We start from the raw sequence: 56,919 nt of genomic DNA, 5'->3' as shown, positions 1-56,919 counted from the left end.
GGCGCTGTCCATGGACGAATTCCTGATCACCGTATTCGTCACCGGTAGCGATACCACCTTGCCCCTGATGATTCTTTCGATGATGCGCCGCGCCGTCAGCCCCACCATCAATGCCGCCTCGGTATTCATGCTGGTGGTGACCATCGCCATTATCGCCATTGCCGGCCTGGTCATGACCTTGCGCCGTCGTCGTCTCGAACTTGAACGTGCTGAAACCGTAGAGTAATCACCATGACCAATAGCATTGAACTGACCGGCATTTCCAAAAGCTACGGCAACCTGACCGCCCTGGGCAAAGTCGACCTGACGGTCAAGCGCAACGAGATCCTGACCCTGCTCGGCCCCAGCGGCTGCGGCAAGACCACCCTGATGCGCATCATCGCCGGCTTCGAGGAGCCCAGCACCGGCAAGGTGGTGATCGACGGCAAGGACTCCACGTCCCTGGCGCCCGAACACCGCCCGGTCAATATGGTGTTCCAGAAATACGCCCTGTTCCCTCACCTGGATGTGTTCGACAACGTGGCCTTCGGCCTGCGCCTGAAGAAGAAACCCAAGGATGAGATCAAGCGTGAAGTGAGCAAGGCGCTGGAGCTGGTGCAACTGGAAAGCTTCAAGAACCGCTGGATCTCCGAGCTCAGCGGCGGCCAGGCACAGCGTGTGGCCCTGGCCCGGGCGCTGGTGAACCGGCCCGCCGTGCTGCTGCTGGATGAACCGCTGGCGGCCCTGGACTTGAAGATTCGCCACCATATGCTCAACGAGATCAAACGCATCCACGAAGAGACCTCGACCACCTTCGTCTATGTCACCCACGACCAGGACGAAGCGATGATCCTCTCGGACCGCGTCGTGCTGCTGAACAAGGGCGGCATCGAGCAGATCGGCGGGCCACAGGAGATGTATTGGTCGCCCCGCACCTTGTTCGCCGCGAAATTCTTCGGCGACACCAATATCGTCAACGGCACCTACGGGCTGGGTGATACCCGTGACGGCTATGTGCAGCTGCCGTTCGGGCGCTACGCCCACAACGCCAAAGCCAGCCTGGGAGCCGGGCCGGTCAATGTGTCGATCCGCCCCGAGACCATCGGTCTTGAGCCGGTGCTCGGCACCACGCTGGCCGACGGCGCCTTTGTCGGGAAAGTCAAAGACACCTCATTCATCGGCAACCGGGTGATTTACCGAGTGGTGGTTGCCGGTGGCAGCCTCGACCTCAAATGCCAGCAACTGCCCACCCCCGGCAGTCACGCGCTGCCGCCAGGCACCGATGTGGCGCTTACCTGCAAACCCGAGAGTTTCGTGGTGCTGCCGGCCTGAATGACAAGGGTTTGAACCTGACCTGACACCCACCTCGACGCTGGATCATGACCTCTTTAATGAGGGAGTGATCCAGCGTTTTTTTGTCGGGCTACATTATTCCGCATGTTCCATGGGGCAAAAAAAAAGCTCCCCGGGTGGGGAGCCTGGAGTGGCTGGGCGATTGCCCTCAAGCGGGCTTCTTGTAGCGACGAATACGGATATCCGCCTGCTCCTTGTGCCCGGCGAAGCCTTCCATGCCGCACAAGCGCGAGCAGTATTCGCCCACCAGCACGGACGCTTCATCCGTCAGTACCCGCTGGTAGGTGCAGGTCTTGATGAACTTGCCGACCCACAGGCCGCCGGTGTAACGCGCGGTACCGGTGGTGGGCAAGGTGTGGTTGGTGCCGATGACCTTGTCGCCGTAGGAGACGTTGGTGCGCTCACCGAGGAACAGCGCGCCGTAGTTGGTCATGTGTTCGAGGAAATACAGCGGATCGCGGGTCATCACCTGCACGTGCTCGGAGGCAATGCGGTCGGCTTCCTGCACCAGCTCGTCGACGGTGTCGCACAAGATGATCTCGCCATAGTCACGCCAGGCGACTGAAGCCACAGGCGCGGTCGACAGGAGGGTCAACTGACGTTCTATTTCCGCCGGCAGGGTTTCAGCCAACACCGCGCTATTGGTCAGAAACACCGCGGGCGAGTTGATGCCATGCTCGGCCTGGCCAAGCAAATCGGCGGCGATGATTTCGACATCGCTGCTGTCATCGGCAATCACCAGGGTTTCGGTGGGGCCGGCGATCAGGTCGATACCGATCTTGCCGAACAATTGGCGCTTGGCTTCGGCGACATAGGCGTTGCCGGGGCCGACGATCATGTCCACCGCTTTGAAGGTGTCGGTGCCCAGGGCAAAGGCGGCAATCGCCTGCACCCCACCGACGCAATAGATTTCATCGGCACCGGCCAGGTACATGGCGGTCACGATGGCGGGATGGGGCTTGCCATCAAACGGCGGGGCCGCGGCGATCACACGTTTCACCCCCGCCACTTTGGCGGTCAGCACACTCATATGGGCCGAGGCCAGCAACGGGTATTTCCCCCCCGGGATATAACAAGCCACCGAGTTCACCGGGATATTGCGGTGCCCGAGGATCACCCCCGGCAGGGTTTCGACTTCGACATCGTGCATGGAAGCTTTTTGCACTTCGGCAAAACGGCGAACCTGGGCCTGGGCGAACCTTATATCGCCGATTTCCTGCTCCGAAAGACTCTCGACGCACGCGGCAATTTCCTCGTCGGTCAACCGGAAGGAGACCGGCGACCAGTGATCGAACTTCTTCGAGTATTCACGCACGGCGGCGTCGCCGTTGCTGGCGACGTCGGCAATGATTTGCTCAACAGTGGCGCGGACTTGGGCAGCAATCTCGGCTTGGGCTTCAACCGGTTTACTGGTTTTCAGATATCGAATCATCAATGGGCTCCAGGTGGTTCTTGAGTGCACGCAGCATGCACCCAGCATTGCCAACCATCTTTTCCCAGCCCCCTGCTCCGGGCAATTTCGCAGCCTCCTCATTGATGACGCAACCTGACGCAGCACAGACGCAATGTTGAAGCAGGCTAACGAGACAGTAATGTTATTCGTATAACCTTTCACTATTAAAACCCGATAACCCGTACTCCCTTCGAATGATTCATTCGCCCTCCGCCTGGCTCAAAGCGGCTTGAAACCGCCTATCCAAGGGGCAAAAAGCACTCATCGACGAAAAACACGACAGACCCATTGACTTAGGGATTCGGAGTGATAGTTTAAATAAGCGGTTATACGTATAACCTAATAATCACACCCAACCCAAAGAGGTGACCAACCGTGAGTCGAGTCTTGTATCTGTTCGGTGGCTGGCCCGGCCATTACCCCTACGAAATCGCGGCATGGGCGCGGACCGTTTTCCAGGAGCTGGACTTCGATGTCGAAGAGTCGACCGACATCTTCACACTGGACAGGGACTTGACCGGTTATGACCTGATCGTGATCGGCTGGAACAACGCCGTCACCACCGAGACCCTGACCGCTTCCCAGGAAAACCGCCTGCTCGAAGCGATCGAAAGCGGCACCGGCCTGGTGGGCTGGCACGGCGCTGGCGCGGCCTTTCGCGCCAGCCTCAAGTACCACTGGGTACTGGGCGGCTCCTTTCTTGAGCATCCGATGGGCGAAGGATTCCCCCACCCCTATCAGGTCAATGTGATCGATCACAGCCACGAGGTGACCCAGGGCGTCGAGGATTTCGAAGTCCGCTCCGAGCAGTACTACATGCAGGTCGACCCGAACATCCAGGTACTGGCCGAAACCACCTTCGACGGCAACCCGTTCCCCTGGCTCGAGGGCCATCGCAGCCCGGTGGCCTGGGTGCGCCAGTGGGGCCTGGGGCGGGTGTTCTATCACTCCATCGGGCACGACACCAGCAACCTGGCCGACCCGAATATCCGCCGCCTGACCAAACAGGGCCTGAACTGGGCGACCCGCGGGCGCGCGGCAAGCACCGAACACACCGACGCAACCACCCCCGCTTCATCCAACCAAGGAGTCCTGTCATGACTAAATTGACCGGCAGCCAGATCGTGGCGCAAACCCTGAAAAACTATGGCGTCGAGTACGTCGCCGGTATCCCTGGCCATGGCATATGGACGCTCACCGACGCCTTCCTCGAGGAAGACTCGAAACTCAAGTTCATCCAGGTCTTCCACGAGCAGAGCGCGGTGCACCTCGCCGATGGCTACTACCGGGTAAGCGGCAAGCCGATGGCGGCCGTCACGTCCATCGGTGCCGGCGCGGCCAATACCGTGATTGGCATGGCCACCGCCTTCACCGACTCCACCAGCCTGATGCTGATCACCGGCGGGCCACCCACCCACATGCGCGGCCACGGTTTGTTGCAGGAGCTGGAACGCTACACCGACAACGATTTCCCGAAAATCGCCGAAGCCGTCACCAAGCGCCATTGGGTCGCCACCCGCGTCGAAGAGCTGCCGTTCATGATGCACCGCGCCTGGAGTGCGATGGTCACCGGGCGGCCTGGTCCGGTGCACCTGGAAATCCCGATGGATGTACAGGCCGAAGCGGCTGAAGTGACCCTGCATGCCCTGGAAGAACGCACCCCTATCGGCAAAAGTTTCCCGGACCCTGCCGCCACGGCGCGGGCGGTGGAAGAACTGAAAGCCTCCAAACGCCCGGTGCTGGTCATCGGCGGCGGGGTGATTACCGGTGAGGCCAGCGCGGAAATATTTGCCCTCGCCGAAGCCTGGAAGATCCCGGTGGTGACCACCTGGAACGGCAAGAGCGGTTTCCCGGAGGATCACCCGTTGTTCGCCGGCAGCGTCGGCCAGACCGGCACCCTGTGCGGCAACAAGGTCGCCTCCACCGCCGATGTGATCATCGCCGTGGGTTGCCGCTTCACCGACTGGTCGTCGTCCAGCTATGCCAAGGGCGTGACCTTTGCCATTCCGCCTTCGAAGTTGATCCATATCGACATCGATCCCCACGAGATCGGCAAGAACTACCCGGTGACCGTGGGCATTTGTGCCGACGCGAAACACGCACTGGCGGCTATCGTCGAAAGCTTGAAAGGCCAGACGGTTGATCGCGAAGAGTACCTGAACGACCTGCGCGGCTATCAGGACGAATGGGAAACCAAGCTCGCGGGCCGTCGTGACTCCGACCGCTTCCCGTTTACCTCGCAACGCCCGCTGGGTGCACTGCGCAAGATCTTCCCGCGCGACACCATCGTGGTCGTCGGCTCCGGCAACACCCAGGGCGCGGTCAAGCAGACCTTCCCGGTGTATACCCCGCGCACGCACCTGACCTCCGGCGGTTTCTCGTCCATGGGCTGGGCCGTGCCCGCGGCGATCGGCGCCAAGCTGGCCGCGCCGAACCAACCGGTGGTATGCATCCTCGGGGATGGCGACTTCCTGATGACCTCCCAGGAAATTGCCATCTGCGTGACCAACAACATTCCCGTGGTGTTCCTGATCCAGAACAACGCCGGCTACATGTCGATTCGTGGCGGCCAGCGCAAACAGACCAGCCGCCATATCGGTACCGAGTTCAACCACCCGGACGGCACGCCCTACAGCCCGGACTTCAAGGCGGTCGGCGAAGCCTTCGGCCTGAAATCCTATCGCGTCGAGCGCCCGGAAGACCTGGAGCCGATCCTCCAGGAAGCCCTGGACCTGAACGTGCCGGTGCTGATTGAAGTACCCACCGACCGCGACGCCGCGGGCCCGTGGGTACCCGGCTGGTGGGACTTCCCGATTCCGGAATACATCACCGACGAACGCCAGGATGAATACTGGCAAATCCGTAACTCCGAACAACACCTGTAAGCGCTGGAGCAGCTCAATATGAGTGATGCATTGATTTCGCATCATGCAGAGCTGAAGCCACAACCGAGGGTGCCTCGCACCCTCGACGTGGTGACGCCCGATGCAGATGGCACTATCAACTGTGATGTGGTGATTATCGGCTCGGGCATGGGCGGTTCGACCTTCGCCCATGCCTTGCGCGATAGCGGGCTGGATATCGTGATCGTCGAACGCGGTGATTTCCTGCCCCGCGAGATCCAGAACTGGAGCGCCGAAGCGGTGTTCGGCCAAGGCCGTTACCGCAACGCCGAATCCTGGCTGGACCAGGCCAACCAGGCGTTTTCCCCCGGGGTGTTTTATTACGTCGGCGGCAACACCAAATTCTACGGCGCCATGCTCCCCCGGTTTCGCGAGGCGGACTTCGGCGAAATCCAGCATGCCGAAGGCCTGTCGCCGGCATGGCCCATCAGTTATGCCGAGTTCGAACCCTGGTACGCCGAAGCGGAGAAACTCTATCGGGTCCATGGCCAGGCCGGCATCGACCCCAGCGAACCCTGGCGCTCCGGTCCCTATCCGCAACCGGCCCTCGCCCATGACGCGGCCCTGGTTCCCCTGGCGCAACGTCTGCGGCTGTCCGGGCTCACCCCGTTCGTGATGCCGGCGGCGGTGGACTATGGCGACGGCGGTGACTGCGTGTTGTGTTCAACCTGCGACGGCTACCCCTGCCTGGTCGATGCCAAGGCCGACGCCGAAGTCTCGGCGTTGAGGCCGGCCATGCGCGCCGGCAACGTCCGGCTGTTGACCCGTACCACCATAAAACGCCTGAGTACCGCCGCCGATGGCCGCAGCGTCAGCGAGGCCCACGGCCAACTCGACGGGCGCGACGTGACGCTGCGCGCCAAACGCTTCGTACTGGCCTGCGGTGCGGTGAACAGTGCCGCGTTGCTGTTCAAGTCGGCCAACCCCCAGCACCCGGAAGGCCTGGGCAACAGCTCGGGGCAACTGGGCCGCAACTACATGGTGCACAACAGCACCTTCATGCTGGCCGTGGACCCTCGACGCAAGAACCAGGTCACCTTCCAGAAGACCCTGGCCGTCAACGACTGGTACAGCGCCGGCCCGCACAATGCGTTCCCCCTGGGTAACGTGCAGATGCTCGGTAAAATCCGCGAGCCGATGATCAGCGCCATGCGCCCCTGGTTGCCCAGGTTTGCCTCGCGCTACATCACCGACCACAGCGTCGACCTGTACCTGACCTCCGAGGACCTGCCGACCCAGGACAACCGCGTCACCTATGACAAGCAACGCGGCGCGATCAAGGTCCACTGGACGCCTAACAACCTCACGGCCCATGAAGGCCTGGTGAGCAAGACCAGCGATGTACTGCGCAAGGCCGGCTATCCGCTGATCCTGAAGGCGCGCATGGGCATCGCCACCAACTCCCACCAGTGTGGCACCGCCGTGATGGGCAAGGACCCGACTAGCAGCGTGCTGGACCTGAACTGCAAGCTGCATGACCTGGATAACGTCTGGGTGGTGGACAGCTCGTTCTTCCCGTCGTCGGCCGCGGTCAACCCGGCGCTGACCATCGCCGCCAATGCGCTGAGGGTCGCGGCGCACTTCAGGACTGCCCAATAAAAAAGGCGGCGGTGTGAGGTTCACACCGCCGCCTTTGAGGGGCTTACGCGTCGGAGGGCTGTACCTTGAGGGTCGAGGTACGCACCACCAGTTTGGTGGCGAAAATTTTCTGCTGGGGTTCCAGCGGAGTGTCGGCCGGCGCGTTCAGTTGCTCGGTCAACAGCCGCGCGGCGTAGACGCCCTTCTCCACCATGGGCTGGGCGATGGTGGTCAAGCCAAGCTGCACCGCTTCGGGAATGTCGTCGAAGCCGATCACCGAAAGCGTCTCCGGGACTTTGCGATTGAGCGCATGGGCGGTTTTCATGCAGGCGATCGCCATGACATCCGAACAGGCCACGACCGCTGTGACCTCATTGGACGTCAGCAGCGTGAACGCCGCCGTCTGCCCCGACGTCGAATCCAGCCCGCCGGCCTCAATGACACTCAGGTCCTCGAAGGCCAGGCCGGCCGCATTGGCGGCTTCCACATAACCGGTGAGACGCTCGCGAACAATGCGCTCACTGGCGCTTTTGAAGCGTTGCTGATCGATGGGGCCGCGATAACCGTCAGGGTTGAGGCGATCGATGATCACGCCGATCTTGCGATGGCCCAGGTCCAGCATGTGCTGCATCTGCGCGCGGGCCGCGGCGCGATCGTCGATCCCGACAAAAAACGAGTTCTCCACCAGCGGCGAGTCGATCACCACAAAGGGAATGTTCTGTTTCACCACGGCCAACACCGCCGGGTGATCATCGGGCAGGGTCGAAATAATCAAGCCGTCCACCAGCCCGCGCAAGGCCAGGCTGCCGTGGCTGGCGGCCTGGGCACGTCCGACCAGGCGGTTGTTATTGAGGGGGAACAACGTCAGCGCGACGTTTTCCAGCTCGCCCACTTCGCTGATGCCACGCAACAAGGCAATGGTGCAGGGGTCGGCAAAGGCCAGGGACAACTTGTCCATCATCATCAGCCCGATGGCCCCGATCTTGCCGGAGCGCAGGCTCCGTCCCAGGACGTTGGGGCCCGGATAGCCCAAGGCAGCGGCCACCTCAAGGATATGCTCGCGCTGGGCCGAAGACAGTTTGGAGGGGCGATTGTAGGCGTAAGACACCGCAGGCTGGGACACGCCCGCCGCCAGTGCTACGTCTTTCATTGAAACGGCTGCCATCGCTTGCTTCCCAATCTCTTTGAATACCTCGGACGAGGCCCGTGAAAAAACTGCACTCAGTGTAACCGCTGCGGGGAAACCTTCGGAACCAATCGCGTGGCGCTGCCCATGATCGCGAGCATCAGCGAGGCCACTGCCAGTAGCGCCCAGGACAAGCTGGTCGCTTGGGCAAACGGCCCGATAACGGCCGGCCCCATGAGGATACCGAGGTAGCCGAGGCTGGTGGCCGCGGCAATCGCCAACTCTCCCGGCATGCTCTTTTGCGTGCCCGCCAGTGACAGGTAGACCGGGGCAATGTTCGCCAGGCCGATGCCGATCACCGCAAATCCCACCAGGTTCACCAGCCAGTTCGGCGCCAGCACGACCACCAGAAACCCCAGGATCACAATCAGGCCGCCACCGATCAGTACCACCCGGGAGCCGAGCCTGAGCAGGATCCGGTCACCACTCAGGCGTCCCAACGCCATCATCACCGCGAAGGCCGCGTAGCCCAGGCCGCCGATGGAATGCTCGACGCCGCGTACCTGGGTCAGAAACACCGCGCTCCAGTCAAGAATGGCGCCTTCGGCCATAAAGGCGAACAGGCACAACACCCCCAGCACCAGGACTTTTCCCGTGGGCCTGACAAAGGCCGGACTGCCTTCGTCACCACTGCGCCCGAGCATTTGCCGCCCGTAGGTCAGGACAAAGGCCGCCAGTGCCGCCATTACCGCCGCGCTGGCCTGCAACGGCGTGGCGCCGAGCCAGAGCAACGCGGTGATCCCCGCCGCACTGACAATCGTGCCCAGGCTGAACAGGCCATGAAAGCCGGACATGAGCGAGCGTCCCGTAGCCCGCTCAACCATCACCCCCTGAACATTCATCGTCACGTCGACCGAGCCGCACCCGGCGCCGAACACGGTCAGGGCGAACATCAAGCCGGCGAAGGAATCGGTCGTGGCCAGGATCGGCAAGGTCAGTAGCACCAGGGCGATACCGACGTGCATGGTAAAGCGGCAACCTTTCCTCGCGTTCAGGATGCCGGCGAGCGGCATCATCACCAGCGAACCGAGGCCCAGGCAAAGCAGCAACAGGCCCAGCGCCCCGTCATCGATCCCTGCGCGACTTCGCGCATAGGGCACCAACGGGGCCCAGGTGCCCATGCACAGGCCCGACATCAGAAACGTCAACCGGTAGGCCGACATGTGCGGCGTGGAGCACGGCACAACCCATTCTTGAGACGACACGCAAACTCCTTTGCTCGGACGGAATGAGTTATACGTATAACTCAAAAATTCACATTAGGCCACTCACCCGGTGCGGCATTGGATAGTGGTTATCTAAAATCGTTGACACCTTCATCCTCAAGTTTTACTTTTCGCCAGTTATTCGTATAACCCAAGCGATGAATATCCAATTGCATAACCACCCGACAAAAATAAAAGGGACCATGCAGCGTGACGAAGACTCTTCAGAAAACACCGATCCCGCCGCGCATTCGCAAGGCGCGTATCGCGACCTTCCTCGGCTTCATGATGATCGGCGCGATGATGTACATCTGGTCCACCGGCGTGAGCGTCTTCAGGGCACAGCTGGGTTTCAGCGGTGAACCGGGCGATAGCGATTTCGGCCTGATCGCCCTGGGAGTCGGCGTCGGTTCCGCAGCCGGTGCACTGCTGGTGGGCCGCCTGCTGGATAGCTTTGGCGCGAAGCCGATCATTACCCTGGGCGCCCTGGCCTATCCGCTTTCAATCATTCCGTTGGGGTATGTCGGCGGCTTCTGGTTCGCGCTGTGTTTCGGCACGCTGCTCGGGCTGCTGCGAGGCGCCCTGGATACCGCCCTGAATGCCCATGGCGTGCAAGTCGAGCGGTTTTACCAACGCTCGATCATGTCCGGCTTCCACGCGTTCTATTCCCTTGGCGGTTTCCTGCTGGGCATGGTCTGCAGTTGGCTGACCGGCTTCTACACCGACAGCGTGCAAGTCCCCTACACGGTGCTGGGCATCGCCATGTTGGTACTGGGCTGTGTCTTCAGCCGCTGGCTGCTGGGCAAGGATGATGTGCCCGACCCACAGACCGGCGAATGGCACACGACTGGGGCCGCGGATGAACGCGGCAAAGGGCCCTCGACCAAAACCCTGCTGGTGATGATTGCCCTCGGCACCCTCCTGCTGGGCAGCATGATGGGCGAGAACGCCATTGCCGACTGGGGCCAGGAATACATTCGCCGCGAGTTCTCCACCAGCACCTCCACGGCGGGCATGGCGGTCTCGATCTTCGTCGGTGCGGCCTTTGTCGGGCGTCTGTTCGGTGACCGCCTGGCGGCCGCTTTTGGTAATTCACGAGTGGTGTTCGGATGCGGCGCATTGTGCGTCTTCGGCATGACCGTCACCCTGGTCGGCGGCACTGCGCTGACGGGCATCCTCGGCTTCGCGCTATTCGGCCTCGGCCTCTCCTGCATCGCCCCGCTGATGATTTCCGCCGCAGGGCGCCGGGATCCAGTGCATGCCGGGCGCAATATCGGCATCGTCAACTGCATCGGCTTTTCCGGCATGCTGGTGGGCCCCGCCGTGATCACCGTGATCGTCAGTCAGTTCAGCCTGAACAAACTGATGTTTCTCCCGCTGATCCTGCTCGGCCTGCTGGCAACGTTCGGCCCCCTGCTGATGCGCACACCCAAGGCCGTGACAAACCCGGGGCAACAAAGTGCCCAGCGTGATCCGGCGCCCTAGATCGATGCAGCCCGGGCATCATAAAGTCAGGCCGGTCAGTTGGGATTCACCGATGCGGATATTGCGGGACTCAGGGCCACCGACTCGCTCGAAAACACCTGCGCGTCGGTGAATTTTTCCACGTCGACGCGATGGGGGAAGATCTTCTTCTCGACGAACAGATCATCCACCTGCTGCAACGCCTGCAGATCCCGTGCCTCCACCGGCAACAAAGACTCATCGCCCCAACTGCGCAGCAACTGTGAAACCTCAAGAGGAATATCGTTGACCTTGGCAAACACTTGCGCGTAGGCCTCCGGGTTCTTCTGCGCCCATTCAAAGGCCTTGGCGAAACGCTGCAACACATCGCTCAACGCCTTGCGCTTGAGCGGGTCGCCAAGCACTTCATCGGACGCCGTGATAAAGGTCAGCCCGGTATTGATCCCCTCCCCGCTGATCAACACCCTGGCGCCCTTCTGCTCGGCAAATGCCTGATACACGCCGAAGGTGGCCCAGGCTTCGATCTTTCCGGCATTGAAGGCTGGCAGCGCATCGGTGGGCAGGACAAAACCGACCTTGACGTCTTTTTCATCCACCCCGGCATTGGCCAGGGCACGAATCAGCAGGTACTGGGAAATGCTGCCGCGGGCGGACGACACCACCACGTTATGGCCTTTCAGGTCCGCGACGCTGTGAATCGGCGAATCGGGCGGCACCAGGATCGCAATGCCCCGGGATTGGCTGCGGCGTACGGCGACGATACGCAATGGCGCGCCACCCGTGGCCGCGGCCAGTACCGGCGTATCACCGGCCGGGCCCAGGTCCACCGCGCCGGCGCGCAAGGCTTCGAACAGCGGCGCGGCGCCCTGGAAGTTGGCCCATTCAACCTTGTAGTGGATGCCTTCCAGGGCGTTGGCCGCTTCTACCACTGTGCGCAAACCCTTGGCCTGATCGCCCAGGATCAAGGTCACGCCGGATAAATCAGAATCGGTTTTCGGGGCCTCGGCAGCTTTATCACACCCTCCCAGCAACAACGCGGCCGCCAACCACATCAACACCCTCAACTCAACCATGGGCAAATCGCCGTACGCCGCTGGCAACCGCTGGCGCCACTGCCGCCGGGACGTCCACTTCAACCCCCAGCAGACTCAGCAAGCGTGCCCGGATCGCCTGGAAGCCGTCCTGGCCCGTGTCCCGCGCCCGAGGCAGATCGATGGTCAACTGCTCGGCGATCTTGCCATGGGCCAGGACGATCACGCGGTCGGCCAGCAGAATCGCTTCGTCAACGTCGTGGGTGACCAGCAGCACGGCCGGCGTATGCTTGCGCCACAGTTCGATAATCAACCGATGCATCTTGATCCGGGTCAAGGCGTCCAGCGCGGCGAAAGGTTCGTCCAGCAGCAACAGCTTGGGTTCGCGCACCAGACCACGGGCCAACGCCACGCGCTGGGCCTCCCCACCGGAGAGTGTCGCCGGGTAGGCATCCAGCCGATGGGCCAACCCCACCTCCGTCAACGCCTGCACCGCGCGCTCCTTGGCATCAGGAACACGCAGTCCGAGGATCACGTTTTTCCAGGCGCGCTTCCAGGGCATCAGCCGCGGCTCCTGAAACACCGCCGCCCGGGCCTTGGGCACGCGCAACTGGCCGCTGTCGATGCTGTCCAGCCCGGCCAGGCTGCGCAGCAAAGTGGTTTTGCCGGAACCGCTGGCGCCCAGCAGGGCGACAAACTCGCCGGGAGCAATGTCCAGGTCCAGGCCGTCGATGACCCGTTGCTGACCGAACTGGCGCACCACGTTACGCAACTGTACCGGCGGCGCTAAAGATTCGATATTCGACATGTCAGTTCCTCACGAAAGATGGGCGCCAGGCCAGGGCGAAACGTTCCAGGGTGCGGATCAGGCCGTCGATCAGCAGGCCGAGGACGCTGTAGATCAACAGGCAAATCACAATCACGTCGGTGCGCATGAAATCCCGCGCATCGCTGGCCAGGAAACCGATACCGGCGGTGGTGTTGATTTGCTCGACGAACACCAGGGCCAGCCAGGAAATCCCCAGGGAATAGCGCAGGCCGACAAAAAAAGAAGGCAACGAGCCCGGCAGGATCACATGCCAGATCAATTCGCGACGGTTGAGCCCCAGGGTGTTGGCGGCCTCGATCAATTTGGGGTCGATGTTGCGGATACCGGCGAACAGGTTGAGGTAGACCGGGAAGATGGTGCCGGTGACGATCAGCGCGATCTTGGTGAACTCGCCAATGCCGAACCAGAGAATGAACAACGGCACCAGGGCCAGGGAAGGAATGGTGCGCAGCATCTGCATCGGCGAATCGAGGATCACCTCGCCGCGCTTGGACAGGCCGGTGACCAGCGCCGCCACCACGCCAATGCTGACGCCAATGCTCAGCCCCAGCAGCGCCCGTTGCAGGGAGACCAACAGGTGCTTGCCCAATTCGCCGGAAACGATCATCGCCCACAAGGTACCGCCGATCTGCGACGGCGCGGCGATGACCCGTTGCGGGATCAGCCCCAGCTCGGAGGCCAGCTCCCACGCCAGCAGCAACACGATCGGGCTGACCAGGCGCAACAGCACTTCAGGGGTGCGCCAGTTGCGCAGCCAAACGGGAATCAGCCGTGAGACGCCTTCAGGCTCGCCCTGCAAGCGAGCCACCTTGTCGACGGAAAACGAGCTGGCATTCAGGGACTTTTCAGTCATCAGGCTTCCTTCCTCACAAAGAACACGGCCGGGAGCGCCGCTTCGGTTTCATGCTAGTCGCATAAAAAACCTCAGTGAAATTCTTTTTGGGAATAACCTAATATGATTAAAAATCAGACAGCAATTCCAGAAAATAAATTATTTGCATAATAAAGCTTCCAGGCCCCGGCCCTCGCCGCTCACGCTCTCCTTGCCGATATAAAATGCATATTACTGATAAATAGCATTAATCAAGATTCTACAAATTAATAATTAACTTAGAACAAAACGGCATTTTACAGCCCAGTCCCCGCCCCCTACTTTCGACCCCTACAGAGCGCCCACCCACATAAGGAACTGACCATGAGCATTGAATTTATCGGCTATATCGGCGGCCATCACGCGTCCGAGATCCATCCCCGCAGTGGTCCGACCCTGCAACCCGACTATGTGGAAACCGTCGCTCGCGCCCACGAGGCCGCCGGCTTCGACCGTGCCCTGGTCGCCTTCCACTCCAACAGTCCGGACAGCACGCTTATCGCCTCCCACGCCGCCAGCGTGACCAAAAAACTGCAGTTCCTGATTGCCCATCGGCCCGGTTTTGCCCAGCCGACCCTGGCCGCTCGACAGTTCGCCACCCTGGACGTGTTCAACGGCGGGCGCACCGCCGTGCATATCATCACCGGCGGCGACGATCGCGAGCTGCGGGCCGACGGCAGCCATATCGACAAGGACGAACGCTATACCCGCACGGATGAGTACCTGAGCGTGGTGCGCCAGGAATGGACCAGTGACAAGCCCTTTGCCCATGAAGGCACCTATTACCAGGTCGAGGGCGCGTATTCGACGGTGAAGTCGCCGCAACAGCCGCATATCCCGCTGTATTTTGGCGGATCTTCAGCGGCGGCGATCGCCGTGGCCGGCAAGCATGCGGACGTGTATGCGCTGTGGGGTGAAACCTACGAGCAAGTGCGGGAAGTGGTGACCCGGGTACGCGCTGAAGCCGCCAAACATGGGCGGACGATTCGCTTCAGCCTGTCGTTGCGACCGATCCTGGCCGAAACCGAGGAGCTGGCGTGGGAACGTGCGGAGCAAATCCTGCAACAGGCTACCGCCCTCGCCGAGCAGAACGGTTTTGTAAGGCGCGAACCACCGAACGAAGGGTCTCGTCGCCTGCTGGCGGCTGCGGCCCAGGGTTCGAGGTTGGATAAACGCTTGTGGACCGGGATCGCCGGGCTGCTGGGGGCGCAGGGCAATTCGACGTCACTGGTGGGCACGGCTGAACAAGTGGCGGAGGCCCTGCTCGACTATTACGACTTGGGCATTACCACCTTCCTGATTCGCGGTTTCGATCCCCTCAATGACGCCATCGACTATGGCAAGCGCCTGATCCCCCTGACCCGCCAGTTGGTGGCGGAACGCGAGCGGCAAGCAGCTGAAAAGGTCGCCTAGAGCGGCTTTTTGCAAGCGCTGGGTTCGGCCTTTTGTACTTGGGTCGAACTCCCGGCAAAAGCCACCTCTCCCTCTCGGGAGAGAGGTGGACTTCAACTCGGCCGTGACTTGTCAGGCCCGCCTTAATTCTTGTAGTCGGTATCGGTACGTTCCAACTGTCGAATCAACGCATTCCAATGCCGCGCCACTCCAGGTCCATCCCCACTCTTGAACACCTCGGCCTGCTTCTCAACCTTGGCCACCACCTCGGCCGGCGGAAAGATCAACTCGGCATTGCCCCCCGCCTGTGCCGCGATCTGGATATTGCACGCCCGCTCCAACCCCTGCAGTTGCTGGAATGCATGCTCGACGCTGATCCCGGCCGTCAACAAGCCATGGTTGCGCAGGATCATCACACTCTTGTCCCCCAGGTCAGCCACCAGCCGCTCGCGCTCATCCAGGTCCAGGGCCACGCCCTCATACCCGTGGTAAGCCACCCGCCCGGAAAAACCAATGGAGTGTTGGGAAATCGGCAACAACCCATCCTTCTGCGCCGACACCGCAATACCGTCCCGGGTATGGGTGTGCAGCACCGCTTGCAGGTCAGGACGGGCAGCATGGATGGCGCTGTGGATCACATAACCGGCGTAGTTGATGCCCAACCCGGTCGGGTCGTCGACGAGGGTGCCATCGATGTCCACCTTGACCAGGTTGGAGGCGCTGATTTCATCGAACAGCAAGCCGAAGGCATTGATCAGGAAATGTTCCTCGGGCCCCGGCACCCGGGCGGAGAAATGGGTGTAGATGTGATCGGTCCACTTGTACAAGGCCGCCAACCGATAGGCAGCGGCCAGCTTGACGCGGACCTCCCACTCTTCAGGAGTGACCCGCAGTCGGACATTGTTCGAAACGCTGGATAACGGACTGACGTTGCTCATGGCAAAACTTCCTGGATGGCCTTAAGGACTTCCAGGCAAGCCTATGGGATGGGAAAAAATAATAAAAAGCACATTTTAATCTAAGCTAATTATTATTTTTTTTCATATCACGCCGCAGAATCATGCGGCGTTTCTGACCTTGTGCAACGACGCCGCCACCAGCTTGCCAAAGGCATCCACCGGCCCTTGCAGGTTGCCGAGGAAGTGCGGGTAGATCAGCCACAGGTCCATCACCGGCTTGAAATCCTTGAGGGGCATGACCGCCAGTTGCTCGCGATGGACGCTGCGCTCCAGCAACGGCCGCGGCACCAGGCCCAGCCCCAGGCCGTCAGCCACCAGCCCCAACTGCAACTCGGTACCAAAGGTTTCCAGGTTGACCCGCAAGGCCAGGCCCTGATCCGACAGGGTGCGTTGCAGCCCGGCCCGGAAGCCGCAGCCATCGGGGTTGAGAATCCAGCCGCTCTGGTAGACATCCGCCAGCTTGCACGGGCGCTTGGGTAGCTGGGCCTTGGCGCACACCACCACCAGTTCCATCTTGCCGATGGATTCGCCGACGATATTGTCCGGGAAGATCTTGCCCGCCGGAAACAGCGCCGCCGCCGCGTCCAGCTCACCGCGCTCGATCTTGCCGACCAACTGGCTACCCCAGCCCGTGGCCACCTGGGCGCGCAGGTCGGGGTATTCGGTGCGCAGGTGCTTGAGAGCGTCGAGCAGCACCACATCGCCGATGGTTTGCGGCACGCCCAGGCGCAACAGCCCGGTGGGGGGTGCATCGGTGGCCACCAACTCGCGCAGCGCATCCATCTCCCGCAGGATCAGACGGCACTGTTCATAAACCCGGGTTCCGATCAAGGTAGGCTTGAGCGGCTTGGTGTTACGGTCGAACAACTCCACTCCCAGCGCCTGCTCGAAGTTCTGCACGCGGCGGGTGATCGCCGGCTGGGTCAGTTGCAACGACTCGGCGGCATGGCTGATGGACTGGCAACGAATCACTTCGACAAAGGCATCGATATCGTCAATTTTCATTTGGGCCGCACATAGAGAACAGTCATTAAGATGTGTGAAAAGCATAGTGAGATAAACGGCGCCTGGATAGCCCGCTCACCTATCGATAACGCCTAACGCTATTCAAACCGGTTCTAAATTACTTTCAGCTATAACCTAATCATTAAAAAATAGCATATTAAACATAAACATTATGCTTAGATAACCCCACTACAACGAATCACCCACGATGGAACTGCCATGACCCAGGCCCGACACCCGGAGAGACTCAGAGCATTCATAGGCGCCCTGGCGGAATTGATCGACGGCAACCCTCGCGAAGGCGATCTGCTGCACCGCGGCGGCAAGCTGTTGGCGCAACTGGTCAGCCATGATGACTGGCTGCCGGACGAGTTTGCCCAGCCCGACCCCGAGCGCTATCAGCAATTTCTGCTGCATGCCGATTCGCGCCAGCGTTTCAGCATCGTCAGCTTCGTGTGGGGGCCGGGGCAAAGCACGCCGATTCATGATCATCGGGTGTGGGGGCTGATCGGCATGCTGCGCGGTTCCGAGTATTCCCAAGGGTTCGAGCGCGGCACCGACGGCGCCTTGATCGCCGCGGGCAAGCGGATCCAGCTGGAGCCGGGCCAGGTCGAGGCGGTCTCGCCGAAGATCGGTGACATCCACCAAGTCAGCAATGCCTTTGCTGACCGGGTGTCCATCAGCATTCATGTCTACGGCGCCAATATCGGTGCCGTGCGCCGCGCGGTGTATCAGCCCGACGGCAGCGAGAAACTGTTTATCTCCGGTTATTCCAACGCCTTTCTCCCGAACATCTGGGATTTGTCCAAAGAGAGCCCTGCCCAATGAGTACTGTATCGAACCGCACCTTCGCCCAGATTCGCCAGGCACTCTTGGACCATGAAGAAGTCGCCCTCGTCGATGTGCGCGAAGAAGCGCCTTTCGCCGAATCCCACCCGCTGTTCGCCGCCAATATCCCGCTGTCCAAACTGGAGCTGGAGGTTTACTCGCGCATCCCCCGCCGTGATACCGAGGTGACGGTCTACGACAACGGCGAAGGCCTGGCGAACATCGCCGCCGAGCGTTTGCAGGCGCTCGGCTATACCCGGGTCAGCCTGTTGGCGGGCGGTCTTGACGGTTGGCGCCGCGCCGGTGGCGAGCTGTTTATCGACGTCAACGTGCCGAGCAAGGCCTTCGGCGAGCTGGTGGAAAGTCGGCGCCACACCCCGTCCCTGGCGGCGGAAGAGGTCCAGGCGCTGCTCGACAGCGAGGCCGATGTGGTGGTGCTCGACGCCCGGCGCTTCGATGAGTACCAGACCATGAGTATTCCCACCGGCATCAGCGTCCCCGGCGCCGAACTGGTGCTACGCGCCCGCGAGCTGGCGCCAGATCCGTCCACCCATATAATCGTCAACTGCGCCGGGCGCACCCGCAGCATCATCGGCACCCAGTCGCTGATCAATGCCGGTGTTGCCAATCGGGTATTCGCCCTGCGCAACGGCACCATCGGCTGGACCCTGGCCGGCCAGACGCTGCAACACGGTCAGTCGCGACGCTTCGCCTCCACTTCGGAAGAACATCGCCAGATCGCCGCCCAGAAGGCTCGCAGTGTTGCCGACAAAGCCCGCGTGGGCCGCGCCACCCTGGCCGACCTGCAAGGCTGGCAGCAGCAAGCGGCGCGCACCACCTACCTGTTCGACGTACGCACCCCGGAAGAATACGAAGCAGGTCACCTGCCGGGCGCCCGCTCGACACCGGGCGGCCAGCTGGTGCAGGAAACCGATCATGTCGCCAGCGTACGCGGCGCGCGCCTGGTGCTGGCCGATGACGACGGTGTACGGGCCAATATGTCCGCTTCCTGGCTTGCCCAGCTAGGTTGGGAAGTGCATGTGCTGGACGACCTGCAACCGGCGCATTTCAGCGAGCACGGCCCGTGGCAGGCACCGGTCCCGGCGCCTCGGCAGGCCGAAGTCATCAGCCCGCAGACCCTGGCCGAATGGCTGACCCACGGCGACACCGCCGTACTGGACTTCACCAGCAGCGCCAACTACGTCAAACGCCATATTCCCGGTGCCTGGTGGGCGCTGCGCGGGCAATTGCCGCAAGCCCTGGCCAAGGTGCCGGCGACGCAACGCTATGTGCTGACCTGCGGCAGCAGCCAGCTGGCGCGCCTGGCGGTGGCCGAAGTCGAAGCACTGACCGGCAAGCAGGTGTTCCTGCTACAGGACGGCACCGCCAGTTGGATTGCCGCACAACTGCCCTTGGAGGAAGGCGAGAGCCACCTCGCCTCACCGCGCATCGACCGCTATCGCCGCCCCTACGAAGGCACCGACAACCCACGGGAAGCCATGCAGGCCTACCTGGACTGGGAATTCGGCCTGGTGGAACAACTGGCCCGCGACGGCACCCATGGCTTTTTCGTGATCTGAGCCCTCCAGGCTTCTGCACCGCATGCCGGGCAGCGCCGTTTGATCTGCCACACATTGAATTCAGCCCGACCCCTTTCTCCAGGCGGAGGTGACACGAAACATCAAGCTTCGCCTGGAGCACGCTGTCATGCGCTTTACCCAACCGTTCAAACACCTGCTGCTCGCCAGCGCCCTCACGTTCGGCGCGGCCAGCCACGCCGCCGACCTGCAACCGCTGTTGGTGGCCAATCAAAAGTCGACGATCAAAGTGCTGCTGGAGGTCTCCGGCGAACTTGCCGACGTGCCCTACGAGATCCAGTTTTCCGAGTTCCCCGCCGCAGCCCCACTGGGTGAAGCGCTGAATGCCGGGGCCGTGGATATCGGCGCCTTGGGGGATGCGCCCTATGTCTTCGCCCTCGGTGCCGGCGCGCCGCTGAAGGTGGTGAGCATCATCCACGCCGAGGGGCGCTACACCACGGCCATACTCGCGCCGAAGGATTCGCCGCTGACCACTGCCGCCGACCTCAAGGGCAAGCGCATCGTCACCACCCGCGGCTCCATCGGCCACTTCCTGGCGATCAAGGCGCTGCGCAGCGTCGGCCTGACCACCCAGGACGTGCAATTCATTTACCTGCTGCCCAGCGAGTCGCGCCTGCTGCTGGACAACGGCAGCGCCGACGCCTGGGCGACCTGGGATCCCTACACCACCATCGCCACCACCCAAAGCCAGGCCAAGGTCCTGGTCAGTGGTGACAGCCTGCTGACCAACCACTTGTACCTCGCGGCCACCAGCCAGGCCATCGCCGGCAAGCGCCAGCAACTGGACGACTTCGTCGCCCGGGTCGACCGGGCCTATCGCTGGAGCAATGCCCATCCCGACGCGTATGCCGCCGCCCTGGCCAAGGTCACCGGCCTGCCCCTGGCCGTGCATATCGCCGTGGCCAAGGCCACCCATATGCAACCGGTGGCGATCGATGACGCAGTGATCAGCGGCCTGCAAACCACCGCCGACATCTACCAGGAAGAGGGACTGCTCACCCGACATATCGACGTATCCCAAGGCTTCGACAAGAGCTTCAACGCCAAGCGTGCCCCACTGACCCAGGCTTCCCGATAGACAGCCGTCCCGATAAAAGGAGTGAGAACATGAGCAAACGCCAACTGAAACTCGGTGCGATGGTCCATGGCGTCGGCCATGGCTGGGGCGAATGGCGCCATCCACAGGCCCAACCCAACGCCAGCGTCAACTTCGGTTTCTACAAACAGCAGACACAACTCGCGGAAGGCGCGAAGTTCGATTTCGTGTTCATCGCCGACAGCCTGCATATCCATGAGAAATCCAGCCCCCATTACCTCAACCGCTTCGAACCGCTGACCATCCTTTCCGCCCTGGCGGCGCTGACGTCGCACATCGGCCTGGTGGCGACCGTGACCGTCAGCTACACCGAACCCTTCCAGGTGGCGCGCCAGTTTGCCTCCCTGGACCATATCAGTGGCGGCCGCGCGGGCTGGAACGTAGTGACCTCCTGGCTCAGCGGCACCGCCGACAACTTCGGCAAGGCCGAGCACCCGCCCCATGCCGTGCGCTATCGCATCGCCAAGGAGCACGTGGAAGTGGTCAAGGGCCTGTGGGACTCCTGGGAGGACGACGCCTTCGCCTATAACAAGCAGAGCGGCGAATTCTTCACCCCGGGCAAGCTGCATGCCCTGGAACACAAGGGTGAGTTTTTCTCGGTCAAGGGCCCGCTGAACATCGCCCGTTCCCGCCAGGGCCAACCGGTGATTTTCCAGGCCGGCACCTCCGAGGCCGGACGTAACTTTGCCGCCGAGAATGCCGATGCTATTTTTGTCCACGCCGAGAGCCTCGACGAAGCCCGTGTCTATGCCCAGGACCTGAAAAAGCGCGCCCGTGGTTTTGGCCGCGATGCCGATCAGCTGTCGATCCTGCCGGGCATCCGGCCGATTGTCGGGCGCGATGAAGCCGAAGTGGAAAGCCGCTATCGACAAGCCGTGGAACTGGTGACCGTCGAGGACGCCATCGTCGCCCTGGGCCGCCCCTTCAACGACCATGATTTCAGCCAATATCCGCTGGACGCGCCGTTCCCCGAATTGGGCGACCTGGGCTCCAACAGCCAGAAAGGCGGCTCTGACCGCATCAAACAGCTGGCCCGGAACGAAGGCCTGACCTTGCGGGAAGTGGCGCTGCGCTTTTCGCGCCCCAAACGTGATTTCGTCGGCACCCCGGAGCAGGTCGCCGACGCGATCCAGACCTGGTTCGAAGCGGGCGCGGCCGACGGTTTCATTATCAACTCGCTACTGCCGGATGGCTTGCAGTCCTTCACCGAACAGGTCGTGCCCGTGTTGCAGCAACGTGGTCTGTTTCGCAGCGAATACAGCGGCGTCACCCTGCGCGACAACCTCGGCCTGGATGTTCCGGCCAATCGCCATAGCCTCGCCCTTGAATCCGAAGCGCAACAGGAGGCACTGGCCTGACCATGATGAACACGATCATCCAGGGACAGCTCAATCGTCGCGGTTTCCTGACCGCCAGCTCCGTAGCCTTGGCCGCACTGGGGTTGTCGACCCTGGTGCCACGGGCGCTGGGGGCCACGGCAAAACTCTCGGAGCTGACCCTCGCCGTCGCCACCTACCGTGGCCAGGACTCCTACTTCACCGACGATGCCGGCACCGCCAATACCCCCTACAAAGTCGACTATTCCGAATTTGCCGGCGGCAACCTGATCGTCGAGGCCTTGGCCTCGGGCAGCCTGGACATTGGTGGCATGAGTGAAATCCCGCCGATTTTCTCGATCCAGAGCCATCGCGAACCCAAGCTGATCGCCGTCCTTCAAGGTGATGTGAACAACCAGGTGATCCTGATCCCCAAGGATTCGAAGCTGGAATCCGTCGAGCAACTGAAGGGCAAGCGGGTCGGCTATGTGCGCTCCACCACGTCCCACTACTTTTTGATCAAGGCCCTGAAGGAACAAGGGCTGACCTTGAACGACATCACCGCCGTGGCGCTCACCCCGCAAGATGGTTTCAGCGCGTTCCAGAGTGGCCAGCTGGATGCCTGGGTGATCTACGGCGTGTTTATCCAATTGGCGAAATTTCGCAGTGGCGCCCGGGTGCTGAAAACCGCCCTGGGCTACCTCTCGGGCAACTACTTGATCGCTGCCCGCCCCGCCGCCCTGGAAGACCCGCTGCGCAAACAGGCGATCCAGGATTACCTGCAGCGCGAGGCGCGCACCCTGGAGTGGATGAACAACAACCCCGAGCCCTGGGCCGCAAAATCGGCGCAGTTGCTGGGGGTGGATAAAGCGGTGTTCCTCGACATGTACAACAGCCGCAGCCAGCCCTACAAGCTGATCGAAGTGAATGAACCCGCCATCGCTTCGCAACAGGAAGTGGCTGATCTGTTTTTCAACGCCGGGGTCTTGAGTGAGCGGTTGGACGTCAGCCCGCTGTGGGATCGGCAGTTCAAGTTGCTGCCGATATAAACACTATTTTGATCGAGTGCACCGACCATGAGTCTTTCTTCTCAACAACCGGCGCTGTTGCGCTCGGTGGCAACGGCCAATTTCGAAGCGCTGCTGGAACGCATCAGCAGCCAGCTGGCCGCCACCGCGCATCTTTACGACGAAAGCGGCGCCTTCCCCCACGACAATTTCAAACTGCTGCACGAGCACGGCCTGGTGGCCCTGACCGTGCCCAAGGCCCTGGGCGGTGGCGGCGCCAACCTGGCCCAGGCGCGCAAAGCCATCAGCGCCATCGCCAAGGGCGAACCTTCCACCGCCCTGATCCTGGTGATGCAGTACCTGCAACACACCCGTTTGCAGGACAGCAAAACCTGGCCCCCGGCCTTGCGTGTGCAAGTGGCCGAGGACGCGGTGAACCACGGAGCCCTGATCAACGCCTTGCGTGTCGAACCCGACCTCGGCACACCGGCCCGCGGCGGCCTGCCGGCGACCATCGCGCGCCGCACTTCCACCGGCTGGCGGATCAGCGGGCGCAAGATCTACTCCACCGGCAGTCATGGCCTGACCTGGTTCAGCGTCTGGGCCCGCAGCACCGATGAAGACCCGCTGGTCGGTGCCTGGCTGGTGCACAAGGACACGCCCGGCATCAGCATCATCGAGGATTGGGACCATCTGGGCATGCGCGCCACCTGCAGCCACGAGGTGGTCTTTGACAATGTCCTGGTGCCGCTGGATCACGCCGTCAGCGTCAGCCCGTGGAGCGCACCGCAAGTCGAGCTGGATGGCGACGGCTTCCTGTGGATGTCGGTTTTGCTTTCGTCGGTCTACGATGCCGTTGCCCAAGCGGCTCGGGACTGGCTGGTGGACTGGCTGGAACAACGCAAGCCCGCCAACCTTGGCGCGGCACTTTCAACCCTGCCGCGCTTCCAGGAAACCGTCGGGCATATCGACACCTTGCTGTTCGCCAACCGCAGCCTGCTCGATGCCGCGGCGGAGGGACACACGCCCGTGAGTAACGCCGCGCAACTGAAATTCCTGGTCACCGGCAATGCCATCCGCGCCGTCGAACTGGCCATCGAGGCCTCCGGCAATCCCGGCCTGTCACGCCACAACCCCTTGCAACGGCATTACCGCGATGTGCTGTGCAGTCGCGTTCACACACCGCAGAACGACGCCGTGTTGCAAGGCGTCGGCAAAGCGGTCTTCGCCCAGCGCCAGCAAAAGGAGCGCCCATGAGCCAGCTTGTGATTGCCAGCCAACTGGATGAAGACTTCAACGAGGTGATCCGCCAGCGCCTTGCGCAAACGCACCCCGGGGCCCGCGTCATCGGCGTCCCCACCGGAGTGCCCAGCGACCTGGCGCCTGAGGTCAGTATCCTGCTGGCGCGGCCGATCAATGTGCGCGGCTACCTGGCGCCGGACATCCCGCCGCCGGGCTGGCCCTATGGCTTGAAATGGATTCAGGTGGTGTCTTCCGGTATCGACTTCTACCCCCAGTGGTTGTTCAACGGTCCGCCGGTGAGCACTTCGCGGGGCAGTGCCGCCGAGAATATCGCCGAGTTCGCCCTGGCCGCGATCTTCGCCGCCGCCAAGCGTTTGCCGGACATCTGGGTGCATGACTCACAATGGAATTTCAGGGCCCTGACACCGCTCAAAGGGACCACCCTGGGAATCCTCGGCTTTGGTGCCATCGGCCGCAGCCTGGCGGCCAAGGCCCACGCCCTGGGCATCAATGTGCTGGCGTTGCGTCAGAGCCAGACGCCGTTCGAGGTTGCAGGCGTCGAGGCCGCACGGGATATCCATGACCTGTTTGCCCGCACCGATCACCTGGTGCTGGCGGCCCCGTTGACCAGCGCAACCCGGCATATCGTCAATAGTGCCGTGCTCGCCGGCGCCAAGCCCGGCCTGCATCTGATCAACATCGCCCGCGGTGGCCTGCTCGACCATGGGGCGTTGCTTGAAGCCCTGGAGAGCGGAACGATCGGCCTCGCCTCGCTGGACGTCACCGAGCCCGAACCGCTGCCGGACGGGCACCCGCTTTATTCCCATCCACGGGTTCGTTTGTCACCCCATACCTCGGCGATTTCCAGCAACAGTCGCCATGAAATTGCCGACAGCTTCCTGGCCAATCTCGAACGTTTCCTCAACGGTTTGGCTCCGGAGAATCTGGCGAACGTACAACGCGGGTATTAGGGACTACCGATCGATTGCCATCGCGGGCAAGCCACCCTCCCACAGGCCAAGGAGCACTTGTGGGAGCGCGGCTTGCCCGCGATTACGTTTTTCTCCCCTCAAAACAACATCAAAATTACGCATCAAAAATTAATATTTAATGTTTATTTTTTATAATTAACTTATAGCTAATCGGACTTTTACAGCCACGACTTATACAAATATTGTTACAACCATCACCGACCCCGACCAGGTGGAGGCCCACGGAACTGCACGTTTTTCCGGCCGACACCACTCCACGGTCAACTGCCACAGCCAAACCTGAAACCGACTCGAACCACCGCCGCCATGGCTTTCGGAGCATGGCCCCGGCAACGCTTTGCCCAAAAAAACATAACGACACCGACACTGTTTTCTACATACCTGGGGTTCACCATGCACAACACCTTCAATTCAAACCGTCTGGCGCTGGCCGTATCCTTGGCCCTGTTCGGATTGTCGGCCCATGCCGACGAAGACACCAAGGAGGGTGCCCTCCCCGTTGTCACGGTCACGGCCGAACACCACGCCGAGGACTTGCAAAAGACCCCGCTGGCGATCTCCGCGTTCGACGAAAAGGCCCTTGAAGACAAGCAGATCAAAAGTGTCCGCGACCTTTCCGGGCAAGTGCCGAACCTGAGCCTGAGCCGCCAGTCGATCTCCTACAGTGCGCAGACCTACGGCATTCGCGGCATCGGCGAGACCGACCCGATCCAGGAGTCCGCCGTCGCGGTCTACGCCGATGACCTGTATATCCCGCGGGCGATTTCCTCGATGCTCGACTTCAACGACGTCGAGCGCGTCGAAGTGCTGCGCGGCCCCCAGGGCACGCTCTATGGCCGTAACAGCAGCGCGGGGGCGATCCGCGTGATCACCCGCGATCCGACCCAGGAAACCCGGGGATTCTTCGAGCTCGGCGCCGGCAACTACGACGCGCAGAACGCACGCCTGCTGATCAGCGGCCCGCTGGTGGACAACGCCTTGTTCGGGAGTTTTTCGGCGATTCGCCTGACCCGGGACGGCACCGTCTCCGACCCGACCCGCGGCAAGGACGTGAACGACATCGATATCCAGTCCTACCGCGGCAAGCTGCGCTTCAATCCCATCGATTCGCCGTGGGATGTGCAACTGACCCTGGCCGGTACCTTCGACCGTGGCGACACCACCAGCTACACCCCCTTTGATGCCAACGGCCACTTCGACAAATTCACCAGCTACAGCAGCCTCGACCCGAAGAACCGTCTCGATCAGGGCAGTTCGGTACTGCGCGCCATCTATACGATCGACGACCACTTGAACTTCAAATCGGTGACCGCCTATTCCGCGTTCAACCAGCCCGTGGACTATGACAACTCGGGACAGGCCGCGCTGATTCAGGAAAACCTGATCACCTACAATCAGAACTATGGCACCCAGGAATTCCAGCTCAACGGCGACTACGACGATTTCAGCTTCAGCACCGGTCTGTACCTGTACCGTGAAAAGTTCGAAGCCGACCGCGACAGCCTGACCTACTCGATTGCGCGCAACCAGGTGATCGGCCAGGGCCAATACAGCACAACCGACACCGAAAGCTACGCCTTGTATGGCCAGGGCAGCTACAAGATCACGCCCCGACTGTCGTTGATCGCCGGGCTGCGATCTACCCATGAGCACAAGAACTTCGACTACACCAACTACGCCATCAATACCAACCGGCAGATCACCGGCACCAACTTCACCGCCAATGTGAGCCAGTCCTGGCAATCCACCAGCCCGAAACTCGGCTTCGAATACGCCTGGACAGCGCATCTGAATCAGTACGCCTACGTCGCCAAAGGCTTCAAGGCCGGCGGCTACGACAACCGCGCACCAACCCTGGCCGCCGCCGAACAGGCCTTCTCACCGGAGGACGTCACCACCTGGGAAACCGGCTTCAAAGGCGACTTCTTCGACCAACGCCTGCGGGCCAACGTCGCCCTGTTCTACAACGACTACAAGGACCTGCAGACCAACGCCTACGACCCGGCGCTGGGCGTGAGCCTGCGGACCAACGTCGGTCGGGCCCACACCTACGGCGTCGAGCTGGAAACCCTGACCGCGCTGAGCAGCGACCTGCAACTGACCGCCAACCTCGGCTACCTGCAAAGCAAGTACGACGACTTCGAAAATGCCGGCGGCGCCGGCGTCGATGCCAACGGCAAGCAACTGGTGTATTCGCCACGCTGGAACGCCAGCGTCGGTCTCAACTACACCATCCCGATCGGCCTGCCCGGCACCTTGCAGGCCGGCACCGACGCGCAGTTCCAGACCAAGTCCTACGCCAACGCGCTGAACGACGACATCCAGGAAATCCCGACCCAAACCTTCTGGAACGCCCACACCAGCTACGTCACCGGCGACGGTCACTGGACCACCACGCTGTCGGTGAAGAACCTGCTGGACCGGGCCTATCCGCAATCGGTCGGGTATGTGCCGTCCAGTGGCGCCCGCTACTACTCGATCAACGATCCGCGAACCGTGTTGCTGTCGGTGCGCTACGATCTCTGACCGCTGATCACGCTCCAGTGATCAGCGCTTTCAACCGGATGACAGGACGAGCGATCAGGCCGTCCTGGCTGCTATCGCCTCGACTTCCACCAGGGCGCCGGGCAATGGCAGGGCCACCACTTGCAAGGCCGTACGCGCCGGCTTGTTGGGCTGCTCGGCCGTACCGAAAAACTGCGTATACCCGGCCTGCAGCCCGGTAAAGTCGAGCTTGCCGCCCGTCTCCTCGGCGCCTACCAGGAACACCCGCAACTGCACGATATCCCCCAGGTCCAGATCTTGTTGCTGGAGGATCCTGCGCAGCTTGTTGAACACGGAAACGGTCTGCACTTCGGTATTGCCATAGGCCGCCGGAGTACCCGCCGGGGCTTGCGGGTCAGCGAGATCCGGCAAGGTGCCACTGACGAACACCAGGCTGGCGGAGGCCGGCACGGTCACGGTTTGCGAGATGGGGAAATCGCCGACGCTGGTACGTTGAATGTTGTTGCTCATCTTGTTGCTCCTTCGATGAATGCTTATGACGCGGCCAGGGCCGCTGTCTGTCGCTGCTGGATAATTCGCTCGGCCAACTGCCCGACCACATGGCGCGCCGAATTGGCGGCCGACTCCTGCCAGATGCCGACACCGCTTTGCACCAGACCGTCGCCGGCGAAATACACCCGGCCATGGGGTTCTTCCAGCAGGGCGCTGGCCTCGGCGGGAAAGTGTTCGCGTTGCAGCCAAGGACCTTCGCTGTAGGGGATCTGCTCCCAGGACACCGCCAGCGGGTGACGCAGTTGCCGGGAGTACCCCGGATGCAGCAGCTCAACCGCCTCCCTGGAGGTCGCGTACTGCACATCGAAGGGTTGCTTGCCGAAGGCATCGGCACCAGGACCAGTGACATAGCCGGCCACCAACAGTCCCTCGCGGGTGTTCAGGTCGTTGCTGGGGTACCACAGCACGCGCGCCGGGTGTTCGATCCAGGACAATCCGCCGTAGGTGCGGTAATCGGTTTCCCAGAAGCGCGGGGATTGCCAGGCCACCTTGGTCGCCTGGTCGCTGCGGGTGCTGAGCAGCGCAGCCTTCACCGGATCGCTGAAGTCGGTGTCCAGCCTGGCCAGCAGCGGCAGCGGCAAGGTCGAGACCAGATAGTCGGCACGCACCACCTGTTCGCGGCCACTGTGCTGATCGTGATAGGTCACCGCCACACCGTCCGCAAGCTGACGAATACGGCGCACCCGGGCACCCAGTTGCACCTGTTCGCTCAGGCGCTGGTAGAAGGCATCGGTAATGCGATCCATCCCGCCCACCGGCTGGAACATGGTGGCCGAGAACTCGGGAAACTCGGTGTGCAGCAACGCCCCCCAGAGTTCCGGATGCAGCAGCCGCTCCAGGGCCACCGGGGTCGGGCGAGCGGGCAATGCCCCGGGATGCCGGGGCGATTCGAGGTGACCGGAGCGAATGCTGCCTTCGAAAGCCAGCTCCTGTGACAAATCGCCATAGACCTGCAGGAACGCCAGCAAGCGGCTACGCTCCTCGGCGCTCAACACATCGTCCAGGGCATCGCGGCGCACCGCCGTGGCCAACAACCCCGACAGATGCCCACGGGCATCGTTGACCGCCTGGCCGACGCTGAACGCCGGCTGTTGCAGGTCCGGGCGCACCTGAGCACCATGGCTGCTGTTGACCAATACCTCCAGTGGTACGCCCAGTTCACTGCAGTAATCGAGCAAGGTCCGATGTTGACTGGGGATTCGCGCGGGACCTGCGTTGAAATACAGGCCCGGGTCAAAGGCCACGGTCTGCGTGCGTCCATCCTTGTAGTCGACCCGATCACCGTTGCGCAGGGTCCAGGTACGGCCACCCACACGGTCACGGGCTTCCAGCACTTGCACCTTGAACCCGGCCCGGGTCAGCTCCAGGGCGGTCACCAGCCCGGCAATCCCGGCGCCGAGCACCAGTACACGGGCGCCCTGCCCCAGATCCTTTTGCAGTTTCAAGGGTTGCGGCTGCCGGTGCGAAGACGGCCCCAACCCCAATACGGCGAGCGCATCCCTGACCGCTTTCTCGCCCCCCACGGCAGCGATGCTGGAAAGCGCTTCACGTCGAGTCAGTCCCATGTTCGTTACTCCCTTGAAGACTTCAATCCGGCAAACCGGGTGGGTTGATCAGTGATTTGTCGATGCGCTCCACATCCAGGCCCCAACGCTGGAGCACCTGTTCGTATTGGCCCCCGGCAATCGCCCCTTCAAGGGCGGTATGGATCGGTTGGACCAGCCCGTTGTCCTTGCGGGTGGTCACGGCGATATCGGCCCGCAGTGGCCAGCCACCGTTGACGATGCCCACCAACTTGATGCCGCCGGTGATTGCAGCCGAATAGGCAAACACTGAATTGGGGCCAAACAGGGCGTCGCTGCGTCCCGACTGCACCGCCAGTTGCGCCGCGGCCTGATCATCGAAGTACTGCAACAGCGCCGGTGCAATACCGGCTTTTTCGTTGGCCTCGTTCCAGGCCAGCAGGACTTTTTCCTGATTGGTGCCGGAGCCGACGATGATCTTCAGCCCGGCGATGTCCCGGGCTTCCTTGAGGGAGGTGATCTTGCTGGTGGTCTTGACGTAGAAGCCCAGGACATCCTGGCGATAGGTCGCGAAGTCGAAGCGCTTCTTACGGGCCTCGGTCACGGTCACGTTGCTGATCACCGCGTCGTATTTGCCCGAACTGACGCCCAGGGGCCAATCCTCCCAACTGGTCTGCACCACGTTCAATTGCAGGCCCAGGCTGTCGGCCACCAACTGCGCGGTATCGGCTTCGCTGCCGATGGTGGTTTTATCGTCATTGGCCAGCAGCGCCAGGGGCGGCCCGGCCACCCCCGACACGGCCACGGTGAACTTGCCGGGCTGGGCGAACTTGAAGCCCGGGGGGATTTGCGCGATGGCCGCCTCGTTACGCGGGGCGCGGATGCGCTGGCGGTCGGGGCTCAGATCAACCTTTTGCACGGCCGCTACACCGCTGCTTTCAGCAGCCAGTACCGGCAGGCCGAGGCTGACGGCAAGCGCCAGCAAGGTCACACGGGCAGTCTTTATCAACATGGGCAGTGACTCCTTTAACAAGGGAAAATTCACAGCACCTTGCCGAGGAAGGCGACGGTGCGTGGATGACGGGGCTGGCGAAAAATCTGTTCTGGAGGTCCTTGTTCGATCAATTGGCCATCGCAGAGAAACACCACGTGATCCGCCACTTCCCGGGCAAATCCAATCTCGTGGGTGACGATGACCAGGGTGACGCCCAGTCGGGTCAGCCCCTTGATCACGTCCAGCACCTCACCCACCAGTTCCGGGTCGAGGGCTGAGGTCGGTTCATCGAACAGCAGGACCTTGGGATCCAGGGCCAGGGCCCGGGCGATGGCGACCCGCTGTTGCTGGCCGCCGGAAAGCTGGCGCGGATAGGCATCGGCTTTATCCGCCAGGCCAACCCTGGCCAGCAGTTCCCCGGCCTTGGCCCGGGCCTGGGCCTTGCTCCAGCGTTTGTGGGCCAGCGGTGCTTCGGCGATGTTTTCCCAGGCCGTGAGATGCGGGAACAGGTTGAAGTTCTGGAACACGAAGCCAACCTCGACCCGACGCTTGAGAACCTCCCGCTCCTTGAGTTCGTAGAGCAGGTCGCCCTTGCGCCGATAGCCGACGTACTCACCGTCGATGGTGATGTGGCCGCTGTCGATTTTCTCCAGGTGGTTGATGGTCCGCAGCAGCGTTGATTTGCCGGAGCCGGAAGGCCCCAGGATCACCGTGACCTGGCCCGGCTCGATGCTCAGGTCAATGTCCTTGAGCACCTGCTGATTACCGAAGCGCTTGCCTACGCCCTGGATCTGGATGCGCCCGGCGGGCGCCTGGATGGCGGCCTCAGCCATGGGATTTCTCCTTGAGCCAGTGGCGCACCCGCTGCAACGGCGTCGGTGGCAAGACCCGCGCCGTGCCACGGGCAAAGTGCCGCTCGACGTAGTACTGGGCACTGGTGAGTACGGTGGTGATGATCAGGTACCAGACCGTGGCGACGATCAACAACGGGATCACCGCCTGGGTGCGGTTGTAGATCACCTGCACGGTGTAGAACAGCTCCGGCAGGGCCAGCACGTAAACGATGGAGGTGCCCTTGACCAGGCCGATGATTTCGTTGAAACCCGAAGGCAGGATCGAACGCAGCGCCTGGGGCAGGATGATCCGGAAGATCCGTCGTGACGCCGGCAATCCCAACGCCGCGGCGGCTTCATGCTGGCCGGCGTCCACACCGATCAGGCCGCCGCGGATGATCTCCGCCGCATAGGCGCCCTGCATCAGGCTCAAGCCCAGTACCGCCACGGTGAATTGGCTGAGCACATCGACCGTCGACCACTGGGCAAACACCAGATCGGTGAAAGGCACACCCAGCACGATGTGGTCGTACAGATAGGCGAAGTTGTACAGGATGATCAGCACCAGCAACGCCGGCATCGAGCGGAAAAACCAGATATACCCCCAGGCCAGCGCCGCCAGCAGCGGCGAACCGGACAACCGTGCCAACGCCAGCGCGGTGCCGAGGAGGATGCTGAACACAGTGCTCAACAGGGTCAGCAACAACGTCTGCGCCAGGCCACGCAGCACCGATGCCGAGAAGAACCACTGGCCAAACACCCCCCACTCCCAGCGTGGATTGGTGGCCAGGGAGTGCCCGATGGCAAACAGCACCAGCACGGCGAACACCGATCCGGCCCAGCGCCAGGGATGACGGGACGGCACCACCCGCAAGGCCTTGATCGCAGTCGGTGCGCGGCTCCTGCGAACCGGGTAGGCATTCACCTCATCGATGAGGTCAAAGGGTTTGGCAACAATGGGCATGATCTATTCCTCGCACGCAATAACACATCAGGGTGTTTTTCCAGGGGGACCGAACAGAGTCGGCGGCGGCCGCCTTAAAAGGCGTAGGTCAGGCGGGTGTAGTAGTAGCCGCCGGTAAAACCGAAGGGTGAGTAAGTGCCATAGCTGCTGACCATGGTGCTGCTGGGCACCCCCTGTTTCTTGGGGTAGGTGTCAAACAGGTTCTTGGCCCCGATGGCGATGTTCAGGTCGTGGGTGAGGTTGTAGCCGAGGTCCAGATCGGCAATCCATTTGGCGCCATACACCCGATCCAGAGAGCGGTCGTTGGCGTCATTGACCTCCTTGTAGGCGCCATAACGGGTCAGGGCCAGATTGAGGTTGAAGCGGTCGATGCTCCAGTCGCCCCCCAGGATGAGTTTGGTCTTGGGCTGGATGTCGGTGATCAGGTTGCGCGCCTGGCGATCCATCAGTTCATAGGGCGTGCCGAGGATCGAGGTGGAGGCTTTGTAGTCGAGGATCTGGGTCTGGTTCCAGTTGAACGCCGCGGTCCACTTCAGGGAACCGAACCGGGCCAGGTCCTGGCTGTAATTGCCGACCAGGTCCACGCCCTTGGTGCGGGTGTCGGCACCATTGATGAAGTACTGGCCGCCGGAGGTCGAGTTGATGCCGTTGTTGAGCAGCACCTGGGTGACTTCACTGCCGAGCAAGGTATTGGTCAAGGTGATGCGGTCGCGCAGGTTGATCACATAGGCATCGGCCGTCAGGCTCAGGCGCTCGGAGGGTGTCAGGGTGAACCCGAGACTGAAGTTGGTGGACCGCTCGGGCTTGAGGTTCTCGGCACCCAAGGCCCGGGCGGCGGCCGAGCCCACCGGCAGCACGCCGTAATTGATCGACTGATAGACGCCATCCACCACACCGTAGGTGGTCGAGCGGGCACTGAACAGGCTGTTGGCCAGGGACGGTGCACGGAAGCCATTGCTCACGGTCGCGCGCACGGCGAACTGCGGGGTGAAATCATAACGCGTGGTCAGCTTGCCGCTGCGGGTCGCGCCCACCCCTTCGTTGTAATGCTCATAGCGCAGTGCCGTGCCCACGTACCAATCCGGAACCGGGTTGAAGCCCACATCGACGTAGCTGGCGAGGCTGTTGCGCGAGGCACTGCTGGCTTCGTCCGGGGAGATGCCGTTGGTGACCTGGGCCCCGGAAGAGGCGCAGTTGCCAGGGGCAACGCAGTAACCACCGTCGGCATAGGAAGCCCAGTCCCCCGCCTTCACTTCGTAGCCGTCGCGTCGATGCTCAAAGCCGTAGGACAGGTCCAGCGGCTTTTGCAGGCCGATATCGAAGCCGCGCTTGAAATCCAGGTTGGTGGTCAGCTCGGTGGAAATCCAGGTGCCGGACTTGAAGCTGTTGGGTGTCGCCTCACCCAGGGACGGGTTCTGGTTGTCCCAGGTCCCCTGCTCCGCCGCGTTGCGCCCATAGGTGGTGGACAGGTCCCAGTCCCACCGGCCGACCTTGCCCTTGCCGCCGAACGCCGCCTGGAAATCGTCTTCATCGATATACCAGGTCGGCACATACCCCGCCGGATAACCATTGGGGCCGGTGGTGATCGTGTTGGTGATGGTCGGCAGGCGAAAGTTCTGCCCCTGTTCGGCCTTGCGGTGCGAATAGGTGGTGAAGGAGTAAAGGCTGAACCGGTCGTCAATCGGCAACTCGGCGTTGTAACCCAAGGTCTGCAGATTGATCTTCGGTGTGCCGTACCCACCATAGGTGGACTTGCCCGCCAGACCGTAGGCCTGCTCGTAGGTATAGCCATTGGCACTGGCCTTGTTGTCATCGTTCTGGCTGCGTACGTCCAGGGCCAGTTGCAGGATGCCGCCGTCACCTATCTCGAAGCCCTTGTTGAGGCTTTGCTGGACGGTCTGCTTCTTGCCGTCGTAGCCGATGCCGGCATTGGTCACCGAGGTGCCGCTGGTGTCGGCCTTGAGGATGACGTTGATGACCCCGGCAATGGCGTCGGAGCCGTACTGGGCGGCGGCACCATCGCGCAGCACTTCGACATGATCGATGGCACTGATGGGGATGAAATCCAGGTCCGCCGGCGCCGCACCGGTGTTGATACCGTTGATGTTCAGGGTCGCGCTGGTGTGGCGGCGCTTGCCGTTGACCAGTACCAACACTTCAGCGGCGCTCAAGCCCCGCAAGTTGGGCGCACGGGCCATGCCGCTGGCGTCCCAGCCGGTTTTTTCCGGCAGGGTCAACGAGGGAATCAGCGCACTCAAGGCTTCCATCAAGCCGGGCTTGCCGGTGCTCTGCAATTGCTTGGCGCTGACCACGTCGATCGGCACCGGACTGCTGGTCACCGTGCGCTGTTCGCCCCCGCGGTTACCGGTGACCACCACGGTGGACAAGGTCAGATCGTCCTGGTTCGAGGCTTCCTGGGCCTGGATTCCTCCTGACAGCAACATGCTCCCCATGGCCACGACTGCCGGACTGAGCCGCAAGGCTGAAGTCGACTCCCAGGCATGTTGTATGACTCGTTTCATATCCACTCCAACTGGCCGCCATCATTGGCGATGCATCCAAATCGCGAAGTCGGGCATTCACGCCGTCGTCCGGACAGCGCGGCATGCGCGTTTTTTCCGATGGGTGCCGAGCCCCATTGCAAGCGCAGGAAAACCAGCGCGATGGGGCGTGGCACTCAGGAGATCAGGCTATGTGCAGGGAGGAAAACCAGGAGGGGGTCGCGGTGTTGTGTAGCGTCTGCCAGGGACAAGACCGGAGGAGAAAATCACATCACAGGATTGAATGAGCAACATACGTCGAATTCCCTTCCAACGACTCTGCTCCAGGGATCAGTGGTAGATCACCCTGTCATGCCACACAGGTCCGGAGGTAGGTCCGACCTGTGCTCTGCGGCATGGTACGCAGAATCTCGATCACGATTGGTACCATCCGAGGTTAGGGGTAGGCTGTATGGGCCAAACATAACGAAATCAATATCAAAAATATAATTCTATTTAGCTATAAACTAATATTATTATTTTTAATAATTAACAAAAAACTTAATTCTTAAAAGTGATATTTTGGCAGCATAAGAACCAGCCATGAAAACGCCGGTCATTGGCTGATGAACGACCGTTGTCGCTCGACCTGCCCTACGCTCACGCTGACATCGGGATTGCCGTAATGCCTGGTCAGGTAACTGGCCAGCGTCGCGATCTGCGGGTCAGTCAAGGTCCTGGCGAAACCGGGCATCCTGACGTCCGAACCGTCGCTTTTGCGACGAATCCCCTCGAGGATGACCATCACCAGGTTTTGGGTATTGCTGCGCCCGACCGTCGTGTTATGCGACAAGGAAGGCAAGCCGCCGTCGAAACTGCCCTGGGCCTGGGCCTGGTGGCAAGAAGCGCAATAGCCATCGTAGATTTGTGCACCCGTCATCTTGTTCGGCTCAGCCGGCAAGGCAACGCCACGCAGGCTGCTCAATTCATCGGTTTTCTGACCCAGGGCATAGACCGGCTTGCTGTCCGCCACCTCACGTTGCGCAGGAACACCCTTGATGTAGACCGCGATCGCTTTCAGATCGGAGTCGGTGAGGTACTGCAGGCTATTGTCGACCGCTTCGGCCATCGGCCCGGCCGCCTGGCCCTTGCCCGGGCTCTCGCCGGTCTTCAGGTATCTGACCAGCTCATCGGTATCCCAGCCACCCACGCCACTGTTGGGATCGGAGGTAATGTTCGGCGCGTGCCACGCCCCGACGTCACCGCCGGCCAGCTCCTTCGAGGCAACCTCGGCCATCATCAGGTTGCGTGGCGAATGGCAGGCGCTGCAGTGGCCCAGGCCTTGGGTCAGGTAGGCGCCCCGATTCCATTCAGGGCTTTGCGCAGGGTCGGCCTTGTACGGCTGGCTATCGAGGAACAGCAGATTCCAGCCCGCCATCGACAAGCGGATGTTGAACGGAAAGGGTAACTGGGTCGGCCTGGGCACAGTGTCCACGGCAACGATATCGTTCATGAAATAGGCGTACAGCGCCTTTACATCGTCATCGCTGATCTTGGCGTAGGAGGTATAAGGCATGGCCGGATACAGGTGCTTGCCATCGGCGCGAATGCCCTTGCGCAATGCATCACTGAACTGCTCCAGGCTGTAGTTGCCGATCCCGGCGGTCCTTGACGGGGTGATGTTGGTGGCGATGATCTCGCCGATGGGCGTTGGCAAACCCAATCCACCGGCAAATGGCTTGCCTCCAGGCGCGCTGTGGCAGGCGACACAATCGCCGGCGATGGAAAGGTACTTGCCGCGCTGTATCAGTTCGTCAGCGCTGGCGTGCAGGGTAACGAGGCTGGTGGCCAGGATAACCAGGGGGCCGACAAGGCGTTTTTTCCAGTTCATTGAAGGTCAGCCTCGCACTTGCTCGATCGATGAGCCCAGGGGCGATACGCGAGTAATGATGCGATCGGGCAGTATGTGATGCGCGGTACGTAGTGCCAGGGCGACACCCGTCAATGTCGAGTTCATGGTCGCCGCCGTCGGCATGACGCCGGTGCTGCAAATGAACAGGTTTTCATGATCGTGGGTCCGGCCGAAGCTATCGCACACGGACGTTTTCGGGTCGGCACCCATGCGCAGGGTGCCGGTGATGTGCTGGTTATTGGCGAAATTACCCTCTGCGCTGTAGCGCACATTGGTACCGCCCATGAGTTCGACGATGCGCGCAAAATCCTTGTGCGAGGCCTGCGCGCCACGCCGGGTGTAATCGTCGATGGCGTAATGCGCCTGCGGTTTTGGAATGCCCAACGCATCTTTCTGAGAACTGAGGGTGATGCGATTTTCCGGGTTGGGCAACACTTCCAGAACGTCCTTGAGGCTCATTTCGAACGCGGCCCGGTGACGCAGTTGCTTCTCGAACTCGGGACCATAAACGCCGCTGGCGAGCAACGCGTCGGTTGCGCCATTGACCCGCGAAATATTGGTGAAGTCCAGCCGGTAAGGTGCGTGTTCCTTACGGAAGGCGCCGTCGCGCATGGTGTTGATCGAGCTGGGGCTTTGTGGCCCGCGACCCAGCCACAACGCTTCATCGGCGTCAAAGGTGACCGAGGTGCTGGGGTGGTCCATCAGGTGGCGACCGACCATGCCGGAACTGTTGGCCAGGCCATTGGGGTATTTGTCACTGGCGGACAGCAGCAAAAGCTTGGGACTCTCGATGCCATTGGCGGCGAGGATGAAGGTCTTTCCGGTGACCCGATGGGACTGTTTATCCGGGTCGAAATAATGAACCGCGACAATGCGTCCCTTATCGTCGTGCTCGATACGGTAGACCACCGCATTGATCTGCAATCTGGCCCCCGCCTCCACCGCCGATTGAATCGCGATGCCGCCATGGTATTGCGCATCAATCGGGCAAATCGGCTGGCAACTGTTATTGCCACAACAGGCAGGTCGCCCGGCGTAACTGCGGCTGTTGCGTGCGGTGGTATTGCCCACCACCGCGTAAGTCGGGGCAAGCCGCTCACGAATGCGGCGCATGGCATAGGGCTCGGTGACGGGCTCCATTGGAAATGGCTTGCTGCGCGGCGAGCCGGTATTTTCCGCACCCGAAACGCCCCAGATTTCTTCCGCTTCCTGATAGAAAGGGTCGAGTTCCTCATACGTCAGCGGCCAGTCGACCCCCACGCCATACAAGCTGTGGATGCGCATATCGCCCGGCACCAGACGCCAGGCCTGGGCCGCCCAGTGCCAGGTGGTGCCACCGACACCACGAATGTATTCCGCCGGATAGGGATAGGGCCCGGCCTGCACCAGATAGCCGTTGTCGACAGGTTTGTAGACCGGATGTGGCGCCCATTCCGAGCAGGTATAAGGTGACATCCAATCGCTCTTGCGCGTGGAATTGCGGAACGCCGCGACAATCCGTCCACGTTCGATCGAGCCCCCCGCTTCGAGAATCAGAACAGATACGCCCTGCTTCACCAGTTTCAACGCCGCCAGCGATCCACAGATCCCCGAGCCGATAACGACAATATCCGCCGACAGCTGATCAGCCATTTGGCACCTCTTCATTGGGATTTCTTGCCCAACTGCCATAAGGACCATAGGCATAGGTCGGTGGCTTGAGCACATCAGCGACCATCATGGCGTTCAGGGCATTTTCGTAGGCAAGGCAGCGCGCATGCTCACCATCGCCCACGACACCCATGAACCAGGCAGTGGCGATTTTTCTCGGAACAGGCGCCAATGGCGACTTTTCGTCATCAAGGTTTTTTTGCAATTTCAGGGGGTCGATCTTGCGCTCGTTGACCAGCGCCAGCAGGTCTTTGACAGCACTGGCGAAGCTTGGATCGTCGGCCAGCAGTGCCCGGTACAGGTTTTTCGCCAGCTCACTGTCGAGGGCCTGGCGCCCGGCAATGATCGCCGACATGGCGACAAACGCACCTTGGTCGGTGTTGTCTACGGATTCGGCCAACGCCCACGGAATCAACGAAGCGGTGTAGGCAGTCACCAGGCCCTTGAGCAATGTGCGCCGGGTGGGCTTCATCGCATTGGAGCGCTTGGGCGTGTTCAGGCTATTCATGTCTCTATCCTGCGATAACAGCTCATTGACGGGGCACAAGCCCCCAACTCGGTTAGGCAGGGTGAGCATAGTCGATCAGTTTGATGGGCTGATCATGCAGGCGTTGGTTCTTTGTCAGACAGTCGTGGAGCAGGGTTTACAAGGATGTGTCCATCTGGGCCATATCAGCCATCAGTAAGGGGTATCCCCCCGAATTCTGTTTGCCCATGTATTTCATGGATTCGCGCAGCCCTGTATTGCTTTCGACCCGACCGCCCCTGGTGTGATCTTTCATCGACTGCCCGTAAGACTTGTCGTGGGATAACGCAATCAGCCCGTTGACCACGATATCGTCATCACTGTGCGAGTGCTTTGACGTCTCTTTACTGGGGTAGGGAAAATGCCAATAGACCGGTGTGTTATCCAATAGCACGTCATTCAGAAAAGGGCTGCAAGTGCCGCAAGGCTGCCGCTCGGTATACACCGCCAGAATCGCTGTGCCATCGAGTAGCTGAGCCGCAGCGGGGGTTAGTCGCGGCAAGCCTCCTGCCGCCCCCTCTCCGACTCGCCAATTGGGAATATTAAGCCGGTTGAGCGACGGGTTCCCGCGTATCGCCAGCCACACTTCTTTTTCCGAGTGGTAGTTATTGCTGGGTTGAGTCGTGATGTGACCGATCAGACCTGGGGCTACCGGATTGGGTACTTGAAAGAAGAAAGTCGCATAATTGACCAGGGTGAAATCGTGATTCGCCCCGCGCATGTTGCGGGCGGCGAGTGACCACGGGCTGTTCAGGTAGGCTTGTACCAAGCTTGGATGACCATCGTAACCGAGCCAAATCGAATTGAAGGCCAAGGTGAACTCCTTTTCCCAGACAGATGACATGGCATCGCCACGACTATCCAAACAAACTAAGTGGAAGGTCCTTGCCCTGTCAATCAGCACCAGACTCTCGCCTCGGATCGACAGCGAGGCACGTGAGCCACGCCGTTGCCTGACGCAGAATGACTGGATCTGTTCGGTTTCTGATTGGCTGGGTCGATGGCCAAGCCGACTTTCACTCTAGAATCAAGCCGGCAGTCGCTCCTTCGTGACTGACTGATAAATGACCCGCTCCCGAGCACCGCCCTCGATGACTCAGGTGTCCGATATCTCATCGCTTATTCAGGCCCGACCATGAAACTGAGCAGTAACGCATTCACCGATAACGCCGCCATCCCCGGGGAGTACGCCTTTGCTATCCCGGACGCGGCCAGCCGCTACGCATTGTCGAGCAACCGCAACCCACATCTGGCCTGGACAGAAGTCCCGGAACAGACTCAGTCATTTGTCCTGATATGCCACGACCCGGATGTCCCGAGTGTGGGTGACGATGTCAATCAGGAAGGTAAATCCATTGCAGTGTCATTGCCTCGTGTGGATTTTTACCACTGGCTATTGATCGATATCCCCGCCAATCAGCGGGAAATTACCGAGGGAAGCCATAGCGACAGCATTACCCCCAGAGGCAAATCCGGCCCTCAAACAGCCGACGGACAACGACACGGCATCAATGACTACACAGGCTGGTTTGCATCGGACCCACAAATGTCCGGCGAATACTATGGGTACGATGGCCCATGCCCACCGTGGAATGATGAGCGGCTCCACCGCTACGTTTTCACTGTCTACGCTTTGGATGTGCCTGGCCTCGCGATACACGGCCCGGTTAACGGCCCGAGCATCCTTGATGCGCTGCAAGGACACGTACTCGCCAAGGCCAGCCTTACGGGTACCTACACCCTCAATATGAACCTGTGATGTGCGGCCAACTTCAGGAACGACACACTTTCCATGGACCTGCCTGATCCTTTGACGGCTGCACAAACGGACGACGCCCGCTGGCTGCTGCCATCGGGCGCGCCCGTGAAAGCACAGTCGTTGTGCACGTTGTCCAGGCCACGCCTGATGCGCGCTCAACATGCGACTGACTTCCGCTTTTTTGAGGCAACGCTTCTGCTCGTCACGTCGGGCCATTTAACACTGGAAAGTGCTGAAAGCACCTGGGAGTTGGCAAACCCGCACACCTTGCTGGCGGTGGCGAAAAACACCCTCGCTGACATTCAAAAAACACCCGACAACAACACCTCGGTGTTTACCTCTGTTTTCTTGACGTTCTCACCTCGCCTCATCACCGAGTTTCATCAGCGCTACGGGCACACGATCACACACTCATCCACCGTCACGGAATGCAAAACGACCGAACTGGCAGAGGATCTGAATGATGCGCTGCAATTCTGTATTCGAGGAATCGACTCGCGGCCCCTTTCAGAGGCGCAACAGGCAAATCGCTTAATGGGGCTTCTGTTGGCACTGCAGGAAGAGGGTATTGTCTTTCTCCGTCCTTCAGCCGCCGGGCTGGCTGAACGGCTGACTCAGTTACTGGCCAAGGCTCCGGAAAAACACTGGACGGCCGCACAAGCGGGTCGCGAGCTGGCCGTGAGCGAAGCCACCTTGAGGCGACGCCTTGCCGAAGAAGGGGTCAATTTCAGCACAATGCTGACCGAAATCAGAATGCATCACGCGATGATGCTGTTACAAACGACGCACTTCAGTGTTTCGCAAATAGCTGACGCTTGCGGCTATCGCGCCATCTCAAGGTTTTCCATGCGTTTTAAAAGTCGCTTTGGTTTCTCTCCAGGGCGATAAGCAAGAGACGCGGAGGTCCATCACCCGCCAATAAAGACTAAAAACGCTGGGCCCGTGTGCGTACCGCCCCCCACCCATTGACCTACCACATAATCGCCTTCAGCGACCAAGTCAGCCGCGCCTGCAAACGACAAATCCGGGAAAGCTGCACGAAAATCCGCCATAAAAACCAGGGCGCATTGCAGGAACGCAATCAAATAGCTTCTGCCCACCCGAGTCGGGTGCGAGCCTCTGCCAGGTCCGCCTGCATGTCGTGGTTCCACAGCCAATCGAAACGACTGGCCAGGGTTGTCGACAGAAGGGGTTCTTGATCTTCGACCTGACGACCTCGAAACTCGTAGAGTTCGCCGGCTTCCCAGGACGTTCGCTGCACACGACAGGCGCGAGGTCTGCGGATAGCGTCGTACACCTCGAGCACGCTTTGGGCATCACTTTGAAGCACCCGTGGGTCCCCCAACAGGTGCGCGAGCAGCCAGGCATCCTCCAGCCCCTGCCCCGCCCCGGCACCTTGATGGGGGAGCATGGCGTGGGCAGCGTCACCGATCAGCCCTACGCGACCATGGGTATAGCCTGCAAGCTCCTCCAGTTCGTGAAGTGCCCAGAGGGAGGGCTCGGGAATGCATTCGAGCAGCACGCGAACGGCATCTCCCCACTCTGAGAAAGCTTCCAGCATCTGGGCCTGACTGGTGCTTTTGACCCAAGGCGTGTCTTGCGGCCACACCGGGTTGGGTTCAGTGCGATCAGAAACGAATGCGACCACGTTGATCAATCGGCCCTGTTTGATCGGGAAAGTGAGGATGTGGGCATCGAGTCCCAGGTACATTTGCGGGACGTTGATCAAGTGTTCGTCAACACCCGCAGCGCGATAGGCGACGCGCAGCCGCTCACTGTCGATCATTCCACGGTAGGCACAGGTCCCGCTGAATCGAGGCGCGACCAACGGTTGACCCAGCCCCTGGAGTACATAGTCGCGAATCGAGGACTTGATACCGTCCGCGGCAATCAAAAGGTCGCACTGATAGTCGGTGCCATCGGTGAACCGAACACTGACCCTGCCCCCCACCTCATGAACGCCAACCGCACGCTTGTCGAAGCAGGCGATACCCTCCGGCAATTGCCTGGCCAAGGTATCGAGAAAATCGGCACGGTGAACGGAAGACTGACCGACGCCCTGGGCGACGCTCGCCCCCAGGTAACCGGCGTCGACACCTCGACGCCATTCAAACCAGATGTCTTGCCAGGGTTGCGGGGTCCGGTCAGCGATGAGTTGGTAGGGTTTACCGATACCCAGCCCTTCGATGGCGCGGACGGCGTTCGCACCAAAGGACACGCCCGCACCGACCTCGCCGAAGGCGGGAGCCGCTTCAAATAATTTCACGTCCAGATGCTGATGACGGCACAGATCCAGTGCCAGGGCGACGCCAGCGATGCCACCGCCAACGATGCCCACTTGCAAGACAGAATGAGGGCTACTCATGGGGAAAAACCTTATGGTCGTTTTTGAATAGCCCGATCATGACTATTCACAAACCGTTGATAAATACCCTGATCCCCATACAAACTATCACCAACCTGAATACACATTCCCCTTCAGAAACCGACTCAAAGCCGAGAAATGTCGCGATGAACCTGCGTGAACTGGATCTGAATCTGCTGGTGATCTTTCACCAACTGCTGATGGATAGAAGTGTTTCAGCTGCGGCCGAGAGCCTTGGGCTGACCCAGCCCGCCGTCAGCAATGCGCTCAAGCGTTTGCGGACCACGTTCAACGACGAGCTGTTTGTGCGCACCCATCAGGGGATGCAACCGACGCCCTATGCCGCTCAACTGGCCGAACCGGTCTCTCAGGCGATCGGCTTGCTACACAGCGCGATCAATCGCCATGACGAGTTCGATCCGGCAACCAGCCGGAAGCGCTTTGTCGTGGCGATGACCGATATCGGGGAGATTTACTTCATGCCACGGTTGATCGATGCCCTGCTCAAACAGGCCCCCGGAATATCGGTCAGCACATTGCGCAGCAATGCCGAGCTTTCCGAGAATCTTGCCAATGGCAAGGTGGATCTGGCCGTTGGATTGCTGCCGGATCTGCAAGCGGGCTTCTATCAGAGGCGCCTATTCCACCATCGCTACGTGTGCCTGTGCCGCAAGGGCCACCCGCTCACTGAACAGCCCATGACGCGGGAGCGCTTTTGCGAGTTCGGGCATGTCAGGATCATCGCCGCCAGCACGGGACATGGAGAGATCGATACACATATGCAGCGGGCCGGTCTGCAACGCGACATTCGACTGGAGGTCCCACACTTTGTCGCCGTCGGCCATATCCTGCAGAACACAGACCTGATCGCCACGGTGCCCGAGCGTTTCGCCAACAGTTGCACCGGGCCCTTCGGATTGACGAGCCTGCCCTTGCCTCTGCCGCTTCCCGAGATCGCCATCAACTTGTTCTGGCACGGCAAATACAATCGGGACCCGGCCAACAAATGGTTCCGGCAACTGATGTTTGATCTGTTCAGCGATTGAACGATGCCAGATGGCATGCACATCGATTCAACAGTCGATGGAAAGCGAATTGTCTGATGATCGCTTCCAGGAAAAGAGATAACAGACTAAAAAACGCACAAACAAAAACGCCACTCTATTGAGTGGCGTTTTTGTGTATTTGGAGCGGGAAACGAGACTCGAACTCGCGACCCCGACCTTGGCAAGGTCGTGCTCTACCAACTGAGCTATTCCCGCGTCTTGGTGATGCGCATTCTATAGAATCTACGCACCCCGTCAACCCCTTGATTCAAAATAGTTTTATTTCTTTTCAGGATTTTCCGAATTGAACTTCAAATGCGGCCACGCCGCCCGCAAATACTGCAGCATCGACCACAAGGTCAGCACCGCCGCCGCCATCAGCAAGGTATAGCCCACCAGCACCCAGAAGCTGAAGTCCGAAGGATTGGCCAGCAGGATCACCAACGCCAGCATCTGCGCCGCGGTCTTCCACTTGCCCATGTTGGAAACGGCGACTTGCGCCCGCTCCCCGATTTCAGCCATCCACTCGCGCAGGGCCGAGACCACGATCTCACGACCGATGATCACCGCCGCCGGCAAGGTCAACCACAGGTTGCCATGCTCCTGCACCAGCAAGACCAGCGCCACGGCCACCATCAGCTTGTCCGCCACCGGATCGAGAAACGCGCCGAACGGCGTGCTCTGCTCCAGGCGACGGGCCAGGTAACCGTCCAGCCAATCCGTCGCCGCCGCAAAGGCAAACACCGAACTGGCCGCCATGTAACTCCACTGGTAAGGCAGGTAAAACAGCAAAATGAAAATCGGAATGAGTACGACGCGTAGAACGGTGATCAGATTAGGGATATTCATCGGCACAACTGGCTACGAGGTTGAAAGGCATTCTACTCGCTGTGCAGGCTTGCATAAATCGACTCAGCGAGCTTTTTACTGATCCCAGGTGCTTTGGCGATCTCGTCGATGCTGGCACGGGACAGCTCCTGCAATCCACCAAAATGTTTCAATAGTTCACGGCGACGCTTCGGCCCCACCCCCGCCACCCCTTCCAGGGTTGAGGTTCGACGGGTCTTGCCACGCCGCGCACGGTGTCCGGTAATGGCAAAACGGTGGGCTTCGTCGCGGATCTGCTGGATCAAATGCAGGGCCGGCGAATCACCTTTCAAGGTGAACTCATGGGCCGCGTCGTTGAGGTACAAGGTCTCGAAACCAGCCTTGCGCGTCGCCCCCTTGGCCACGCCGAGCAGGATCAGGTCCGGCACCGCCAGCTCATTGAGCACATCGCGGGCCATGGACAACTGGCCCTTGCCACCGTCCACCAGCAGGATGTCCGGCAACTTGCCCTCGCCATCCTTGATCTTGCTGAAACGTCGGGTCAGCGCCTGGTGCATCGCCGCATAGTCGTCGCCGGCCGTAACGCCTTCGATATTGTAACGGCGATAATCGGACTTGATCGGGCCTTCCGGGCCGAATACCACGCAGGACGCGACCGTCGCCTCACCGCTGGAGTGACTGATGTCGTAACACTCCAGGCGCAGTGGCGGCTCGTCCAGGCTCAGCACTTCGGCCAGGGCTTCGAAACGTGCGGCCATATGCTGACGATCGGCCAAGCGTGCGCCCAGGGCCTGTTCGGCATTGGTCACCGCCAATTGTTGCCAGCGCGCCCGCGTACCGCGCACCCGATGGCTGATGGCCAATTCGCGACCGCGCAGCCCATCGATGGCGGCGATCAGGGTCGGGAAGTCTTCGTGGACCACGTTGACGATCAGCTCACTCGGCAGGTCGCGCTCGGGACTGCCGATAAAGTACTGGCCGAGAAACGCCATCAGCACTTCGGAGACGTCCTCCTCGATACCGACCTGCGGGAAGAAATTCTTGCTGCCCAACACCCGTCCGCCGCGCACGCTGATCAGGTGCACACAAGCGCCGCCCGGGTTGATGAAGGCCGCGACCACGTCGACATCGCCGGTGCCTCCTTCCATGCTCTGCTGATCCTGGACCCGGCGCAGCAGCGAGATCTGGTCACGCAGCTCCGCCGCCCGCTCGAAATCGAGAGTGCTGGCCGCCTGTTCCATGCCGGCGTTCAATTCGTCGGTCAGGGCATTGCTGCGCCCTTCGAGGAACATCACCGAGTGGCGCACATCCTCGGCATACACCTGGGGCTCCACAAACCCGACACACGGCGCCTTGCAGCGCTTGATCTGGTATTGCAGGCAGGGTCGGGTGCGGTTCTTGTAGTAGCTGTCCTCGCACTGGCGGACCAGGAAGGTCTTTTGCAGCAGGCTCAGGCTTTCACGAATCGCCCCGGCACTCGGATAAGGCCCGAAATACTTGCCCTTGGCTTTCTTGGCCCCACGGTGAATGCTCAGCCGCGGGTAGTCGCCGTCCGAGAGAAAGACGTAGGGATAGGATTTATCGTCGCGCAGCAGGATGTTGTAGGGCGGCCGCCATTCCTTGATCAGCGTCTGCTCCAGCAGCAGCGCCTCGGTTTCATTGGCGGTGATGGTGGTTTCCACCTGGGCGATACGCCCCACCAATGCCGCCGTCTTCGGCGCCAGGCCGGTCTTGCGAAAGTAACTGGCCAGGCGCTTCTTCAGGTTCTTGGCTTTGCCGACATAAAGCAGGCGTGCGTCGCCATCGAACATGCGGTAGACGCCGGGGCGGCCACTGCAGGTCGACAGGAAGGCACTGGAATCGAACAGGTCAGTCATTGTCAGCCGGCATCGACCATGCCGTGGCGAACCGCCAGGAGCGTCAATTCGACATCACTGCTGACCGACAGCTTCTCGAAAATCCGATAGCGGTAGGTATTCACGGTTTTCGGCGACAGGCAGAGCTTGTCGGAGATGATCTGGACTTTCTGGCAGCCGACTATCATCAGCGCAATCTGGATTTCGCGCTCGGACAAGGCGTCGAACGGCGAGTCACTGGCCGGCTGGAACGACTTGAGCGCCAGTTGCTGGGCAATCTGCGGGCTGATGTAGCGTTGCCCGGAAAACACTAGGCGAATCGCCTGGACCATTTCCGCCAGGCCCGCGCCCTTGGTCAGGTAACCGGCCGCCCCGGCTTGCAGCAAGCGGGTCGGGAACGGGTCTTCTTCACAGACGGTCACCGCCACCACCTTGATGTCCGGATGACTGCGCAGCAATTTGCGCGTGGCCTCCAGGCCACCGATGCCAGGCATCTTGACGTCCATCAGCACTACATCGGGTTTGAGTTCCCGCGTCTTGAGCAAGGCTTCCTCTCCCGATTCAGCCTGCCCCACGACCTGCAGACCGTCGATGTCCGCCAACATCCGCGTAATGCCTGTACGCACAAGATCATGGTCATCGACTACTAGCACCCTAATCAAGCAGACACCTCACGAATTTGGTCTTATCAGGTTATTGACCACCTTAGCAAAAAACCACGGGTCTGACCTAGCTGCAAGCGTCACATAAGAGTATCAATACGCTATAAGCGCTTGCCGGACGGCAAGCGGTTTTCGTCAGAAATGATGTGACTCAGGAGTCACGAGAGCCGGCCCGGCCGTTTGGCCCATAAGGCCCGGCGGTTTCAGCCAGGGTGGTGGTCAGTCGATGAATCGCGTCCTGATCTTCCTTTTGCAGTACCCGATAGTTGCCCAAGACTTTCTCTTCCACCTGGCTGAGGTTATCCAGTTGCATCGGCGTCGCCTGCCCGGTCAGCACATAAAGCACATCGACGCCCCGTGCAGCCACACGGGACAAATAGTCGGCTTTCGGTGCGCGATCACCGCTTTCATATTTGCCCTGTGCGTTGGCCTCAACGCCTCCGATTTCACCAAAAGCTTTCTGCGACAAACCCAGCCGCTCTCTCTCTTGTCGCAATCGCGAACCAATTCCACTCATTTGGATGTAAGATCCCATTTTAAACACCCTTCGGGGTGATATACTCAACAAGCATTAAACACATTTGAACGGTTTTGAACTATGCCCGGTATCCGCACTGCTGCACAAGCCAAGGCTTGGCTGGAACACCAAGGAAAATCGGTTCAGGAGTTTGCGCGCGAGCATGGCGTCGACCCGGCAACCACCTATCAAGTGCTCGCTGGGCGAAAAAAGGGACGGCGTGGGGAAGCCCATAAGGTGGCGGTCCTACTGGGCATGAAGGATGGAATCATCCCGTCCGACACCGACAATTCGAGTGAGTAATTCCCGAATTGTCAGGTTCAGTATGCGCTTCATTCAGCGGAGCGTAGGACTATTCCCAAAGTATCGTCAGTAATTGCAATATGCAGTTTTCAAGCCGTCAGACTCATGCGCAAAAAGCACTCGTCCTCGCCGACGACGGTCAAGCCCTGACGCAGGTACAGCCGCTGGGCCGGGTTGCTCTTGAACACCGTCAGGCGTAACTCACGACGCCCCTCTCTGAAGGCAATTTCCCTTGCCTGCCCGATCAGCCAACTGCCCAGGCCATGACCTCGCCCCGCCTCGACCAGCTGCAACTCGCGAATGTACAACGCCTTGGCATCGCGACTGAAACTGACAAAACCCAGCACCTGCTCGCCGTCACACAACAGCTCGTTCTGCCGCCCGGCCCAAGCCTGGTCAAAGGCCTCATCCAGCCAGAGCAGATCGTACTCACAGTAGTAAGCCATCATGTTCTGGCGCGTGAGTTCCCGAGCGAATGCCAGGTCCGCGCCCAGGGCCGGACGAAAACGCCAGCCCCCGTTCACAGGCCCGTCACCGACATCACCTCCCCGGACCATTGGCCGGCGACACGACGTCCGATCACCAGCACATCCCCTTCCCCCTCAGCCACCACCACCCGCTGCCCGCCAGCCGCCCAGAGCGCGCTACGCCCCGCCGACTGCCAGCCTCCCGTCATACCGCCATGGTTGGCCATCAGCACCGCCATGCCGTGGTCCCGAGCATAGCCCTGCAACAAGGCAGTATCGGGTCCATAACCGTTCTCAGTGATCAACACACTGGCTGCGTAAAGGTTAGCCTCAGATTGCGCGGCCCGTAGCGGATGACTTGCGTGGGAAAAGTCAGCACAAACCGCCAGAGCAATGCGCTCATCGGCAATTGTCAACGGCTCACCGCCGTGTCCAGGGGTGAACGCGACCTCTTCACCGTCGTGCAGGTGCTGCTTGCTGTAGACCTGCAAGGAACCGTCGGCGCCGAATGTCAGTGCCCCGATCAGCACCGGGCCCTCGGCGGACAGGCGTATCGGCATGCCCACCACGGTCACCAGTTTCAGCTCACGGGCCAGCTCGCGCAACGGCGCCAGTACCGGGTCGCCCGGCGTAATCGCCAAGCCGGCCGCCAGGCTGCGCTCATAGCCGGTCAACGACAATTCGGGGAACAGCAGGAACTCCACGCCCCGCTCCGCGGCCTGGCGCATGAACGCCAGGTGTCGGGCGATATTGGCTGGCAGGTCCCCGGCAATCGAGACGGCTTGGGCAGCGGCAAGGGTAAACACGCTCATGATTCAGTCCTGACAATCAGATCGGAAATATCTGTCGAGTGTGTCATAAAGACTTGGCGCATTTAAGCGATAGAGCCTACTCGCGGGTTCTCATAGAATTTTCTGATTGAACAGGGCGATAGCGCTCTAGTAAGCTCGGCGACATTCACACGGAGTTACACCATGCACCTGACTCAATCCCAGCTTCGCCATACCGCCAGCGCCTCGCGCTCGGTCGCGGCTGCCCGGATGAGCACGGTCGGCACCCGCGTGAGCTTTTATTTTGGGTATTGGTTTAGCCACTGGCGCGCCTGATACCCAACCGGCGCCCACTGAATACAGGGGTCGCCTACCAGAGAATTCTCAACCCCCGGTCGGCCTCCCGACCGGGGGTTTTGTTTTTTCAGGCTCCAAATTTTGCAACCGACTTTTTAAATCAAGGAATACCGACATGAACTACTCCACCTATTACCGCTACGACATCACCGGCGCCTGGCGATTTAGCAACCTCCGCTCGGGACAGCACGCCGCCTCCGAACGGTCACGCACAGGTGGCACGCACACACTCACAGCCAGTCCGGCTGATTGTCGAACACCCCAGTAGGGCCGCGCGCGGGAAACACCCGCCGCCAGCCCAGGAAGCCCGAACATGAATTCTTCTCTCTGCGCCCTGCCGTCCTCCGTCCTGCCATCGGCCAACGAGCCGTTGACCCAGCGCCTGCCCAGCACGCTGCAGCTCAAGCAGCACCTACCCCTCAATGCCAGCCTTGGCGAACAGGTCGAGCGCCACCGCCGCGCCGTGCGCGCCATCCTCAACGGTGAAGACCCGCGCCTGCTGGTGATCGTCGGCCCCTGCTCGATCCATGACCCGCAATCAGCCCTGGAATACGCCGGCCGGCTGGCTGACCTCACCAGCGATGTGAGCGACCAGATGCTGCTGGTGATGCGCGCCTACATCGAGAAACCCCGGACCACGGTGGGCTGGAAAGGCCTGGCCTACGACCCGCACCTGGATGGCAGCGATGACATGGCCGGCGGCCTGGCCCTGTCCCGTGAACTGATGCGCGAGATGCTGCGCCTGGGGCTGCCGATTGCCACCGAGCTGTTGCAACCCATGGCCGCCGGTTATGTCGATGACCTGCTGAGCTGGGTCGCCATTGGCGCGCGGACCACGGAATCGCAGATCCACCGGGAAATGGCCAGCGGCCTGGCGATGCCGGTGGGGTTCAAGAATGGCACCGACGGCAGTGTCGGTATCGCGGCGGATGCGATGCGTTCGGCGGCCCATGCCCATCGGCATTTCGGCGTCGACAGCCAGGGCCACCCGGCGATCATCCAGACGGCGGGCAACCCGGACACCCATCTGGTGCTGCGCGGCGGCCATCGCGGGCCGAACTACGACGCCCACAGCGTGGCCCAGGTGCGGGCCGGCCTGGCCAAACAGTCGATTGCACCGCGGATCATGGTCGATTGCAGCCACGCCAACAGCGGCAAGGACCCGCTGCGCCAGCCGGCGGTGTTCGCCGATGTGCTGGAGCAGCGTTTGCGGGGCGATCGCTCGTTGGTCGGAATGATGCTTGAGAGTCACTTGTTCGAAGGTTGCCAGGCGCTGAGCCCGAACCTGCGCTACGGCGTTTCGATCACCGATGGCTGCCTGGGCTGGGACGCGACCGAAGAATTACTGCGTGGGGCGGCCGAACAGCTGCGTGAGCAGCGCACTGACGACGTTATTGTCGCCTGAACCTTTGTGGCGAGCGGGCTTGCCCGCGTTGGGGCGCGAAGCGGCCCTGAAACCTGCGAACCCGGTGCATCAGGTAAACCGAGATTACCGGTTTTACGACTGCTGCGTAGCCGAACGCGGGCAAGCCCGCTCGCCACAGGTCCGACACACCGCGCAGCCGGGAACTTTTGCCGGGAAAATCCAGCCTGAATCCGGTAATCTCGACACTTTCTTGAAAGGAGTATCACCCCATGGCCAAAGCCACTGCCCGTCACATCCTGGTTGCCAGCGAAGCCAAGTGCAACGAACTCAAGGCCCAGATCGAAGGCGGCGCCGATTTCGCCGAGATCGCCAAAGCCAACTCCACCTGCCCGTCCAGCCGCGACGGCGGCAACCTGGGCTCGTTCGGCCCGGGCCAGATGGTCAAGGAGTTCGACACCGTGGTCTTCAGCGCCCCGGTCAATACCGTACAAGGCCCGGTGAAAACCCAGTTCGGCTACCATCTGCTGGAAGTGACCAGTCGCCAGGACTGATCCTGCCCGCCTCCGTGGCGAAGGGCCTGCCCCTCGCCACGGTGCATGTTCTTGCTGATACTCCGAACCGGCTTCTAAGGCTGAAGATGCGACTGGCCCTATCCCTGCTACTCACCGCCCTGACCCTGTTTCCCGGCGTGTCCGCCAACGCCGCCCCCGCGCAGCACGCGTTGACCGTCTATGGCGAACCGGCCAAATACCCCGCCGGCTTCAGTCATTTCAACTACGCCAACCCGCGCGCCCCGAAAGGCGGCAGCCTGCGCCGCTCGGCCATCGAGATCGGCCAGTACGACCATATCCTGCCCTATGTCGACAAAGGCACCGGCGTCACCCAGGTCGACGGCTGGATCTACTCCCCATTGGCCGTGCGCTCCCTCGACGAGCCCTACACCGTCTATGGCCTGGTGGCGGAAAAAATGCAGCGCAGCGATGACGGCCTGTCCCTGCGGTTCTACCTGAACCCCAAGGCCCGCTTCGCCGACGGCACGCCGATCAGCGCCGAAGACGTGCGCTACACCTACAACCTGCTGATGACCCAGGGCAGCCTCAGCTATCGCATGCAGTTCGAAGCGGTGAAAGACGTCGAGGTCGAGTCGCCGACCCAGGTCCGCTTCGACTTCAAGAACAACGACAACCGCTCATTGCCGCTGGATATCGCCAGCCTGCCGGTGCTGCCGGAACATTGGTGGAAAACCCGTGATTTCGCCGACGGCGGCGGCTACGAAGCCCCGCTGGGCAGCGGCCCCTACAAGGTGAGCAAGATCGACTCCGGGCGCAGCATCACCTTCGAGCGCAATGCCGACTGGTGGGGCAAGGACCTGCCGGTCAGCCGCGGCCTCTACAACTTCGACCGTTTCACCCTCGAATATTTCGGCGACACCGATGTCGCCCGCCAGGTCCTGCGCGGCGGCGCCTATGACTACAACCGCGAGTTTTCCGCCACCGGCTACTCCATCGGCTACGACAGCCCGGCCCTCACCGATGGCCGCCTGCAAAAGGCCCATCTGGCCCAGGAAGCGCCGCAATCCGCGCAAGGCTATCTGTTCAACCTGCAAAAGCCGATGTTCCAGGACCGCCGCGTGCGCGAGGCCCTGGCCATGCTCTGGGACTTCGAATGGAGCAACCGGCAGATGATGCGTAACATGTACATTCGCCAGCAGAGCTTCTTCTCCAACACTGCCTTGGCCGCCCGGCAGTTGCCCGACAAGACGGAACTGGCGATCCTCGAACCGCTACGCGGGCAGATCCCCGACGAAGTCTTCACTCAAGTCTTCGAAGCGCCGAAAACCGACGCCAGCGGCAACCTGCGGGACAAGCAGCTGCAGGCCCTGGCCCTGCTGGAACAGGCTGGCTGGAAACCCGATGGCGACCGCCTGGTCAACGCCCAGGGCGAACCGCTGAACTTCACCTTCCTCAATGCCCAGAACGGCATGGAGCGGCTGCTGCTGCCCTATAAACGCAACCTGGCGCAGATCGGCATCCGCATGGACATTCGCCGTATCGATGCCTCGCAGTACGTCAACCGCCTCAAGGCCCGCGACTACGACATGATCGTCAGCGGCTACCCGGTCACCACCTCGCCGGGCATCGAGCTGTACAACTACTTCGGTTCCGCGGCGGCCAACGACCCCGGCTCGAGCAACTTCATGGCCCTGAAAAACCCGGCCGTGGACACCCTGATCAACGGCCTGATCAAGGCCGATACCCAGGCGCAGATGCTCAGTTACGCCCATGCCCTGGACCGGGTGCTGCAATGGAACTACTACTGGATTCCCAACTATTACCCGCCGGGCACCTCGACGGTCTGGTGGAACCGCTTCGGCTACCCCAGGGAGCAGGCCAGCAATGACCCCGCCGTGGAAACCTGGTGGGAAGTCAGCCCGACCCCGCTGACCAACGAACAGATGACCGCCGAGCTGATCAAGCGCGGCAGTTCCGGAGGACAGCACTGATGCTGGCGTACACCCTGCGGCGCTTGCTGCTGATCATTCCGACGCTGATGATGATCCTGCTGGTCAATTTCGTTATCGTCCAGGCCGCCCCCGGCGGCCCGGTGGAACAGGCCATTGCCCGCTTGCAGGGGATCGGCGGCGCGGGTGGCGGCGCCCTCGGCGGTGGCGGCGACTCAGTGCAAAGCGCCTCACGGGCCAGCCGCGGCCTGGACCCCAAGCTGATCGCCGACATCGAGCGCCAGTACGGCTTCGACAAACCGGCCCCCGAGCGCTTCTGGCTGATGCTCAAGCACTACGCCAGCCTGGATTTCGGCAAGAGCTTCTTTCGCGGCGCCCAGGTCACCGACCTGATCCTGGAGAAAATGCCGGTGACCATTTCCCTCGGGCTCTGGGCCACGCTGATCACCTACCTGGTGTCGATTCCCCTGGGCATCCGCAAGGCGACCCGCCACGGCAGCCGTTTCGACGTCTGGAGCAGCACCGCCATCGTCATCGGCTACGCCATGCCGGCGTTCCTGTTCGCCATGCTGCTGATCGTCGCCTTCGCCGGCGGCACTTCGCTGAACTGGTTCCCGGTGCGCGGGCTGGTGTCGGATAACTTCGACCAGCTCTCGACCCTGGGCAAGATCGCCGACTACTTCTGGCACCTGGTGTTGCCGGTCACCTCGCTGGTGATCGGCGGTTTCGCCACCCTGACCATCCTGACCAAGAACTCCTTTCTCAATGAGATCACCCGCCAGTACGTGGTCACGGCCCGGGCCAAGGGCCTGAGCGAACGCCGGGTGCTCTACGGCCATGTGTTCCGCAACGCCATGCTGCTGGTGGTGTCGGGCATTCCCCAGGCCTTTATCAGCGTGTTCTTCGCCGGCTCGCTGTTGATCGAAGTGATTTTCTCCCTCGACGGCCTCGGCCGCATGAGCTACGAAGCGGCGGTGTCGCGGGACTATCCGGTGGTGTTCGGCTCACTGTTTATCTTCACCCTGTTCGGCCTGCTGATAAAACTCGTCGGCGACCTCTGCTACACCCTGGTCGACCCGCGTATCGACTTTGCCGCGAGGAACGCCTGATGTTCAGACTCTCGCCCGTGAGCCGGCGTCGGCTCGACCGTTTCAAGGCCAACCGCCGTGGCTGGTGGTCACTGTGGCTGTTCGCCGCGCTGTTCGTGCTGAGCCTTGGCGGCGAGTTGATCGCCAACGACAAACCGCTGGTGCTCAACTACCAGGGCTCGCTGTATTTTCCGGTGTTCAAGCGCTACACCGAACAGGAATTCGGCGGCCAGCTACCCTTCCAGGCCGACTACCGTAGCGACTATGTGCGCCAGTTGATCACCAAGGACGGCGGCTGGATGCTGTTCCCGCCGATCCCGTTCGGTGCCGATACGCCCAACTACGACCTCAACAAGCCGGCCCCCAGTCCGCCCACCACGGTGAACTGGCTGGGCACCGATGACCAGGCCCGGGACGTGCTCGCACGGGTGATCTTCGGCGCCCGGGTGTCGATTCTCTTCGCCCTCGCCCTGACCGCCATCAGCGCCCTGATCGGTATTGCCGCCGGCGCCCTGCAGGGCTACTACGGTGGCTGGATCGACCTGCTCGGCCAGCGCCTGCTGGAAGTCTGGTCCGGCCTGCCGGTGCTGTACCTGCTGATCATCCTGTCCGGCTTCGTCGAACCGAATTTCTGGTGGTTGCTCGGCATCATGGCGCTGTTTTCCTGGCTGGCCCTGGTGGATGTGGTGCGCGCCGAGTTCCTCCGTGGGCGCAACCTGGAATACGTCAAGGCCGCCCGGGCCCTGGGCCTGACCGATCGCAAGATCATCCTGCGGCATATCCTGCCCAATGCCATGAACGCCACCCTGAGCTACCTGCCGTTTATTCTCACCGGGGCGATTTCGACCCTGACGGCCCTGGACTTCCTCGGCTTCGGCATGCCCGCCGGCAGCGCGTCCCTGGGCGAGTTGATCGGCCAGGGCAAACAGAACCTGCAAGCACCCTGGCTCGGTTTCACCGCCTTCTTCACCCTGGCGCTGATCCTCTCGCTGCTGGTGTTTATCGGCGAGGCGCTACGCGATGCCTTCGACCCCCGCTCATGAACCAGGCGCCCGCGATGACCGACAACCTGATTGAAATCCGCCAGCTCAACGTCGCCTTCAACGGCCATCCGGCGGTGCGCAACCTGTGCCTGGATATCCGCGCCGGCGAATGCCTGGCCCTGGTGGGCGAGTCCGGCTCGGGCAAATCGGTCACCGCGCACTCGATCCTGCAACTGCTCCCGCGCAGCGGCTGCCAGGCCGACGGCAGCGTGCGTTATCGCGGCCAGGAACTGCTGGGGGCCGACGACGGTACCTTGCGCAGCATCCGTGGCGACCGCATCGCGATGATCTTCCAGGAGCCGATGACCTCCCTCAACCCGCTGCACAGCGTGGAAAAGCAGATCGGCGAAACCCTGCTGCTGCACAAGGGCATGGGCGGCAAGGCGGCCCAGGCACGGATTCTCGAATTGCTGGAACTGGTGGGCATCCAGAAACCGCGGGAGCGTCTCAAGGCCTATCCCCATCAACTGTCCGGCGGGCAACGCCAGCGAGTGATGATCGCCATGGCCCTGGCCTGCGAGCCGGAGTTGCTGATCGCCGACGAACCGACCACCGCCCTCGATGTGACGGTGCAGCGCAAGATCCTGCTACTGCTCAAGTCCCTGCAACAGCGCCTGGGCATGTCGCTGCTGCTGATCAGCCACGACCTCAACCTGGTGCGCAGCATCGCCCAGCGGGTCTGCGTGATGAAGGCCGGGGAAATTGTCGAGCAGGCGGACTGCGAAACCCTGTTCAACCACCCCGCGCATCCCTACAGCCGCGTGCTGCTGGACGCCGAGCCGGCGGGCCAGCCACTGCCGCTGGA

The 56,919-nt window shown here is 61.3% G+C and carries 52 protein-coding genes and 1 tRNA gene (2 of these 53 running past the window's edge); 26 read left to right on the top strand and 27 right to left on the bottom strand.

Going from position 1 to position 56,919, the window contains the following annotated elements:
* Together CWE01_RS04600 and CWE01_RS04595 are read left to right on the top strand one after the other, a co-directional pair.
* Window positions 1-226, top strand: the final stretch of a protein-coding gene (locus CWE01_RS04600) for an ABC transporter permease (protein ID WP_100939351.1). The gene continues 566 nt to the left of window position 1, outside the view; only the last 226 of its 792 coding nucleotides appear in the window; its start codon lies off the left edge, out of view; the stop codon is at window positions 224-226.
* Between the two features lie 5 nt (window positions 227-231).
* Complete coding sequence (locus tag CWE01_RS04595; protein ID WP_100939350.1) at window positions 232-1,311, top strand: ABC transporter ATP-binding protein; 1,080 nt, start codon at window positions 232-234, stop codon at window positions 1,309-1,311.
* Between the two features lie 169 nt (window positions 1,312-1,480).
* Here CWE01_RS04595 and hisD read toward each other — a convergent pair whose 3' ends face one another.
* On the bottom strand, window positions 1,481-2,764 hold the full coding sequence (gene hisD / locus CWE01_RS04590) for a histidinol dehydrogenase (RefSeq protein ID WP_100939349.1): 1,284 nt from the start codon (window positions 2,762-2,764) through the stop codon (window positions 1,481-1,483).
* A 396-nt stretch (window positions 2,765-3,160) separates the two neighbouring features.
* Here hisD and CWE01_RS04585 point away from each other — a divergent pair, with 396 nt between their 5' ends.
* Genes CWE01_RS04585 through CWE01_RS04575 form a run of 3 tightly spaced genes read left to right on the top strand, consistent with a single transcriptional unit; the run spans window position 3,161 to window position 7,287 of the window.
* On the top strand, window positions 3,161-3,886 hold the full coding sequence (locus CWE01_RS04585) for a ThuA domain-containing protein (RefSeq protein WP_100939348.1): 726 nt from the start codon (window positions 3,161-3,163) through the stop codon (window positions 3,884-3,886).
* Window positions 3,883-5,670, top strand: a complete 1,788-nt coding sequence (locus tag CWE01_RS04580; RefSeq protein ID WP_100939347.1) for a thiamine pyrophosphate-binding protein — start codon at window positions 3,883-3,885, stop codon at window positions 5,668-5,670. The genes CWE01_RS04585 and CWE01_RS04580 overlap by 4 nt, the downstream gene beginning before the upstream one ends.
* A gap of 18 nt (window positions 5,671-5,688) precedes the next feature.
* Window positions 5,689-7,287: an FAD-dependent oxidoreductase gene (locus CWE01_RS04575; RefSeq protein WP_100939346.1), complete on the top strand. Its 1,599-nt coding sequence runs from the start codon at window positions 5,689-5,691 to the stop codon at window positions 7,285-7,287.
* A gap of 43 nt (window positions 7,288-7,330) precedes the next feature.
* Here CWE01_RS04575 and CWE01_RS04570 read toward each other — a convergent pair whose 3' ends face one another.
* Window positions 7,331-8,431 carry a LacI family DNA-binding transcriptional regulator gene (locus tag CWE01_RS04570; protein ID WP_100939345.1) on the bottom strand — a complete coding sequence of 367 codons (1,101 nt, stop codon included), beginning with the start codon at window positions 8,429-8,431 and terminating at the stop codon, window positions 7,331-7,333.
* 56 nt (window positions 8,432-8,487) lie between these two features.
* Window positions 8,488-9,615 (bottom strand): MFS transporter, encoded by a 1,128-nt coding sequence (locus CWE01_RS04565; RefSeq protein WP_100939344.1) that lies wholly within the window; start codon window positions 9,613-9,615, stop codon window positions 8,488-8,490.
* A gap of 252 nt (window positions 9,616-9,867) precedes the next feature.
* Between CWE01_RS04565 and CWE01_RS04560 the strand changes: the two genes are divergently transcribed.
* Window positions 9,868-11,142 carry an MFS transporter gene (locus CWE01_RS04560; protein WP_100939343.1) on the top strand — a complete coding sequence of 425 codons (1,275 nt, stop codon included), beginning with the start codon at window positions 9,868-9,870 and terminating at the stop codon, window positions 11,140-11,142.
* 35 nt (window positions 11,143-11,177) lie between these two features.
* On the opposite strand, the gene CWE01_RS04555 is transcribed toward CWE01_RS04560, so the two are convergent.
* From CWE01_RS04555 to CWE01_RS04545, 3 genes are read right to left on the bottom strand one after another with little or no spacing between them, the layout of a single operon-like run.
* Window positions 11,178-12,194 carry an ABC transporter substrate-binding protein gene (locus tag CWE01_RS04555; RefSeq protein ID WP_100939342.1) on the bottom strand — a complete coding sequence of 339 codons (1,017 nt, stop codon included), beginning with the start codon at window positions 12,192-12,194 and terminating at the stop codon, window positions 11,178-11,180.
* Window positions 12,187-12,960: an ABC transporter ATP-binding protein gene (locus tag CWE01_RS04550; RefSeq protein ID WP_100939341.1), complete on the bottom strand. Its 774-nt coding sequence runs from the start codon at window positions 12,958-12,960 to the stop codon at window positions 12,187-12,189. The genes CWE01_RS04555 and CWE01_RS04550 overlap by 8 nt, the downstream gene beginning before the upstream one ends.
* Before the next feature lies 1 nt (window position 12,961).
* Window positions 12,962-13,834 (bottom strand): ABC transporter permease, encoded by an 873-nt coding sequence (locus tag CWE01_RS04545; RefSeq protein WP_100939340.1) that lies wholly within the window; start codon window positions 13,832-13,834, stop codon window positions 12,962-12,964.
* 342 nt (window positions 13,835-14,176) lie between these two features.
* On the opposite strand from CWE01_RS04545, the gene CWE01_RS04540 reads away from it, so the two are divergent.
* Window positions 14,177-15,265 (top strand): LLM class flavin-dependent oxidoreductase, encoded by a 1,089-nt coding sequence (locus CWE01_RS04540; protein ID WP_100939339.1) that lies wholly within the window; start codon window positions 14,177-14,179, stop codon window positions 15,263-15,265.
* Between the two features lie 122 nt (window positions 15,266-15,387).
* Here CWE01_RS04540 and CWE01_RS04535 read toward each other — a convergent pair whose 3' ends face one another.
* Both CWE01_RS04535 and CWE01_RS04530 read right to left on the bottom strand, forming a co-directional pair.
* Complete coding sequence (locus tag CWE01_RS04535) at window positions 15,388-16,182, bottom strand: class II aldolase/adducin family protein (RefSeq protein WP_100939338.1); 795 nt, start codon at window positions 16,180-16,182, stop codon at window positions 15,388-15,390.
* 120 nt (window positions 16,183-16,302) lie between these two features.
* Window positions 16,303-17,208, bottom strand: coding sequence for a LysR family transcriptional regulator (locus CWE01_RS04530; protein WP_100939337.1), 906 nt, complete (start codon window positions 17,206-17,208; stop codon window positions 16,303-16,305).
* Window positions 17,209-17,427: 219 nt separating this feature from the next.
* On the opposite strand from CWE01_RS04530, the gene CWE01_RS04525 reads away from it, so the two are divergent.
* The 8 genes from CWE01_RS04525 (at window position 17,428) to CWE01_RS04490 (ending at window position 27,813) form a co-directional block, all read left to right on the top strand.
* Window positions 17,428-18,036 (top strand): cysteine dioxygenase, encoded by a 609-nt coding sequence (locus CWE01_RS04525; RefSeq protein ID WP_100939336.1) that lies wholly within the window; start codon window positions 17,428-17,430, stop codon window positions 18,034-18,036.
* A complete protein-coding gene (locus tag CWE01_RS04520; protein ID WP_100939335.1) occupies window positions 18,033-19,616 on the top strand; it encodes a rhodanese homology domain-containing protein in 1,584 nt (527 codons plus the stop codon). The genes CWE01_RS04525 and CWE01_RS04520 overlap by 4 nt, the downstream gene beginning before the upstream one ends.
* Window positions 19,617-19,743: 127 nt before the next feature.
* Entirely contained in the window at window positions 19,744-20,712 is a 969-nt protein-coding gene (locus CWE01_RS04515; RefSeq protein ID WP_100939334.1) for an ABC transporter substrate-binding protein, read from the top strand.
* 29 nt (window positions 20,713-20,741) lie between these two features.
* Window positions 20,742-22,088 (top strand): LLM class flavin-dependent oxidoreductase, encoded by a 1,347-nt coding sequence (locus tag CWE01_RS04510; RefSeq protein ID WP_100939333.1) that lies wholly within the window; start codon window positions 20,742-20,744, stop codon window positions 22,086-22,088.
* A 2-nt stretch (window positions 22,089-22,090) separates the two neighbouring features.
* Window positions 22,091-23,095, top strand: coding sequence for an ABC transporter substrate-binding protein (locus CWE01_RS04505; RefSeq protein ID WP_100939332.1), 1,005 nt, complete (start codon window positions 22,091-22,093; stop codon window positions 23,093-23,095).
* Between the two features lie 27 nt (window positions 23,096-23,122).
* On the top strand, window positions 23,123-24,310 hold the full coding sequence (locus CWE01_RS04500) for an acyl-CoA dehydrogenase family protein (RefSeq protein ID WP_100939331.1): 1,188 nt from the start codon (window positions 23,123-23,125) through the stop codon (window positions 24,308-24,310).
* Complete coding sequence (locus tag CWE01_RS04495; RefSeq protein ID WP_100939330.1) at window positions 24,307-25,266, top strand: D-isomer specific 2-hydroxyacid dehydrogenase family protein; 960 nt, start codon at window positions 24,307-24,309, stop codon at window positions 25,264-25,266. The genes CWE01_RS04500 and CWE01_RS04495 overlap by 4 nt, the downstream gene beginning before the upstream one ends.
* Window positions 25,267-25,680: 414 nt before the next feature.
* Window positions 25,681-27,813: a TonB-dependent receptor gene (locus CWE01_RS04490; protein WP_100939329.1), complete on the top strand. Its 2,133-nt coding sequence runs from the start codon at window positions 25,681-25,683 to the stop codon at window positions 27,811-27,813.
* Window positions 27,814-27,867: 54 nt separating this feature from the next.
* On the opposite strand, the gene CWE01_RS04485 is transcribed toward CWE01_RS04490, so the two are convergent.
* From CWE01_RS04485 to CWE01_RS04440, 10 genes are all read right to left on the bottom strand, one after another.
* Window positions 27,868-28,302: a RidA family protein gene (locus tag CWE01_RS04485; protein WP_100939328.1), complete on the bottom strand. Its 435-nt coding sequence runs from the start codon at window positions 28,300-28,302 to the stop codon at window positions 27,868-27,870.
* 23 nt (window positions 28,303-28,325) lie between these two features.
* Window positions 28,326-29,909 carry an FAD-dependent oxidoreductase gene (locus CWE01_RS04480; RefSeq protein ID WP_100939327.1) on the bottom strand — a complete coding sequence of 528 codons (1,584 nt, stop codon included), beginning with the start codon at window positions 29,907-29,909 and terminating at the stop codon, window positions 28,326-28,328.
* A gap of 22 nt (window positions 29,910-29,931) precedes the next feature.
* Entirely contained in the window at window positions 29,932-30,879 is a 948-nt protein-coding gene (locus CWE01_RS04475; protein ID WP_100939326.1) for an ABC transporter substrate-binding protein, read from the bottom strand.
* A gap of 29 nt (window positions 30,880-30,908) precedes the next feature.
* Window positions 30,909-31,694 carry an amino acid ABC transporter ATP-binding protein gene (locus CWE01_RS04470; protein ID WP_100939325.1) on the bottom strand — a complete coding sequence of 262 codons (786 nt, stop codon included), beginning with the start codon at window positions 31,692-31,694 and terminating at the stop codon, window positions 30,909-30,911.
* Window positions 31,687-32,658 (bottom strand): amino acid ABC transporter permease, encoded by a 972-nt coding sequence (locus CWE01_RS04465; protein WP_100939324.1) that lies wholly within the window; start codon window positions 32,656-32,658, stop codon window positions 31,687-31,689. Before CWE01_RS04465 ends, CWE01_RS04470 begins: the two co-directional genes overlap by 8 nt.
* Before the next feature lie 74 nt (window positions 32,659-32,732).
* The gene (locus tag CWE01_RS04460) at window positions 32,733-35,111 is read right to left on the bottom strand and encodes a TonB-dependent receptor plug domain-containing protein (RefSeq protein WP_371917129.1); all 2,379 of its coding nucleotides are present in this window, start codon (window positions 35,109-35,111) and stop codon (window positions 32,733-32,735) included.
* A gap of 643 nt (window positions 35,112-35,754) precedes the next feature.
* Window positions 35,755-37,029, bottom strand: a complete 1,275-nt coding sequence (locus tag CWE01_RS04455) for a cytochrome c (RefSeq protein ID WP_100939322.1) — start codon at window positions 37,027-37,029, stop codon at window positions 35,755-35,757.
* Between the two features lie 6 nt (window positions 37,030-37,035).
* Entirely contained in the window at window positions 37,036-38,682 is a 1,647-nt protein-coding gene (locus tag CWE01_RS04450; protein ID WP_100939321.1) for a GMC family oxidoreductase, read from the bottom strand.
* The gene (locus CWE01_RS04445; RefSeq protein ID WP_256579303.1) at window positions 38,675-39,208 is read right to left on the bottom strand and encodes a sorbitol dehydrogenase family protein; all 534 of its coding nucleotides are present in this window, start codon (window positions 39,206-39,208) and stop codon (window positions 38,675-38,677) included. Before CWE01_RS04445 ends, CWE01_RS04450 begins: the two co-directional genes overlap by 8 nt.
* Window positions 39,209-39,344: 136 nt before the next feature.
* Window positions 39,345-40,040: a hypothetical protein gene (locus CWE01_RS04440; RefSeq protein WP_100939320.1), complete on the bottom strand. Its 696-nt coding sequence runs from the start codon at window positions 40,038-40,040 to the stop codon at window positions 39,345-39,347.
* Between the two features lie 321 nt (window positions 40,041-40,361).
* Here CWE01_RS04440 and CWE01_RS04435 point away from each other — a divergent pair, with 321 nt between their 5' ends.
* Both CWE01_RS04435 and CWE01_RS04430 read left to right on the top strand, forming a co-directional pair.
* A complete protein-coding gene (locus CWE01_RS04435; RefSeq protein WP_100939319.1) occupies window positions 40,362-40,985 on the top strand; it encodes a YbhB/YbcL family Raf kinase inhibitor-like protein in 624 nt (207 codons plus the stop codon).
* A gap of 33 nt (window positions 40,986-41,018) precedes the next feature.
* Window positions 41,019-41,873, top strand: coding sequence for a helix-turn-helix transcriptional regulator (locus CWE01_RS04430; RefSeq protein ID WP_100939318.1), 855 nt, complete (start codon window positions 41,019-41,021; stop codon window positions 41,871-41,873).
* Between the two features lie 20 nt (window positions 41,874-41,893).
* On the opposite strand, the gene CWE01_RS34160 is transcribed toward CWE01_RS04430, so the two are convergent.
* Window positions 41,894-42,037, bottom strand: a complete 144-nt coding sequence (locus CWE01_RS34160) for an ester cyclase (RefSeq protein ID WP_100939542.1) — start codon at window positions 42,035-42,037, stop codon at window positions 41,894-41,896.
* A 29-nt stretch (window positions 42,038-42,066) separates the two neighbouring features.
* A complete protein-coding gene (gene salA, locus CWE01_RS04420) occupies window positions 42,067-43,350 on the bottom strand; it encodes a salicylate 1-monooxygenase (RefSeq protein WP_100939317.1) in 1,284 nt (427 codons plus the stop codon).
* A 146-nt stretch (window positions 43,351-43,496) separates the two neighbouring features.
* On the opposite strand from salA, the gene CWE01_RS04415 reads away from it, so the two are divergent.
* Window positions 43,497-44,396 carry a LysR family transcriptional regulator gene (locus tag CWE01_RS04415; RefSeq protein WP_100939316.1) on the top strand — a complete coding sequence of 300 codons (900 nt, stop codon included), beginning with the start codon at window positions 43,497-43,499 and terminating at the stop codon, window positions 44,394-44,396.
* 140 nt (window positions 44,397-44,536) lie between these two features.
* Here the strand turns inward: CWE01_RS04415 and CWE01_RS04410 are convergent.
* The 5 genes from CWE01_RS04410 to CWE01_RS04390 form a co-directional block, all read right to left on the bottom strand.
* Window positions 44,537-44,612: transfer RNA gene (locus CWE01_RS04410), tRNA-Gly, on the bottom strand.
* A 63-nt stretch (window positions 44,613-44,675) separates the two neighbouring features.
* Window positions 44,676-45,245, bottom strand: a complete 570-nt coding sequence (gene pgsA, locus CWE01_RS04405) for a CDP-diacylglycerol--glycerol-3-phosphate 3-phosphatidyltransferase (protein WP_100939315.1) — start codon at window positions 45,243-45,245, stop codon at window positions 44,676-44,678.
* Window positions 45,246-45,277: 32 nt separating this feature from the next.
* Window positions 45,278-47,101, bottom strand: coding sequence for an excinuclease ABC subunit UvrC (gene uvrC / locus CWE01_RS04400; protein ID WP_100939314.1), 1,824 nt, complete (start codon window positions 47,099-47,101; stop codon window positions 45,278-45,280).
* Window positions 47,102-47,103: 2 nt separating this feature from the next.
* Window positions 47,104-47,742 carry a UvrY/SirA/GacA family response regulator transcription factor gene (gene uvrY, locus CWE01_RS04395; protein ID WP_100939313.1) on the bottom strand — a complete coding sequence of 213 codons (639 nt, stop codon included), beginning with the start codon at window positions 47,740-47,742 and terminating at the stop codon, window positions 47,104-47,106.
* A 151-nt stretch (window positions 47,743-47,893) separates the two neighbouring features.
* The gene (locus tag CWE01_RS04390) at window positions 47,894-48,259 is read right to left on the bottom strand and encodes a helix-turn-helix domain-containing protein (protein ID WP_100939312.1); all 366 of its coding nucleotides are present in this window, start codon (window positions 48,257-48,259) and stop codon (window positions 47,894-47,896) included.
* A gap of 81 nt (window positions 48,260-48,340) precedes the next feature.
* Here CWE01_RS04390 and CWE01_RS04385 point away from each other — a divergent pair, with 81 nt between their 5' ends.
* Complete coding sequence (locus CWE01_RS04385) at window positions 48,341-48,562, top strand: DNA-binding protein (protein WP_100939311.1); 222 nt, start codon at window positions 48,341-48,343, stop codon at window positions 48,560-48,562.
* 89 nt (window positions 48,563-48,651) lie between these two features.
* On the opposite strand, the gene CWE01_RS04380 is transcribed toward CWE01_RS04385, so the two are convergent.
* Both CWE01_RS04380 and CWE01_RS04375 read right to left on the bottom strand, forming a co-directional pair.
* Window positions 48,652-49,086 (bottom strand): N-acetyltransferase, encoded by a 435-nt coding sequence (locus tag CWE01_RS04380; RefSeq protein WP_100939310.1) that lies wholly within the window; start codon window positions 49,084-49,086, stop codon window positions 48,652-48,654.
* Window positions 49,083-49,841, bottom strand: a complete 759-nt coding sequence (locus tag CWE01_RS04375) for a carbon-nitrogen hydrolase family protein (RefSeq protein ID WP_100939309.1) — start codon at window positions 49,839-49,841, stop codon at window positions 49,083-49,085. Before CWE01_RS04375 ends, CWE01_RS04380 begins: the two co-directional genes overlap by 4 nt.
* A gap of 162 nt (window positions 49,842-50,003) precedes the next feature.
* Here CWE01_RS04375 and CWE01_RS33775 point away from each other — a divergent pair, with 162 nt between their 5' ends.
* The 7 genes from CWE01_RS33775 to CWE01_RS04345 form a co-directional block, all read left to right on the top strand.
* Complete coding sequence (locus CWE01_RS33775; protein ID WP_256346849.1) at window positions 50,004-50,135, top strand: hypothetical protein; 132 nt, start codon at window positions 50,004-50,006, stop codon at window positions 50,133-50,135.
* 334 nt (window positions 50,136-50,469) lie between these two features.
* A complete protein-coding gene (locus CWE01_RS04370) occupies window positions 50,470-51,561 on the top strand; it encodes a 3-deoxy-7-phosphoheptulonate synthase (protein ID WP_100939308.1) in 1,092 nt (363 codons plus the stop codon).
* A 230-nt stretch (window positions 51,562-51,791) separates the two neighbouring features.
* A complete protein-coding gene (locus CWE01_RS04365) occupies window positions 51,792-52,073 on the top strand; it encodes a peptidylprolyl isomerase (RefSeq protein ID WP_100939307.1) in 282 nt (93 codons plus the stop codon).
* 86 nt (window positions 52,074-52,159) lie between these two features.
* Entirely contained in the window at window positions 52,160-54,025 is a 1,866-nt protein-coding gene (locus tag CWE01_RS04360) for an extracellular solute-binding protein (protein WP_100939306.1), read from the top strand.
* Entirely contained in the window at window positions 54,025-55,092 is a 1,068-nt protein-coding gene (locus tag CWE01_RS04355) for a microcin C ABC transporter permease YejB (RefSeq protein ID WP_100939305.1), read from the top strand. The genes CWE01_RS04360 and CWE01_RS04355 overlap by 1 nt, the downstream gene beginning before the upstream one ends.
* A complete protein-coding gene (locus tag CWE01_RS04350) occupies window positions 55,092-56,114 on the top strand; it encodes an ABC transporter permease (protein WP_100939304.1) in 1,023 nt (340 codons plus the stop codon). The genes CWE01_RS04355 and CWE01_RS04350 overlap by 1 nt, the downstream gene beginning before the upstream one ends.
* 14 nt (window positions 56,115-56,128) lie before the next feature.
* A protein-coding gene (locus CWE01_RS04345) for an ABC transporter ATP-binding protein (RefSeq protein ID WP_100939303.1) crosses the window boundary here: on the top strand, window positions 56,129-56,919 show its 5' portion. It continues 790 nt past the right edge of the window; the window shows 791 of its 1,581 coding nt (coding positions 1-791); the start codon lies at window positions 56,129-56,131; its stop codon lies off the right edge, out of view.

The sequence above is a fragment of the Pseudomonas sp. QS1027 genome, assembly GCF_002814235.1.
Classification (GTDB): Bacteria; Pseudomonadota; Gammaproteobacteria; order Pseudomonadales; family Pseudomonadaceae; genus Aquipseudomonas.
This window is presented reverse-complemented; position numbering and strand designations above follow the sequence as displayed.

Excerpts from the sequence above, each read along its gene's own strand:
- CWE01_RS04595 (WP_100939350.1), top strand. The coding sequence starts at position 232 with ATGACCAATAGCATTGAACTGACCGGCATTTCCAAAAGCTACGGCAAC.
- CWE01_RS04570 (WP_100939345.1), bottom strand. The coding sequence starts at position 8,431 with ATGGCAGCCGTTTCAATGAAAGACGTAGCACTGGCGGCGGGCGTGTCC.
- CWE01_RS04545 (WP_100939340.1), bottom strand. The coding sequence starts at position 13,834 with ATGACTGAAAAGTCCCTGAATGCCAGCTCGTTTTCCGTCGACAAGGTG.
- CWE01_RS33775 (WP_256346849.1), top strand. The coding sequence starts at position 50,004 with ATGCACCTGACTCAATCCCAGCTTCGCCATACCGCCAGCGCCTCGCGC.
- CWE01_RS04525 (WP_100939336.1), top strand. The coding sequence starts at position 17,428 with ATGACCCAGGCCCGACACCCGGAGAGACTCAGAGCATTCATAGGCGCC.
- CWE01_RS04460 (WP_371917129.1), bottom strand. The coding sequence starts at position 35,111 with ATGGGGAGCATGTTGCTGTCAGGAGGAATCCAGGCCCAGGAAGCCTCG.
- uvrC (WP_100939314.1), bottom strand. The coding sequence starts at position 47,101 with ATGACTGACCTGTTCGATTCCAGTGCCTTCCTGTCGACCTGCAGTGGC.
- CWE01_RS04555 (WP_100939342.1), bottom strand. The coding sequence starts at position 12,194 with ATGGTTGAGTTGAGGGTGTTGATGTGGTTGGCGGCCGCGTTGTTGCTG.
- CWE01_RS04530 (WP_100939337.1), bottom strand. The coding sequence starts at position 17,208 with ATGAAAATTGACGATATCGATGCCTTTGTCGAAGTGATTCGTTGCCAG.
- CWE01_RS04475 (WP_100939326.1), bottom strand. The coding sequence starts at position 30,879 with ATGTTGATAAAGACTGCCCGTGTGACCTTGCTGGCGCTTGCCGTCAGC.
- CWE01_RS04355 (WP_100939305.1), top strand. The coding sequence starts at position 54,025 with ATGCTGGCGTACACCCTGCGGCGCTTGCTGCTGATCATTCCGACGCTG.
- salA (WP_100939317.1), bottom strand. The coding sequence starts at position 43,350 with ATGAGTAGCCCTCATTCTGTCTTGCAAGTGGGCATCGTTGGCGGTGGC.
- CWE01_RS04515 (WP_100939334.1), top strand. The coding sequence starts at position 19,744 with ATGCGCTTTACCCAACCGTTCAAACACCTGCTGCTCGCCAGCGCCCTC.
- CWE01_RS04455 (WP_100939322.1), bottom strand. The coding sequence starts at position 37,029 with ATGAACTGGAAAAAACGCCTTGTCGGCCCCCTGGTTATCCTGGCCACC.
- CWE01_RS04470 (WP_100939325.1), bottom strand. The coding sequence starts at position 31,694 with ATGGCTGAGGCCGCCATCCAGGCGCCCGCCGGGCGCATCCAGATCCAG.
- CWE01_RS04365 (WP_100939307.1), top strand. The coding sequence starts at position 51,792 with ATGGCCAAAGCCACTGCCCGTCACATCCTGGTTGCCAGCGAAGCCAAG.
- pgsA (WP_100939315.1), bottom strand. The coding sequence starts at position 45,245 with ATGAATATCCCTAATCTGATCACCGTTCTACGCGTCGTACTCATTCCG.
- CWE01_RS04480 (WP_100939327.1), bottom strand. The coding sequence starts at position 29,909 with ATGGGACTGACTCGACGTGAAGCGCTTTCCAGCATCGCTGCCGTGGGG.
- CWE01_RS04535 (WP_100939338.1), bottom strand. The coding sequence starts at position 16,182 with ATGAGCAACGTCAGTCCGTTATCCAGCGTTTCGAACAATGTCCGACTG.
- CWE01_RS04445 (WP_256579303.1), bottom strand. The coding sequence starts at position 39,208 with ATGAATAGCCTGAACACGCCCAAGCGCTCCAATGCGATGAAGCCCACC.
- CWE01_RS04385 (WP_100939311.1), top strand. The coding sequence starts at position 48,341 with ATGCCCGGTATCCGCACTGCTGCACAAGCCAAGGCTTGGCTGGAACAC.
- CWE01_RS04390 (WP_100939312.1), bottom strand. The coding sequence starts at position 48,259 with ATGAGTGGAATTGGTTCGCGATTGCGACAAGAGAGAGAGCGGCTGGGT.
- CWE01_RS34160 (WP_100939542.1), bottom strand. The coding sequence starts at position 42,037 with ATGGCGGATTTTCGTGCAGCTTTCCCGGATTTGTCGTTTGCAGGCGCG.
- CWE01_RS04520 (WP_100939335.1), top strand. The coding sequence starts at position 18,033 with ATGAGTACTGTATCGAACCGCACCTTCGCCCAGATTCGCCAGGCACTC.
- CWE01_RS04495 (WP_100939330.1), top strand. The coding sequence starts at position 24,307 with ATGAGCCAGCTTGTGATTGCCAGCCAACTGGATGAAGACTTCAACGAG.
- hisD (WP_100939349.1), bottom strand. The coding sequence starts at position 2,764 with ATGATTCGATATCTGAAAACCAGTAAACCGGTTGAAGCCCAAGCCGAG.
- CWE01_RS04370 (WP_100939308.1), top strand. The coding sequence starts at position 50,470 with ATGAATTCTTCTCTCTGCGCCCTGCCGTCCTCCGTCCTGCCATCGGCC.
- CWE01_RS04415 (WP_100939316.1), top strand. The coding sequence starts at position 43,497 with ATGAACCTGCGTGAACTGGATCTGAATCTGCTGGTGATCTTTCACCAA.
- CWE01_RS04510 (WP_100939333.1), top strand. The coding sequence starts at position 20,742 with ATGAGCAAACGCCAACTGAAACTCGGTGCGATGGTCCATGGCGTCGGC.
- CWE01_RS04550 (WP_100939341.1), bottom strand. The coding sequence starts at position 12,960 with ATGTCGAATATCGAATCTTTAGCGCCGCCGGTACAGTTGCGTAACGTG.
- CWE01_RS04490 (WP_100939329.1), top strand. The coding sequence starts at position 25,681 with ATGCACAACACCTTCAATTCAAACCGTCTGGCGCTGGCCGTATCCTTG.
- CWE01_RS04575 (WP_100939346.1), top strand. The coding sequence starts at position 5,689 with ATGAGTGATGCATTGATTTCGCATCATGCAGAGCTGAAGCCACAACCG.
- CWE01_RS04500 (WP_100939331.1), top strand. The coding sequence starts at position 23,123 with ATGAGTCTTTCTTCTCAACAACCGGCGCTGTTGCGCTCGGTGGCAACG.
- CWE01_RS04465 (WP_100939324.1), bottom strand. The coding sequence starts at position 32,658 with ATGCCCATTGTTGCCAAACCCTTTGACCTCATCGATGAGGTGAATGCC.
- CWE01_RS04485 (WP_100939328.1), bottom strand. The coding sequence starts at position 28,302 with ATGAGCAACAACATTCAACGTACCAGCGTCGGCGATTTCCCCATCTCG.
- CWE01_RS04565 (WP_100939344.1), bottom strand. The coding sequence starts at position 9,615 with ATGTCGGCCTACCGGTTGACGTTTCTGATGTCGGGCCTGTGCATGGGC.
- CWE01_RS04580 (WP_100939347.1), top strand. The coding sequence starts at position 3,883 with ATGACTAAATTGACCGGCAGCCAGATCGTGGCGCAAACCCTGAAAAAC.
- CWE01_RS04430 (WP_100939318.1), top strand. The coding sequence starts at position 41,019 with ATGGACCTGCCTGATCCTTTGACGGCTGCACAAACGGACGACGCCCGC.
- CWE01_RS04505 (WP_100939332.1), top strand. The coding sequence starts at position 22,091 with ATGATGAACACGATCATCCAGGGACAGCTCAATCGTCGCGGTTTCCTG.
- CWE01_RS04375 (WP_100939309.1), bottom strand. The coding sequence starts at position 49,841 with ATGAGCGTGTTTACCCTTGCCGCTGCCCAAGCCGTCTCGATTGCCGGG.
- CWE01_RS04350 (WP_100939304.1), top strand. The coding sequence starts at position 55,092 with ATGTTCAGACTCTCGCCCGTGAGCCGGCGTCGGCTCGACCGTTTCAAG.
- CWE01_RS04540 (WP_100939339.1), top strand. The coding sequence starts at position 14,177 with ATGAGCATTGAATTTATCGGCTATATCGGCGGCCATCACGCGTCCGAG.
- CWE01_RS04450 (WP_100939321.1), bottom strand. The coding sequence starts at position 38,682 with ATGGCTGATCAGCTGTCGGCGGATATTGTCGTTATCGGCTCGGGGATC.
- CWE01_RS04435 (WP_100939319.1), top strand. The coding sequence starts at position 40,362 with ATGAAACTGAGCAGTAACGCATTCACCGATAACGCCGCCATCCCCGGG.
- CWE01_RS04360 (WP_100939306.1), top strand. The coding sequence starts at position 52,160 with ATGCGACTGGCCCTATCCCTGCTACTCACCGCCCTGACCCTGTTTCCC.